53 protein-coding genes and 4 tRNA genes (1 of these 57 running past the window's edge) are annotated in these 56849 nt (G+C 54.2%); 43 read left to right on the top strand and 14 right to left on the bottom strand.

Translation table 11 applies throughout. From position 1 onward, the window contains the following. On the top strand, positions 1 to 280 hold the end of the coding sequence (locus tag B2952_RS11570; protein ID WP_290734200.1) for a patatin-like phospholipase family protein. Its footprint begins 2063 nt before the window's first position; 280 of the gene's 2343 nt are visible here — the last part of the coding sequence; its start codon lies off the left edge, out of view; the stop codon is at positions 278 to 280. Positions 281 to 298: 18 nt separating this feature from the next. Here B2952_RS11570 and mltG read toward each other — a convergent pair whose 3' ends face one another. Continuing rightward, positions 299 to 1309, bottom strand: a complete 1011-nt coding sequence (gene mltG, locus B2952_RS11565; protein WP_290726213.1) for an endolytic transglycosylase MltG — start codon at positions 1307 to 1309, stop codon at positions 299 to 301. 115 nt (positions 1310 to 1424) lie between these two features. Here mltG and B2952_RS11560 point away from each other — a divergent pair, with 115 nt between their 5' ends. The 4 genes from B2952_RS11560 (at position 1425) to B2952_RS11545 (ending at position 6704) form a co-directional block, all read left to right on the top strand. Further along, positions 1425 to 1844, top strand: coding sequence for a hypothetical protein (locus B2952_RS11560; protein WP_254794669.1), 420 nt, complete (start codon positions 1425 to 1427; stop codon positions 1842 to 1844). Positions 1845 to 2028: 184 nt separating this feature from the next. After that, positions 2029 to 5466, top strand: coding sequence for a cellulase family glycosylhydrolase (locus B2952_RS11555; protein ID WP_290734203.1), 3438 nt, complete (start codon positions 2029 to 2031; stop codon positions 5464 to 5466). 150 nt (positions 5467 to 5616) lie between these two features. Next, complete coding sequence (locus B2952_RS11550) at positions 5617 to 6390, top strand: AzlC family ABC transporter permease (RefSeq protein WP_290734205.1); 774 nt, start codon at positions 5617 to 5619, stop codon at positions 6388 to 6390. Further along, positions 6387 to 6704 carry an AzlD domain-containing protein gene (locus B2952_RS11545; RefSeq protein WP_290734207.1) on the top strand — a complete coding sequence of 106 codons (318 nt, stop codon included), beginning with the start codon at positions 6387 to 6389 and terminating at the stop codon, positions 6702 to 6704. Before B2952_RS11550 ends, B2952_RS11545 begins: the two co-directional genes overlap by 4 nt. A 70-nt stretch (positions 6705 to 6774) precedes the next feature. Here B2952_RS11545 and B2952_RS11540 read toward each other — a convergent pair. The 3 genes from B2952_RS11540 to B2952_RS11530 form a co-directional block, all read right to left on the bottom strand. After that, a tRNA-Arg gene (locus B2952_RS11540) sits at positions 6775 to 6846 on the bottom strand. A gap of 66 nt (positions 6847 to 6912) precedes the next feature. Then, positions 6913 to 8226, bottom strand: coding sequence for a 30S ribosomal protein S12 methylthiotransferase RimO (rimO, locus tag B2952_RS11535; RefSeq protein WP_290734209.1), 1314 nt, complete (start codon positions 8224 to 8226; stop codon positions 6913 to 6915). A gap of 77 nt (positions 8227 to 8303) precedes the next feature. After that, positions 8304 to 9140, bottom strand: coding sequence for an SPOR domain-containing protein (locus B2952_RS11530; protein WP_290734211.1), 837 nt, complete (start codon positions 9138 to 9140; stop codon positions 8304 to 8306). Positions 9141 to 9374: 234 nt separating this feature from the next. Between B2952_RS11530 and rpsU the strand changes: the two genes are divergently transcribed. Both rpsU and B2952_RS11520 read left to right on the top strand, forming a co-directional pair. Next, positions 9375 to 9584 carry a 30S ribosomal protein S21 gene (gene rpsU / locus B2952_RS11525; protein WP_173366553.1) on the top strand — a complete coding sequence of 70 codons (210 nt, stop codon included), beginning with the start codon at positions 9375 to 9377 and terminating at the stop codon, positions 9582 to 9584. A gap of 162 nt (positions 9585 to 9746) precedes the next feature. After that, positions 9747 to 10217, top strand: coding sequence for a GatB/YqeY domain-containing protein (locus B2952_RS11520; RefSeq protein WP_290734213.1), 471 nt, complete (start codon positions 9747 to 9749; stop codon positions 10215 to 10217). 148 nt (positions 10218 to 10365) lie between these two features. Here the strand turns inward: B2952_RS11520 and B2952_RS11515 are convergent, their stop codons facing one another. After that, positions 10366 to 11403: an Rpn family recombination-promoting nuclease/putative transposase gene (locus B2952_RS11515; protein ID WP_290734215.1), complete on the bottom strand. Its 1038-nt coding sequence runs from the start codon at positions 11401 to 11403 to the stop codon at positions 10366 to 10368. A gap of 289 nt (positions 11404 to 11692) precedes the next feature. On the opposite strand from B2952_RS11515, the gene B2952_RS11510 reads away from it, so the two are divergent. The 3 genes from B2952_RS11510 to B2952_RS11500 are packed head-to-tail and all read left to right on the top strand — an operon-like array spanning position 11693 to position 14570. Next, the gene (locus B2952_RS11510) at positions 11693 to 12250 is read left to right on the top strand and encodes a phospholipase D family protein (protein ID WP_173382859.1); all 558 of its coding nucleotides are present in this window, start codon (positions 11693 to 11695) and stop codon (positions 12248 to 12250) included. 49 nt (positions 12251 to 12299) lie between these two features. Further along, a complete protein-coding gene (locus B2952_RS11505; protein WP_290734217.1) occupies positions 12300 to 13028 on the top strand; it encodes a hypothetical protein in 729 nt (242 codons plus the stop codon). Between the two features lie 12 nt (positions 13029 to 13040). Continuing rightward, positions 13041 to 14570 carry a sigma-54 interaction domain-containing protein gene (locus tag B2952_RS11500; RefSeq protein WP_290734219.1) on the top strand — a complete coding sequence of 510 codons (1530 nt, stop codon included), beginning with the start codon at positions 13041 to 13043 and terminating at the stop codon, positions 14568 to 14570. 17 nt (positions 14571 to 14587) lie between these two features. Here the strand turns inward: B2952_RS11500 and B2952_RS11495 are convergent, their stop codons facing one another. Then, positions 14588 to 15214 carry an outer membrane beta-barrel protein gene (locus B2952_RS11495; RefSeq protein ID WP_173382856.1) on the bottom strand — a complete coding sequence of 209 codons (627 nt, stop codon included), beginning with the start codon at positions 15212 to 15214 and terminating at the stop codon, positions 14588 to 14590. A gap of 250 nt (positions 15215 to 15464) precedes the next feature. On the opposite strand from B2952_RS11495, the gene tyrS reads away from it, so the two are divergent. From tyrS to B2952_RS11395, 20 genes are all read left to right on the top strand, one after another. Beyond that, positions 15465 to 16682 (top strand): tyrosine--tRNA ligase, encoded by a 1218-nt coding sequence (tyrS, locus tag B2952_RS11490; RefSeq protein WP_290734221.1) that lies wholly within the window; start codon positions 15465 to 15467, stop codon positions 16680 to 16682. An 8-nt stretch (positions 16683 to 16690) separates the two neighbouring features. Continuing rightward, positions 16691 to 17647, top strand: a complete 957-nt coding sequence (locus B2952_RS11485; protein WP_173381881.1) for a 1-phosphofructokinase family hexose kinase — start codon at positions 16691 to 16693, stop codon at positions 17645 to 17647. An 11-nt stretch (positions 17648 to 17658) separates the two neighbouring features. Beyond that, entirely contained in the window at positions 17659 to 18306 is a 648-nt protein-coding gene (mqnB, locus tag B2952_RS11480; RefSeq protein WP_173381880.1) for a futalosine hydrolase, read from the top strand. A 47-nt stretch (positions 18307 to 18353) separates the two neighbouring features. Continuing rightward, entirely contained in the window at positions 18354 to 19169 is an 816-nt protein-coding gene (locus tag B2952_RS11475) for a 1,4-dihydroxy-6-naphthoate synthase (RefSeq protein WP_290734223.1), read from the top strand. Positions 19170 to 19295: 126 nt separating this feature from the next. After that, complete coding sequence (locus tag B2952_RS11470; protein ID WP_173366609.1) at positions 19296 to 19496, top strand: hypothetical protein; 201 nt, start codon at positions 19296 to 19298, stop codon at positions 19494 to 19496. 185 nt (positions 19497 to 19681) lie between these two features. Then, positions 19682 to 21199 carry an OmpA family protein gene (locus B2952_RS11465; protein ID WP_290726240.1) on the top strand — a complete coding sequence of 506 codons (1518 nt, stop codon included), beginning with the start codon at positions 19682 to 19684 and terminating at the stop codon, positions 21197 to 21199. An 11-nt stretch (positions 21200 to 21210) separates the two neighbouring features. Then, positions 21211 to 23457 (top strand): tetratricopeptide repeat protein, encoded by a 2247-nt coding sequence (locus tag B2952_RS11460; RefSeq protein ID WP_173381877.1) that lies wholly within the window; start codon positions 21211 to 21213, stop codon positions 23455 to 23457. 46 nt (positions 23458 to 23503) lie between these two features. Then, positions 23504 to 27352 (top strand): tetratricopeptide repeat protein, encoded by a 3849-nt coding sequence (locus tag B2952_RS11455; RefSeq protein WP_290726243.1) that lies wholly within the window; start codon positions 23504 to 23506, stop codon positions 27350 to 27352. A 189-nt stretch (positions 27353 to 27541) separates the two neighbouring features. Continuing rightward, positions 27542 to 28162: a MotA/TolQ/ExbB proton channel family protein gene (locus tag B2952_RS11450; RefSeq protein WP_173365556.1), complete on the top strand. Its 621-nt coding sequence runs from the start codon at positions 27542 to 27544 to the stop codon at positions 28160 to 28162. Positions 28163 to 28201: 39 nt separating this feature from the next. Next, positions 28202 to 29095 carry a biopolymer transporter ExbD gene (locus B2952_RS11445; protein WP_290734225.1) on the top strand — a complete coding sequence of 298 codons (894 nt, stop codon included), beginning with the start codon at positions 28202 to 28204 and terminating at the stop codon, positions 29093 to 29095. Positions 29096 to 29097: 2 nt separating this feature from the next. After that, the gene (locus B2952_RS11440) at positions 29098 to 29646 is read left to right on the top strand and encodes an ExbD/TolR family protein (RefSeq protein WP_290726247.1); all 549 of its coding nucleotides are present in this window, start codon (positions 29098 to 29100) and stop codon (positions 29644 to 29646) included. Between the two features lie 3 nt (positions 29647 to 29649). Beyond that, positions 29650 to 30585: an AgmX/PglI C-terminal domain-containing protein gene (locus B2952_RS11435; protein WP_290726249.1), complete on the top strand. Its 936-nt coding sequence runs from the start codon at positions 29650 to 29652 to the stop codon at positions 30583 to 30585. A 119-nt stretch (positions 30586 to 30704) separates the two neighbouring features. Beyond that, on the top strand, positions 30705 to 31997 hold the full coding sequence (locus tag B2952_RS11430; protein WP_173365560.1) for a hypothetical protein: 1293 nt from the start codon (positions 30705 to 30707) through the stop codon (positions 31995 to 31997). 65 nt (positions 31998 to 32062) lie between these two features. Further along, positions 32063 to 32443, top strand: a complete 381-nt coding sequence (locus tag B2952_RS11425) for a hypothetical protein (RefSeq protein WP_290728454.1) — start codon at positions 32063 to 32065, stop codon at positions 32441 to 32443. A 50-nt stretch (positions 32444 to 32493) separates the two neighbouring features. Next, complete coding sequence (locus B2952_RS11420; protein ID WP_173365562.1) at positions 32494 to 33516, top strand: rod shape-determining protein; 1023 nt, start codon at positions 32494 to 32496, stop codon at positions 33514 to 33516. Between the two features lie 110 nt (positions 33517 to 33626). Next, positions 33627 to 34367: a rod shape-determining protein MreC gene (gene mreC / locus B2952_RS11415; RefSeq protein ID WP_290734227.1), complete on the top strand. Its 741-nt coding sequence runs from the start codon at positions 33627 to 33629 to the stop codon at positions 34365 to 34367. After that, a complete protein-coding gene (gene mreD / locus B2952_RS11410; RefSeq protein WP_173365564.1) occupies positions 34357 to 34848 on the top strand; it encodes a rod shape-determining protein MreD in 492 nt (163 codons plus the stop codon). Before mreC ends, mreD begins: the two co-directional genes overlap by 11 nt. Beyond that, on the top strand, positions 34841 to 36685 hold the full coding sequence (mrdA, locus tag B2952_RS11405) for a penicillin-binding protein 2 (protein WP_290726258.1): 1845 nt from the start codon (positions 34841 to 34843) through the stop codon (positions 36683 to 36685). Before mreD ends, mrdA begins: the two co-directional genes overlap by 8 nt. Continuing rightward, positions 36682 to 37935: a rod shape-determining protein RodA gene (gene rodA, locus B2952_RS11400; RefSeq protein ID WP_173381870.1), complete on the top strand. Its 1254-nt coding sequence runs from the start codon at positions 36682 to 36684 to the stop codon at positions 37933 to 37935. Before mrdA ends, rodA begins: the two co-directional genes overlap by 4 nt. Before the next feature lie 105 nt (positions 37936 to 38040). Further along, a complete protein-coding gene (locus B2952_RS11395; protein ID WP_173381869.1) occupies positions 38041 to 38790 on the top strand; it encodes a ComF family protein in 750 nt (249 codons plus the stop codon). A gap of 13 nt (positions 38791 to 38803) precedes the next feature. Here B2952_RS11395 and B2952_RS11390 read toward each other — a convergent pair. After that, positions 38804 to 38884, bottom strand: a tRNA-Ser gene (locus B2952_RS11390). Positions 38885 to 38967: 83 nt separating this feature from the next. On the opposite strand from B2952_RS11390, the gene B2952_RS11385 reads away from it, so the two are divergent. Continuing rightward, complete coding sequence (locus B2952_RS11385) at positions 38968 to 40158, top strand: HD domain-containing phosphohydrolase (protein ID WP_290726262.1); 1191 nt, start codon at positions 38968 to 38970, stop codon at positions 40156 to 40158. Positions 40159 to 40269: 111 nt separating this feature from the next. Here B2952_RS11385 and B2952_RS11380 read toward each other — a convergent pair. Continuing rightward, positions 40270 to 40342, bottom strand: a tRNA-Phe gene (locus B2952_RS11380). A 178-nt stretch (positions 40343 to 40520) separates the two neighbouring features. Between B2952_RS11380 and B2952_RS11375 the strand changes: the two genes are divergently transcribed. From B2952_RS11375 to B2952_RS11350, 6 genes are all read left to right on the top strand, one after another. Then, the gene (locus B2952_RS11375) at positions 40521 to 43064 is read left to right on the top strand and encodes a CotH kinase family protein (protein WP_290734229.1); all 2544 of its coding nucleotides are present in this window, start codon (positions 40521 to 40523) and stop codon (positions 43062 to 43064) included. An 82-nt stretch (positions 43065 to 43146) separates the two neighbouring features. Further along, the gene (locus B2952_RS11370) at positions 43147 to 43848 is read left to right on the top strand and encodes a ubiquinone/menaquinone biosynthesis methyltransferase (RefSeq protein WP_290734231.1); all 702 of its coding nucleotides are present in this window, start codon (positions 43147 to 43149) and stop codon (positions 43846 to 43848) included. Continuing rightward, on the top strand, positions 43845 to 44417 hold the full coding sequence (locus tag B2952_RS11365; protein WP_290728461.1) for a UbiX family flavin prenyltransferase: 573 nt from the start codon (positions 43845 to 43847) through the stop codon (positions 44415 to 44417). Before B2952_RS11370 ends, B2952_RS11365 begins: the two co-directional genes overlap by 4 nt. Further along, entirely contained in the window at positions 44411 to 45304 is an 894-nt protein-coding gene (locus tag B2952_RS11360) for a 4-hydroxybenzoate octaprenyltransferase (protein ID WP_290726270.1), read from the top strand. Before B2952_RS11365 ends, B2952_RS11360 begins: the two co-directional genes overlap by 7 nt. After that, positions 45291 to 45518 (top strand): hypothetical protein, encoded by a 228-nt coding sequence (locus B2952_RS11355; RefSeq protein WP_290734233.1) that lies wholly within the window; start codon positions 45291 to 45293, stop codon positions 45516 to 45518. Before B2952_RS11360 ends, B2952_RS11355 begins: the two co-directional genes overlap by 14 nt. 176 nt (positions 45519 to 45694) lie before the next feature. Further along, a complete protein-coding gene (locus B2952_RS11350) occupies positions 45695 to 46678 on the top strand; it encodes a hypothetical protein (protein WP_290734235.1) in 984 nt (327 codons plus the stop codon). Positions 46679 to 46697: 19 nt separating this feature from the next. On the opposite strand, the gene B2952_RS11345 is transcribed toward B2952_RS11350, so the two are convergent. From B2952_RS11345 to B2952_RS11330, 4 genes are all read right to left on the bottom strand, one after another. Continuing rightward, on the bottom strand, positions 46698 to 47555 hold the full coding sequence (locus B2952_RS11345) for a biotin--[acetyl-CoA-carboxylase] ligase (protein ID WP_290734236.1): 858 nt from the start codon (positions 47553 to 47555) through the stop codon (positions 46698 to 46700). A gap of 39 nt (positions 47556 to 47594) precedes the next feature. Next, the gene (locus B2952_RS11340) at positions 47595 to 48050 is read right to left on the bottom strand and encodes a hypothetical protein (RefSeq protein WP_173381862.1); all 456 of its coding nucleotides are present in this window, start codon (positions 48048 to 48050) and stop codon (positions 47595 to 47597) included. 92 nt (positions 48051 to 48142) lie between these two features. Continuing rightward, positions 48143 to 49150: a tRNA (adenosine(37)-N6)-threonylcarbamoyltransferase complex transferase subunit TsaD gene (gene tsaD / locus B2952_RS11335; RefSeq protein WP_173381861.1), complete on the bottom strand. Its 1008-nt coding sequence runs from the start codon at positions 49148 to 49150 to the stop codon at positions 48143 to 48145. Further along, a complete protein-coding gene (locus tag B2952_RS11330) occupies positions 49147 to 50166 on the bottom strand; it encodes a CdaR family protein (protein ID WP_173381860.1) in 1020 nt (339 codons plus the stop codon). The genes tsaD and B2952_RS11330 overlap by 4 nt, the downstream gene beginning before the upstream one ends. 136 nt (positions 50167 to 50302) lie before the next feature. On the opposite strand from B2952_RS11330, the gene B2952_RS11325 reads away from it, so the two are divergent. The 5 genes from B2952_RS11325 to B2952_RS11305 are packed head-to-tail and all read left to right on the top strand — an operon-like array spanning position 50303 to position 55676. After that, positions 50303 to 51097, top strand: coding sequence for a cell division protein FtsX (locus B2952_RS11325; RefSeq protein WP_290734238.1), 795 nt, complete (start codon positions 50303 to 50305; stop codon positions 51095 to 51097). A gap of 2 nt (positions 51098 to 51099) precedes the next feature. Then, the gene (locus B2952_RS11320; protein ID WP_290734240.1) at positions 51100 to 52344 is read left to right on the top strand and encodes a murein hydrolase activator EnvC family protein; all 1245 of its coding nucleotides are present in this window, start codon (positions 51100 to 51102) and stop codon (positions 52342 to 52344) included. Continuing rightward, positions 52341 to 53462: an ATP-binding protein gene (locus B2952_RS11315; RefSeq protein WP_290728477.1), complete on the top strand. Its 1122-nt coding sequence runs from the start codon at positions 52341 to 52343 to the stop codon at positions 53460 to 53462. Before B2952_RS11320 ends, B2952_RS11315 begins: the two co-directional genes overlap by 4 nt. After that, a complete protein-coding gene (recJ, locus tag B2952_RS11310; protein WP_290734242.1) occupies positions 53462 to 55159 on the top strand; it encodes a single-stranded-DNA-specific exonuclease RecJ in 1698 nt (565 codons plus the stop codon). Before B2952_RS11315 ends, recJ begins: the two co-directional genes overlap by 1 nt. 7 nt (positions 55160 to 55166) lie before the next feature. Continuing rightward, positions 55167 to 55676: a hypothetical protein gene (locus tag B2952_RS11305; protein WP_173365579.1), complete on the top strand. Its 510-nt coding sequence runs from the start codon at positions 55167 to 55169 to the stop codon at positions 55674 to 55676. 12 nt (positions 55677 to 55688) lie between these two features. Here B2952_RS11305 and B2952_RS11300 read toward each other — a convergent pair whose 3' ends face one another. Next, entirely contained in the window at positions 55689 to 56114 is a 426-nt protein-coding gene (locus tag B2952_RS11300) for a hypothetical protein (protein ID WP_173365580.1), read from the bottom strand. Positions 56115 to 56132: 18 nt separating this feature from the next. Next, a tRNA-Leu gene (locus tag B2952_RS11295) sits at positions 56133 to 56215 on the bottom strand. Positions 56216 to 56282: 67 nt separating this feature from the next. Between B2952_RS11295 and B2952_RS11290 the strand changes: the two genes are divergently transcribed. Continuing rightward, positions 56283 to 56810: a hypothetical protein gene (locus B2952_RS11290; RefSeq protein ID WP_173365581.1), complete on the top strand. Its 528-nt coding sequence runs from the start codon at positions 56283 to 56285 to the stop codon at positions 56808 to 56810. The last annotated feature ends 39 nt before the right edge of the window (positions 56811 to 56849 follow it).

Genomic DNA, 56849 nt, shown 5'->3' with positions numbered 1-56849 from the left:
GTCGCACCATTATGGGTTGGTTCGCCTGCAGGGAGGCTTGCATTACAGGGGCTCCGGACTCTGGCTTAATTTTGCCTATGTCCATGATTTCGAGGAAAATCCGACCGCGACTTTCGGAAAGCACAGGTTCGTCTTTGAACCGGCCCTGCGCTTGGCCTACAAGTCCGTTAAGATTTATGCAGGAATGTCTCGTGTCGTGGATAGCGAAACCTTCGGCGATCTCGCGGATTTCGACAACTATAGCTACTTTATCCGAATCGGCGAATACGACCTGTTCTAGGATTTAGATTCCGCCGTTCTATTCGCCGCGGTTCTTTGCCGCCACGTCCTTGTACTTGTTGTGTTCGGAGAGCGTCTTGCTGAAGAAGTGCGTCATGCTCCCGTCATCCTTTGCGACAAAGTAAAGAGCCTCGGTCTTGTCGGGGTGTAGTGTCGCCTGTATCGCCTTGCGCCCGGGGTTCGATATCGGGCCCGGCATGAGCCCCTTGAACTTGCGGGTGTTGTACGGGCTGTCGCTGTTGAGCTGGCTCTTGTAGATGGGCCCGGTCAGGTTCCTGAAGATGAACCGCACCGTCGGGTCTGCCCCGAGCGGCATGCCAATCCTCAGTCGGTTGTGGAATACTCCGGCGATAAGCGGGCGCTCATCGGGAATGCCCGTCTCCTCCTCGACTACGCTTGCCAGTGTAAGCACCTTGTGCCAGCTGCCGAGCGTCTTCCACATGGAACTAGCCGAGTCGGGCATGAACTGGTCGCGCACCTTCAGGTTCGCTGCCACCATCTGCTTGAGTATCGTCTCCTCGTCCGCGTCGATGGGGAAGGGGTAGGTGTCCGGGAGCAGGTAGCCTTCCAGCGAGTTCGCATCGACTCCGAGGCTTCGGGCGAACTTCGGGTCCTGGACGAGTTCGTTCCAGCGTTTTTCGTTCAGGTCCGGGAACGCCTTCTTGAGATAGGCGGGGATCTCCCACGAGGCCCGACCTTCGGGTATGGTCACCCGGCGTACCGCGGTCTTGCCGCTCCCGATGATGCCTGCAATTTCGTCGAGGGTCTGGTGCGGGGGTATCTCGAACCAGCCGGCCTTCGGGGAGGGCGGGTTAAGCTTGCACCAGACCTTGTAGGCCAGTTCGTCGTCCCAGATTCCCTTCTCGCGGAGGATGCCGAAAACGTGCCCGGCGGAACTCCCCTTGGGTATATTTATGAGCACGGTTTCGCCGTTTTTGGAGGTCTCGGCCAGCCGATTTTTCATCTGGAAGGCGAAAAAGGCACAGGCGAGGGCTAAAAAAACGCAAAAAATGGCAAAAATCTTCTTCATGATGTAAAAATTTAAAAGAAATTGTGACCAATTGCAAAAATAAAAGGTATATTCCTTATGCATTGTTGAATATTTTACCTTGTTTTTGAGGAACGATATGAAAAAGCTTTTCGTAATGGCACTTGGTTTGATGGTCGCTGCAGCCTTCGCTGCTCCCAATAAGGTCAAATCCAAGCTCGGTGATATTGAACTCACCAAGGAAAAGGGTGGTGGAAACGTAGTCTGCACTGCCGGGTTCAATGACGAACTTACCATCGTCAAGGACGGCGATACCGATGTCCTGGTCAAGGGTAGCTGCGGCCAGGGCTGGGTGCCCAAGTCCAAGGTCGAATACGTTGCAGCTCTCGCCGGCGACAAGTCCATGAAACTCGATGGCGTGGACGTGGTGGGCTGGCTCGATAACCCGAGCGCCGTGTTCGTGTTGGAAAACGACGACATGGACTTTGACGGTGTGAACATCGACCGTGACTTCAAGGAATACCTGCAGCACACGATGGACCGCGAAACCATGGAAATGCACAACAACGAAAACTAATCGTTGCAGCGTTTCGAACGGATTTACGCCCCGCATTAAGCGGGGTTTTTTGTTTCTGTTGGCAGGGACGCGTTTACTGAGGTAAACGGCAATGTTTGCGCTGTGTTTTTTGTCACGTGGATTTTGGGGCTGCAGAATCTAAATTTAGGGTGGGGTGGAGAAACCAGAAAAAAGGATGTGTGGTATGAAAAAAATCGCTTTGCTGATGGTCGCCTTGTTGGCGGGATTATCCTTCGGACGCATTGGTCCTGTGAGCCAGTATGGGCAACTCCAGGCAGGCAAGGTTGGCAATGGCCCGGGCCGGATTTACGGTTCCTGCAAGGGCGTCACTAGCGGTAATGAAGTTGTTGTGCAGGGCATGAGCCTTTTCTGGAGCATCTCGAGCGACGTGGGTTCGCCTTTTTGGACATCCGAAATCGTGTCTGGGCTTGTGCAGAAGCAGAACATCCAGGTTATCCGTGCGCCGATGGGTGTGGATGAAAGCTGGGGCTCTGGCAACTATTTCTCAAATGAAAGCCACTACCAGGGCCTGATGAACACGGTGGTGCAGGCCGCCATCGATAACGACATCTATGTGATTATCGACTACCATAGCCACAAGGCGAACGAGAATACGGGTAACGCGAAGAAGTTCTTCGGCTATATGGCGTCGACGTGGGGCAAGTACGATAACGTCATCTTTGAAATTTTCAACGAGCCGACGTCGCAGTCCTGGGGAACCATCAAGCAGTATGCCGAAGCGGTAATCGACACTATCCGCATGTACTCCGACAACCTTATTGTCGTCGGCAACCGCAGCTATGACCAGTATCCGAACGAGGCCGCGAGCAGCCCGATTAACGACAAGAATGTGGCCTACACGTTCCACTTCTACGCGGGTATCGATGAGGCTGGCCAGCATGAGACCAATCGCGAAGGCGCAAATGCCGTATCGGCGATGAATAGCGGCCTTTCCGTGTTCGTGACGGAATGGGGCAACTCTGGTCCGGGCGGCAATGGGACGATGTACAGCAATCGCAGCAGCGACTGGTACAAGTGGATGAGGGATAACAAACTTTCAGGTGCGAATTGGTCTGTTTCGAACAAGAACGAGGTTGCATCGTACTTTAGCGGGAGTGCGTGGAACTATTCGACAAGTGGCAAGTGGGTGAACGATTCGATTTTTGCATTCCTTCCCAAATCCTATGCCGCCTGTTCTACGTCGCCGACCTCCAGCAGCTCCATTGCCAGTTCTTCCAGCTCGCTGCCTGCGGGCTACACCGACTACATCGACGACCTGGAAGACGGTGACGGCTTTGCCTTTACCGGTGGCGAATGGTACGCCTATACCGACAAGGGCGACAAGGGTGCATCGACGATTTCCAACGGTCCTGGCAGAAACGACGGCTACAATGTGGTCTTCTCGGGCTCTACGGCAGGCAATTCTACCAAGTACGTGGCGGGAGTGACCGGCGTGAAGCTTTCGCAGGGCGACAACCCATACGACCCGTATGTGGCGCTCGGCGTGGCCCTGAACGAATCGCAGACCGCCTACGATCTTTCTGCTTGTAACGAAATCAGCTACAAGTACAAGGGCGCCGCGCACAACTTTAAGGCCGAAGATACTGACGTGATGGATTACGGCTACCACCAGATAACAAAGGCCGCATCGGGCTCATGGACGACGGTAACGATTCCCTGGAACATGCTGTCGCAGGAAGCCTGGGCCAAGCCGGTGACGCTTTCCAAGAAGCGTGTCGCCAAGTTCACCTGGGAGATCAAGGGTACGCAGCCGAGCATGAACTACCTGTATGTCGATGACGTGCGCTGCTCCGGTTTGGCGTTTAAGCCTGTACCGTCTCCGACATCCAGCAGTTCTTCCGTGATGAGCAGCTCGAGCGTAGCTTCTTCTTCCAGCATGTCCTCGAGTTCCTCCAAGGTCCAGATGGTGCTCCAGCTTACGAGCGGGAAAGCAGACCAGACGGTGACTGCGGGCTATTCCATCGAGTCTATCGTCTACGGCATCAAGAATGTCACGAATATCAGCGTTGCCGGGCTTCCCGCCGGATTGAACGGCGTGGTAAGCAAGAGCAATACGACCTTCACGATTTGGGGAACGGTCGCCGATTCTTTGAGCGACAAGGAATACTCTTATACGGTTACCGCGGTGGGAGCCGACTCGACTGCGACCGCTACGGGCAAGATAACCGTGAAGCACAAGCCGGTAACGACGACGGTTTCTGTGACGAACAACTCGACGCAGACGGTGACCGCTGGTGATTCTATCAAGCCTATCGTGCTCAGCTATGCCAATATGGATTCAGCAAAGGTGACGGGGATTCCGCAGGGAACATTCTCGATGCTTCAGGACAAGAGCGCGAAAACGCTGACGATTGCCGGCGCTGTGGACGAAAGTCTTTCCGATAAGGAATACACGGCAACGGTGACGGTGTACGGTCCGGACAACAATGCGACTGCCTCCGCGAAGATTACGGTGAAGCATAAGCCGTTGGTGACCTTGATCGAGCTTGTTAGCGGGAATTCTACGCAGACGGTGACTGCGGGCGATGCCATCGAACCGATTGTCTACAGGTACGAGAATATGAAACAGATTACTTTGTCGGGAATACCTGCTGGCCTAAAAGGAACGAAGGATGACAATGCGAAGACGTATACGATTTCGGGTATTGTAGCCGATTCGTTGACCGACTATGTGTATGACTATACGATAGCGGTGACCGGTCTCGACAACAATACTTCTGCAACGGGCAAGATTACGGTATTAGGACGGTCTTCCAGCTCTATCGCATCTTCTAGCAGTGAGGAAAGCTCGAGTTCCGCTGAATCGTCGTCTAGCATCGAAAGCTGCTCTTCTGAAGAAAGCAGTTCAAGTGTCGCTTCGTCCAGTTCGTCGATTGAATCGAGCAGTAGCGAAGCGTCTTCTTCGGGCGTAGAAATTGAGTCCAGCAGTTCGGAAGAATCGTCTTCCAGTTCTGCCGAATCTTCTTCGAGCGATGCGAACCAGGTTGTTGTGACGGGTAGCCTGAAGCAGACTGTTGCTCGCGGCGAAGCGTTTGAAACCATCACGTTCAGCAATGTGCGGTCGTTCAATCGCGATACATGGAATATCTGGTTCTTTAATTTCAAGGAATCTGGTGAAGTGGTGACCGTTGAAGGCACCGTGCACGAGGGCTTCCCGGTAGGTACGGCTGTAGAAACCGTGACGGTTAACGGGCAGAAGTACGAGATTACGTTTGTCGTGACTGCCCCCGAAAGCAGTTCCTCCGTGACGAGCAGCTCAAGCTCGGCGCTTTCTTCTTCCAGCGAGTCTCCGGTTTCGTCCTCGAGTGAAAATCCTTTGACATCCTCGAGTGCCGAGCCTGAATCCTCTTCCAGCGAAGGCACGACAGTCGCCATGTCGCGCGTATCAAACCCGCTTTCAATGGCTGTTGCCGGCCGTACGCTTCATGTCTCGGGCGCAAGCGACATGTCGGTAGAAGTATTCGACATGCAGGGCTCTCCGGTGGCGACCTTCGCGCATGTGAAGGGCTCTGTGAATCTCGAAATGCTCCGTCAAGGCAGCTTCGTCGTACGTCTCCGCGCGGGCTCCAGCACGCTGGTCCGCCGCATTGTGGTGAAGTAACAAGGAAAATATTGCACCGATAGCTGCCCACGCAAATAATCCACGTAGTAGGGAAGGCAAAGCCTTCCCTTGTTTTTACGCCTTCTTATAAAATGCGTAAATTTGCATATTTGCATAGATTTCCTATAGAATTTTTCTATATTTGTCGCCATGAAGTTTTCTAAAGGCGTCCAGGACGGCCTTCCGATAGGCCTCGGGTACTTCGCGGTGTCGTTCTCGTTCGGCATCGCAGGCTCCAAGCTTTTGAGCTGGCCGCTGGTCACGTTCATCTCGATGACGAACCTCACCTCGGCGGGCCAGTTCGCGGGTCTCCAGATTATGGCCGATGCCGCGGGCACGTTCATCGAGATGGCGATTGCGACTTTCTTTATCAACCTGCGCTACAGCCTGATGGCGATTTCCCTGTCGCAGAAGGTGGCTCCCAGCTTCGGTACGGGCAAGCGCCTGCTGTTAGCAACGGGCATTACGGACGAAATCTACGCGCTTGCGGTAAGCCAGGCGGAACCAGTGACCGCGCGGTATTTCGCGGGTCTCATGGTGCTCCCCTACATCGGGTGGTCCTCGGGTACGCTCTGCGGGGCGGTCTGTGGAGAAATCCTCCCTGCAGTAGTGACGAACGCCCTCGGGGTGGCGCTGTACGGCATGTTTGTCGCAATCGTGGTCCCGCAGATGAAGGCGCATCGACCCACGCTTATCGCCGTCCTGATTGCAATTGCCTGCAGTTGCGCGTTCAGGTACGTGCCTGCGCTCAGTGGCGTGACTGTCGGGTTCGCGATTATTATCTGCGCGCTGATCGCCTCGCTCCTCGGTGCAGCCTTCTTCCCGGTAAAGGACGATGACGATTCGACCGATGACCAAAATGTTGCGCAACCTTCCGGCGCGCAACCCGCGGGGGAATGCGGACAAAGTAAGGAGAGCGCATGAACCTGAGGGATTACTGCTTCTTCCTGCTCGTGATGGCGGGTGTCACCTACCTATTGCGTGCTGTCCCGTTCGTTCTCCTGAAGGGGAAAATCAAGAGCCGCTTCTGGCGTTCCTTCCTCGCGTACGTTCCATACACGGTGCTTGCCGCGATGACGGTACCTGCCATCTTCTATTCCACGAACAGTGTGCTTTCGGGAGCGTGTGCACTCGTTGCTGCAGTCATCGCGTCGCTTCTCGGGCGCGGCCTCGTGGGGGTTGCCGTTGTCGCCTGCATTACGGTGCTCGGTGTTGACGGCATCATGCTTTTGCTATAAACTATAAACGACGCGCGATAAACGACAAACGAATCGCAAATAAAAAAGCGCTCCGTGCGGAGCGCTCTAATACCCATGTCCGGAATCGAACCGGAATAACCTCCTTCGGAGGGAGGGACACTATCCATTGTGATACACGGGCCCGGCCAATGCAATTCCGCGCGTGGCGGAATCCATCCGGTTTTGCGAATGCAAATATAGTAATTATTCAGTCCAGAATTTTGACAATCAGCTCGTGCGGTTCTGCGTCTACCACCAGCGCGTCGTGGAATTCTCCCACGTCGGCGTCGCCCTCGAGCACCTTCACGACGTCGTCGTTCTCCATCGAGTTGCCTTCGGTGCGCCCGTAAAAATGGTATTCGCTTTCTTCCGCCACCTGGTCGATGATGATGCGAACCTTTTTCCCGATCATCGATTCGGCGTGTTCCGCGTCGATTTCTTCCTGTAGGTCGGTCACGGCATCGAGCCTTGCGCGTGCCTCGCTCTCGTCTACCGCGGGCAGGTTCATCTCCATCACGGGCGTGCCTTCCTCGGGGCTGAACACGAATCCACCCAGGTGGTCGAACTGGATGTCTTCCAGCAGTTCCATCAGTTCCTCGAAGTCCTCGTGCGTCTCGCCGGGGAACCCGACAAGCACGGTCGTGCGGAGCGTGACTCCCGGAATGCGCTCGCGAATCTTATGCAATATATCGACGAGTTCCTTCTTGCGGTAGTTCCTCTTCATGTTCTTGAGCACGTTATCGCTGGCGTGCTGGATAGGCATGTCCACGTACTTCACGAGGCGCGGTTCGTTCGCCATCAGGTCTAAAAGTTCGTCGTCCACGAACATCGGGTACCAGTAGAGCGTGCGTATCCACGGGATGTTCGTGTTGTCGAGAATCGCGCGGAGCAGGCCGGCCAAGGTGCCGCCCTTCTTGCCCTTCTCGCGCCCGAAGTATGTCGTGTCTTGCGCGATGAGGGTAATCTCCTGCACGCCCTGTTTTTCAAGTTCCTTGGCTTCTGCCACAATGTCTTCGATAGAACGCGAAACCTGCTTCCCGCGGATCAGTGGAATGGCGCAGTAGGCGCAACGGCGGTTGCAGCCTTCCGCAATCTTCAGGTAGGCGTGGTGCTTGAACCCGCCGAGGTTCATGCGCGGGAGGTTCTCTGCATCGCAGCTTTGCGGGGCGACGATTCCCATCTTCTTCAGGAGTTCGCCCGGCTTGTACGTGCCTACCCAGTAGTCCACCTCGGGCAGTTCCTTCACGAGTTCGTCGCCGTAGCGGCCCGAGAGGCAACCCGACACAATCAGTTTCTGCCTTGCCTTCTTGCTTTTAATTTGTGTGAGAATCGTGTTGATGGATTCTTCCTTCGCGGCCTCGATGAACCCGCACGTGTTCACCAGGATGTAGTCCGCCTTGGCTGCGGAATCACAAGTCGCGAACCCTGCGTGCAGCATCTCGCCGACGAGGTTCTCCGCGTCGACCTGGTTCTTGGCGCATCCTAAATGGACAACGAAAACTTTGGGCTTCTTTGTAGGCATGTTTGCAAATTTAGAAAATAGGTCCTGCAAAAAAAGAGCCCTGGAGGAGCTCTTTTCGTAAAGATTGCGTGAACCGCTTATTCCCAGTCGTCCACGAAGTCTTCGGCAGGTGGGGCAGGCGGGGCTGCGGGTGCCGGAGCGGGAGCGGGTGCAGGCTCCGGTGCAGGAGCGGGTTCTGGTGCGGGAGCGGGTGCCGGTTCAGGCTCGGGTGCGGGCGCAGGTTCCGGTTCCGGTGCAGGGGCGGGTTCAGGCTCCGGTGCGGGCGCAGGCGCGGGAGCCGGTTCAGGTTCAGGTGCCGTGGCCGGTTCGGGCTGGTTGTCCTGCGGAGGAGCGTAGTACGAACTGGATTCGCCGCTGTTGTCGGAATCGCCGGCCGGATTGCCAACTTCGTCATTCTTGCTGTTGTCGACCCACCATTGGAAGTTCAGGGCCGAAAGCACCTGCTTGCCGTATTCCTGGGCATTGGCGTAGGTTGCAAAGAATCCGACGCGAACGCGGTAGTAGGTACCTTCGAGTTCGCCCGGGTTTTCCACTTCGGCGACGTAGGCCTTGATGTTCTGTTCGGCAAGCTTCTTGACGATGCCGTCAGCGCCCTTCTTCGAGGGCTGGATGCTCACCTGGATTACAAACGGACCTTCACTTTGCGGCTGGATGTCGCCTGTAGCGGTCGGTGCCGGCGCGGTTTTTGACTTTTCTTCAACAGCGGGTTCTGACTTGGATCCTTGGGATAGGGACTGGATGGGTACCAATTCCGGCTCGTCTGCTTGTTCGGCGGCAGCGGGGGCCTTTTCTGTGGCTGCCGGTGCGGCTTGTTTCATGTCCGGAACGATTTCCTGTTCCTCTTTGCTGCAACCAACAAAGAGCGCGCCTGCGATGACGGCGGCACAAAGTGGGTACGACCATGCTGATTTCATTCGGAATCTCCCAAAAACGATGTAAAAAACCTAAAAGTAGGGGCTTTCTGGTAAAAATATATATAAGTCTTTGAGGAACCGCAAGTTATAAATAAGAAAATAACGAAAAAAAACCCTAATTTCGCAAATATGCGACTGAAACTTCTGTTTTGAAGTTACCCTTGACGAAATCCCGCGAGTTAAATATATTTGGCTATCCAAAAAACGAATATCTAATTCAACCAAAGGATTATCGTGATCGGCGTAATTGTTAAGTCCAACGAACCTTTTGAACGCGCTCTCAAGCGTTTCACCAAGTCCTGCGAAAAGAATGGCATCATTTCCGATGTCAAGAAGCGTCAGCGCTTCGAAAAGCCTTCTGAAGAAAAGAAGCGCGTCGAAACGGCTGCCCGCCGCAAGCGCTTGAAGGAAATCGCTGACCAGAACCGCAAGCGCCTCTACTAGTAGGCGTCCGGCTAGGCCAAGGTGTCTTGGCTGCAGTCCAGGGTTTTTGAAGGTTTTTGATTTGAGTGATGAGTCGTCGGTCCATGACCGGTGGCTCGTTGCGTGTTTTTAGAACTTTAACCACGACGCCAGGAGCGGGGCGTTATCCGCTCGGGGTAAAACATGAGCAGTGCATTGCTGACAAAGATTAAGGACGATATCAAGGCCGCCATGAAGGCGCACGACGCCGAAACTCTCGGAACGCTCCGTACCCTCCATTCCGACATCAAGAACGAAGCCATGAAGTCTGGTGCCACTCCGGCCCAGATTGAAGAAACCATCACCGACGAGATGTGCGTCGACGTTCTCGCTCGTAGCGTGAAGCAGAAGCAGGAAGCCATCGAAATCCTCAAGAAGGGCGGCTTCATGGACAAGGTCCCGGCCGAGGAAGCGTGCATCGCTCTGTATCGCAAGTACATGCCGGCCGAAATGACCGAAGACGAAGTCAAGGCCCTCATCGCTGAAATCAAGGCGGCGACCGGAGCCTCTAGCCCCAAAGACATGGGCAAGATCATGAAGGAACTCTCCCCGAAGGTCAAGGGCCGCTTCGACGCCAAGCGCGCATCCGCCTTGGTTCAGGAAGCGTTGAAATAACTGTAAAAAAGTCCATTTTACGTGACCAATCGCAAGTTTAGCCTTGCGGTTGGTATTTTTTTATAAAATGAAATACATACCTTGCATATTGCAATACGGCATGCCAACGTTTATGTTGACATGCCTTTTTTGAACTGTCGTTTGACGCTTAGAGCTTGCGGATTTCGTCTTCAGTGAGCTTGGAAACCTGCATAACCTTTTCTACGGGAATTCCAAGATCGAGCATGGCTTTCGCCATTTCCCGAGCCTTGTTCTTTTCGCCTTCAGCACGCCCTTCTGTACGCCCTTCTTCGCGCCCTTCAGCACGTCCTTCAGCACGTCCTTCAGCGCGACCTTCCTCACGGGCACGGACCTTGAGGGCCGCCAGGTAGTCCAGTTCTTCTTCCGTCATCACCATGTTTCTTGCCTGCTGTTTAAGGATGCTGTCCGGAGCAGTCTTTACAAGAAGGCGCTTAATCGCCTGGGCGATTACATCGTCGTTGAAGTCGGGGAGCGAGTCGGATTCGCCGGCGTGCTTCAAAAGCCAAAGCCAGCGGTCTTCGTCAGTCTCTGCCTGTTCCTTCGTCTTGTCGAACTGCGTCAGGTCATAAAGAATATACTTAACTTTGTCGGTCAGCGTCAACCCCTTCTCGTTGCGGATGCCCCAGGTGCCGCAGTAGCCGTCCTGCTGTTCCAAGTGAAAATCGCAGACCCAGATGGCGTAGGTGGGAGGAATTTCGTAGCGGGAGGCTTCGCGCAGAGCGCGCTCCTCGTCGGAAAGATCCCTTGCGGATTCCTTAAAGAAATCCTGGTCCCATTCGTACTTGCTCTGGAGCATGAAGGCACTATGCTGCAAAAGGATGCGCTCGATAAAACGGCTGTGTTTCGCCTTCTGCATCTCCACATTAATGCAATACCCGTTGGATGTTGTCGCGCGGATGTCGAGGCGGAAAGTTTTGGTCTGCGGGAAAAGGATGTTCACCTCGGTGTTCTTCACCGTAACGGAGACGATTCGCTTTTCGCCCTCCAGGTGAAAAACTCCGTTCAAGAAGCTCACAAGAGCATCGGGGTCGTTCAGGAAAACCTTGAATGCCACGTCGTAGAGCGGGTCCAGGTAGGTGCGTTTTTTGATTTTTTCATAGGTCAGTTGTTCCCAGTATTCGCGGGATGCTTCCGCAAAATCGGGAAAGACGGGATTGATAGACATAAAAGTCCTTTGCCGCATATGCGGCAGAATAGGGGCGTTGCCCCAGAATGGGATTGTTAGTGATTGTATGTGCGCCAAGCCATTGCTTGGCGGAAGTCTGTCACCTTGCAGGAGGAGGCTCACTCCCGTGATCGGCTGCGTCGCTTGCCGACTTTATACCTGCTTTCTTTAAACGCTAGGCGCAGATGGTGTAACATCCGGGCCGGGAACTCGCTTGCGTTGATATGTTCCGCAAGTTTACCACTGTCGTCCGGGTTGTCGGAATACAATGAGGAATATATAAAAACGCATGACAAAAAACAAGAGGAAGGTTATCTTTACTCCCGTGCCCACATTCACCAAGTACATCCAGAACGAGGAACATTACTCCGAGGTCATCGCGCGGATTGCGAAGGTCCGCGAGACGTTGTGGATCGGCACTGCCGACATCAAGGATGTCTACGTGAAGCAGGACGGCGAATCGATGCCACTGCTCGGGCAACTGGCCGCACTCCTGAAGCGTGGCGTTGGCGTGCGGCTCATTCACGCGAAGGAGCCCGGCCCGAACTTCCGCGAGGACTTTGACCGCTTCAAGATTTTGGCGACCGATCTCGAACGCGTCATGTGCCCGCGGGTGCATTTCAAGATGATGATTTTCGACTTGGAGACCGCCTACATCGGTTCCGCGAACTTGACGGGTGCGGGCATCGGCATGAAGAGCAGCTTGCGCCGCAACTTCGAGGCGGGTATCCTCACTAACGACCCCGAACTCGTGCAGCCCGCGATTGAACAGTTCGACACGCTCTGGATGGGCTCGCACTGCAAAAACTGTGGCCGCCAGGAATTCTGCGGCGACCGGATTAAGTAAATTTCATATATGTATTTGTGTATATTTAAGGAAAATTAAGGAGTACTTTATGCGTAAATTGTTTTTTCTGATGCTGATCATGCTTGTGTTCCAGCTGACGGGCTGCATGGGGTTCTTCTTCCGAATGAACCGGCTGGAACAAAAAACGTTCGCTCCTGAACTTTCGGATGCATATAAGAACAATGTCGGACTCGATACGATTTATGATGTTAGTGCCGGCAGTATGAGCTTGGAACAGATTGAAGAAAAGACGCATCCTGCCGTGCGAAAATTTCTGTTGGAATTTATTCAAAAAGACGATTTTGATTATAAGAAGCATCTGAAGTTCAATTTGGTTAAAGGCTATATAATGGATGCAGCCATGAAACGCGACGATGATGAAAACGCGACGGTTTACTTGGCGCATGTGAACTACGGTGGCGAAAAAGATGATGTTCTGAGAAACAAGCTAAAAGCCGTTTATGATGTGTGGCATATTAATGGCCGGGTCACGAGGATAATGCATCGGATTGATGATAAGATCCTTTATGACATGGATGTCGAGAAAAAATATGAACTGCAATACTACGAGAACGGTCAAATGATGGCCGATTACCGAGGTGATTTCCTAAATGATACTGAAGGCGCTGTTCGATATAACGGAATATGGACCATATATTCCGAAAGGGGCAAAAAGGTTGCTGAATGCGAAATTAGCGATGCCCGAGTGAACGAAAGTTCCTGCCAAAAATGGGATGAAAAGGCTGATTTAAGCAAGCTTGATCGCCATCTTTATTAATCTGTACTGCCTATGTCCTCCTCGCAATCCAAAATCCAGGAACTGGAGCTGCTCTACAAGATCAGCTCCATTTTGAACCAGACACTCGATTTCGAGAGTGTCGCGCATCCGATTTTGGAAGTGGTGGAATCCACGATGGGCGTGGAGCATGCGACCCTCACCTTGTACAATCGCCATACTGGCGAAATTTCCATCGAAATTGCGGAAGGCTTGAGCAGTCGCCAGGCGCGCAAGGGCCGCTATAAGGTGGGCGAGGGCATTACCGGCCGCGTCGTGGAAACGGGCAAGCCGATTATCATTCCCTCGGTCGCGAAGGATCCGGACTTCCTCGACCGTACGGGCCGCGGCAAGACGGAGGACAAGGCGTTCCTCTGCGTGCCTGTGATTATGGAGCACCAGGTGATTGGCGCCTTCAGTGCCGACGTGCAGAATCCGGTCGAAGACGAACTTCCCGAAAAGCTCCGCCTGCTTGAAATCATCGCGCAGATGCTTGCGGCGGCGGTTAAGCTCCGGCGCGAGGCCCGCGAAGAAAATGAACTCCTGAAGGCCGAGAACGAACGCTTGACGCTCGAACTCAAGGACCGTTTCCAGCCCGACAACATTATCGGTCGCTCCAGCGAAATGCAGCGCGTGTATGCACAGATTGACCAGGTTTCTCGCAGTCCGCTCCCCGCACTCGTCGTGGGCGAGGTGGGTACGGGAAAGGGTCTCGTGGCCGAAGCCATCCACTATCGCTCCGACCGCAACATGGGCCCGTTCGTCCGCGTCCATTGCGCCTCCATGCCGGAATCGGTGTTGGACCGCGAACTGTTCGGCAGCGTGCGTGGTGCCCTCGTGGGCGTATTTGCCGAGACTCCCGGCCGCGTAGAACAGGCCGAAGGCGGCACGCTGTTCCTCGACGAAGTGGGCGAACTCTCGCCGAACCTTCAGGTGAAACTCTTGCGCCTGTTGCAGAACGGCGAAGTGGAACGCATTGGCGCCCGCATCTCTAAAAAGGTGAACGTGCGCGTGATTGCTGCCACCACCAAGAACCTGCAGCAGATGGTCGAAGAGGGAACCTTCCGTGAAGACCTCTATTACCAGCTGCACATCTTCCCGATCTACGTGCCGCCGCTCAGGAACCGTAAGACGGACATCGTGCTTTTGGCGGACCACTTTGTGGAGCATTACTGCCGCATCGTGGGCAAGAACGTGCGCCGCCTTGCACGTACGACCATCAACATGCTCATGAGTTACCCGTGGCCCGGAAACGTGCGCGAACTGGAAAATGGTATTGAGCGCGCCGTCCTCGTTGCTGACGAAGACGTCATCTACCCGCACCATTTCCCGACCACGCTCCAGACTGCAGAGACGAGCGGCACTCCCGTGAACGGCAATCTGAAACTCATGGTGGAGGCCTACGAGAAGGATATTATTTGCGATGCCCTCAAGAGTAGCAAGGGAAAAGTCGCCGCTGCGGCGCGCAGTCTTTCCACGACTCCGCGCATTCTTACGTACAAAATAAACCAGCTCGGTATAGACCTCGCTGGTTTTGGAAAATAGATTTTTTGCTGGAAATTTTAGTTCCAGGTTGCGGTTAATCGCAGTGTTATGCCCAAGGACGATTCACTGTCATCATAAACAGTATTTGCAAAACCAAAAAGAAGTGCTGCCGATGCTCCGATTCCCCAGTTGTCACTGACCCACCATTCCTTGCCACCGCCAACTTGAAAGCCGAACCCGGAGTTGACATCCGCAGGAGTGTTTGCGCTGGCATTAACAGTGGCTTCGAATGTCCGCACGTCACTATTGGCATGGAACTGGCTTATTCCGAGAGAACCAGTGGCGAAAAAGTTACCGCCAAAATAATAGGTGACCCCCAAGCCGAGAAGGGACATGTTGGCTTTGATGTCGTCGTCGCCGTAGTAATCGTCGTCGCCTACGGTTCCTGTTTTCGTTGTTCCAGCAAGGGTCAAATGCAGGAGGGTGTTGTTGGCTATTCGTCCGCCTATTTTTACGTCGATGTCGGTGGCGGCTCCGGATTCGCTGAGGCTGTGCAGATCATCCCCATCATCGGCAACGAAATGGATTGCCTGGTATCCCATGCCCAAAGCGAAACTCAGGAAAAACCCATCATGGGTTTTAGGCTCAGATGCTGCGAAGCTGAGTGCGGACGCAATGGCAACGATACAAAAAATGTTTTTCATTTATTCTCCTAGATTATTTTTGGATAAAATAAAGATAACTATCTATTGCCCCAAATCAAGGCTTTTTTTTGTTGTTTTTTTGAAAAAAAGTATGTGTTCTACGAATACATGACGTCGGCACTTGTTTTTTTGTGGTCTTCTGTGCGGTAAAAGACCGATAATGCGATAAAGAACCGCATTGTGTTGAATGAGTTTACAATTCATTTCAAGCACTAATTCTATATTTCCCTCCGAAAAACAAGGAACCATTATGCAATTTCGTCCCGTTAAGGAACAGCTTGATATTTTGATGCGCGGCGTCATCGACGTCGTGCCGCAGGAAGAACTCGAAAAGAAACTCCAGAAGTCCTACGATACCGGAGTCCCGCTCCGTATCAAGATGGGTGTCGACCCGACTGCCCCGGACGTGCACTTCGGCCATACGGTCGTGATGCGCAAACTCCGCCAGTTCCAGGACCTCGGTCATACCGTCGTGCTCATCGTGGGAGACTACACGGCCCAGATTGGTGACCCGAGCGGTCGCAACAAAGCCCGCCCGCGCCTCACGCACGAACAGGTGCTCGAGAACGCGAAGGAATACCAGGAACAGTTCTTCAAGGTCGTACGCCGCGACCAGGTGGAAATCCACTACAACGGCGAATGGTTCTCCAAGCTCCCGTTCAGCAAGGTGACCGAACTCATGGGTCAGTTTACCGTGGCCCAGATGCTTGAACGCGAAGACTTTCACAATCGCTACACGGCCAATACGCCGATTAGCCTGCACGAATTCATGTACCCGATGATGCAGGGCTACGATTCCGTCGCTATCAAGAGCGACGTGGAATTGGGCGGCACCGACCAGAAGTTCAACGTGTTGCGCGGTCGTGACCTCCAGATTTTCGAAGGCATGGAACCGCAGATTGGTCTCTTTATGCCGATTTTGCTCGGTACGGATGGCAAGGTCAAGATGAGTAAGTCCATCGGTAACTACGTGGGCCTCAACGAACCCGCCGACGTGATGTACCACAAGATTTACAGCCTCGCCGACAGCATCGTCGAGAACTGGTTCGAACTCCTGACGAACATTCCGCTTGCAGAAATCAAGCAGATGATGGCAGACATTGCCGCAGGCAAGATGAACCCGAACGATGCCAAGCATCGCCTCGCCATCGATATCGTGACGCAGTACTACGGTGCCGAAGCTGCCGAAGCTGCAGCCGCGAAGGAACGCGAAATCCACAGTGGTAACGCTATCCCGAGCGATGCGGCCGAATGCAGCGTGGCTCCCGGCACCTACGGTGCCCTGGACCTGCTTGTAGAAATCAAGGCCTTCGCCTCTAAGGGCGAAGCCCGCCGCATGGTCCAGAACGGCGGCGTGAAGGTTGCCGGCGAAAAGCTTGCCGACCCGCAGGCCCAGATTGAAATCAAGGGCGGCGATAATCTTGTCGTCCAGGTGGGCAAGCGCAAATTCTACAAGGTGAATTTCTAGGGAGAATTATGCCTCAGGAAACGTTGATTCTCGGTCTCAATCCCGCCTGGCAGCGCCTGTTCTTTGTGGACAAATTTACGCTGGGCGAAGTCCATCGTGTCTCGAAAGTCGAGGAATACGCTTCGGGCAAGGGAATCAACTGTGGACGCGTGCTGCAACTCCTGGGTGGTTCTCCGCTGATGATGCACTTCCTGGGCTCGGAATACGGCCCGCGCATTTTCGATGAAATTTCGGCTTGCGGAATCAACCAGGCTCCCGTGTGGATCAAGGAGCCGACCCGCATCTGCACGACAATCGTGAGCGAGGGCAGTTCAACCGAGCTGATTGAACCTTCCCCGATTATTACCCCGTCCGAGAATGACGACTTTATCCAGAGTCTCAACGAGTACTGGAATTCGACGCAGAGCGTGGCTTTGTGCGGCACATTCCCGCAGGGCTTTGATGTTACGCTGATAAATAATCTCGACTTCGCGGGCAAAAAGATTTACATCGATGCAATCGAGAATGTCGATGCCTGGCTTGCCAAGGGCGTCGAATTGCTGAAGATAAACTTGCAGGAGTATTGCAAGCTTCTTTCGCGTCTGGGAATTCCGCAGGTGATGTCTAGTCCGCAGTTCTGGAAGATGACGGCGACAGCCGTCCTGGAACGCCTCCCCATCAAGAACCTGGTGGTGACCGACGAGGAATCTCCGGTCCATGCGTTCAGGCTTGTGGAGAAGAAGTTCCAGGAACTGATTCTGCAGCCTACCACAATCGAGGTCCAGAACAATGTAGGGGCCGGCGATTCCTTCTTTGCGGGTTGGCTCTATGCCGACAGCATGGGGCTTGATTTCGAAGAATGCCTCGTGAAATCTACCGCGGTAGCCGTCGCTCGTTGCGAAGTCGAAAAACCCTGGATGCTTTCGCTCGAAAGGATTGCGGAACTCGAAGGCGAACTCAAGTCCGAAGTGGAAAGACTCGAGTAACGGGGGCTGCCATGAGCAAGACCCTCGTCGCGTTTGCATCCAAGCAAGAATTCAGCGCCCTGTTCCCGAAGATTTCGGCCGTCGTGGCGTCGTCTACGCCCCAGCCCCTGAACAGCGCTTTGGAATTGGCCGTCTGCGGGGTGGGCCTTCTTGATTTTTCCGTGAACCTTGCTCAGTTCCTTTCCCAGGGCAAGTATGACCGAGTTGTCCAGGTGGGTGTTTGCGGTGCGTATCCGGGCCGCGGTATCGGGGTGGGCGAGGTGGTCCGCGTCGATTCCGAAATCGTGGGTGATATCGGAGTTCAAACGCGAGAAGGGCATTTTGTTCCCTGGGGAGATGTTTCCGGTGCGACCGTTTCCTATAGGGGAGATTCTCCGCGGTTCTTGACGCTTCCCCTTGCGACGGTCCGTTCCGTTTCGGGCGTCACCGTCAACTGCTGCACGGGCACTGCCTACCTCGCTTCCCGCCGCTCCGCGCTTTTCGATGCCGATGTTGAGACCATGGAGGGGGCCGCCTGCTTTGCCGTATGCAAGCGTTTTGGCGTGAGTGGCTATCAGTTCCGTGCCGTGAGCAACATCGCTACCGACCGTGACACTTCCGCCTGGCGTATCCCCGAGGCGCTGAAAGCCCTCAAGGAGCAGGTCTTGGATAACCTTTAACCCGCCTCCCGCACCTCCCTTCATCTATCATCAATCATCCATTAACCATGCGTCTTTCCCTCGGCATCTCCACCTGTCCCAACGACACCTACATCTACGAAGCACTCGTCCGTGGTCTCGAAAAGTCCCCCTTTGAATGGGACGTGCATTTTGCCGATGTGCAGACCCTGAACGAGATGGTGTTGCGCGGCGAACTCGACGTGGCGAAGGTGAGCGCACAGGTCTATCCGAAGATTCGTGACCGCTACGTGTGCCTCGGGTGCGGTGGCGCCATCGGGTATGGCTGTGGCCCGCTCCTGCTCTCTTCGGGCTCCAGCACCTTCGACCCTGCACAGGAAACTGTCCTTCCCGGAGCAAATACGACGGCCGCGCTCCTGTTCCGCTTCTGGTTTTCGCGCGAATATGGCGACAAGTCTGGCCGTCCTGGCGTGTGTGCACCGCAGGTGCGTTACGCCCTTTTCAACGAGGTCTATTCCTCGCTGCTAGACAAGTCTGCGGCCCAGGGGGTCACCATTCATGAGCATCGCTTCACCTGGAAACGTGACGGACTTCACATGCTGCAGGATCTCGGTGCTTACTGGGAAGAGCATACTGGTTCGCCGATTCCGCTTGGAATAGCTGTATCTCGCCGCTCGCTTTCAGATGAAGTTGTAAGGAATGTCGAATGCGAAATTCGCCGAAGCCTGCTCGAGGCGCAAAATCGGATTGAGCTTGTGACTCCGTTCATCCGTGAAAAGGCGCAAATTTCCGACGAAAAGGTCATCGAGTCGCACATTCGGATGTTCGTCAACGACTTCTCCAGGGATGTGGGAGTGGACGGTCGCCGCGCCTTGGAATGCCTCTGGACGGCCTCAGGGTGTTGATAACCTGTTGACAAGCCAAAAAATCGTGTAATAATCCGTAAACGTAAAATTGTTTTTACAAAATAGCGAATTTTTGCGAAAAACTTTATTTATTTTCCAAAAAGCATCTTTTTAGGGAGTTCAACTATGAGCTTAGTCAACGACCTCGATCTCGAAGTGGAAAACTTCAAACGTGAGTACGAAAAGTTCGAACGCGGCAACAAGTCTGCCGGGACTCGTGCGCGCAAGGTTCTGCAGGACATCAAGAAGACCTGCCAGGAAATCCGCGTGTCGATCCAGGGCGCGAAGAAGGAGGAGGAAAAGTCGAACCTTCCCCCCGAGAATTGACGATTCTTGCCTTCCGTAACGGCTTAACTTCGCATTTTTAGGCTTTTTTTTGTCTATTTGGCAAAAAAACGTTTGACCGAAGCCCGTTATGAAGGTATATTCCCTCTTGGGTTTTTGAATTTGTCGATTCGGCAAACCTAAAACAAACGATTTTATGTGTTCTATGATTGGAGAAACGTAGCAGTATGACCCTAAAGAAACTGGTCTTCATTACGGCCGGGGCTTTGCTTCTTTCCGGAACCGCCATGGCAAGGATTATCAACGTGCCTGGCGAATTCCAGAAGATTGGCGATGCTCTCGGCAACGCCGATGCTGGCGATACCATCAAGGTAGCGCGCGGCACCTATAACGAAAACATCACTCTGGTGATGGGTGTGGTCTTGAAAGGCGAAGATCCGCTGACAACTATTATCGACGGTGGCCGTAATGGTCCGACTGTCATGGGAACCTCGGGCGCGGAAATGTCGCACTTCACTGTGAGGAACGGCCTTGAAGGTATTCTTTGTGAAAACGCTGCTCCTTACATTCACCACTGCTATGTGGTGGACAACCATGCTACGGGTATCGGTGCGTTCATTTCGCTCCCGCATCTCCGTAACAACGTGGTGTTCGGCAACCGCTGGTCCGGCATCCTCGCTTGGGGTGCTAAGTCCCTCGACGCCTTCATCGAGCACAACGTCGTGCTCCGCAACGGCTATTCGGGCCTTGCCCTGAAGGGACCGACGAACGTGATTGCCCGTAACAACATCTTCATGGAAAACCACTACTACGGTGTGTTCGCCGACCCGGCCGCCGGCCAGACGAAGGTGGAGTACAACAACATCTACAAGAACTACTACCCGTTCAACCAGTTCATCAAGGTGAACCGCACGAACGTTTCGCTCGATCCGAAGTTCATGAACCACTCCGCTTCGAAGCCGAACTACTACTGCCAGTCCACCTCGCCGATGCTGAAGCGCGGCAAGGGCAAACTGGATATCGGTCTTACTACGGTCGAGGTCGTGAAGGAAGAAGAACAGGTCGAGGAAACTCGTAACCCGGATACCGATGCCGATGGCCTCTGCGATCCGTGGGTTTCCGAAGATGGCGTTACGGATAAATACGCAAGTGTCTGCACGGGCGTCGACAACTGCCCCGAAGAAGCTGAAGACTTCGACGGTTACCAGGATGACGACGGCTGCCCGGATGCGGACAACGACCGCGACGGTCTCTGCGATCCGTGGGTCGAAGCCAAGGGCTTGCTCCCCAACTTTGCTCATGTGTGCAAGGGCGTTGACCTCTGCCCCGAACAGGCTGAAACTACGAACAGCTATAAGGATGAAGACGGATGCCCGGATGAAGTCCCGCAGCCGCCCAAGAAGGTGTTCGTTCTCGAAGGCGTGAACTTCGAATCCGGCAAGGCTACTATTACTCCTGATTCCCACATCTCCCTCATGAAGGTGGTGGACATCATGGAAACCTTTACCGAAGCTACATTCAAGATTGTCGGCCATACAGACAACGTTGGTTCCAAGGATAAGAACAAACAGCTTTCTGCAGACCGCGCCGCTGCCGTGAAGAACTTCCTCGTTGAAAACGGCATTTCCGAAAGTCGAATTGAGACCGAAGGTATGGGCGATGCCAAGCCGGTGGCCTCCAACAAAACCCCTGAAGGGCGTGCGCAGAACCGTCGTATCGAGTTCATCCGCACGGATATCAAGTAAAGGAGTAGGTGATGATGCATACTAGTTTCATCAAAACGTCAGTCCTCGGACTTACTGTGGCTGCGAGCTCTCTGTTTGCAGAAGCCACCTACGCTCCACACAAGTATCAGCAGAACGACTGGTTCGCCGAATTCGGCGGCAACACGTCCATGTACGTGAACCCGGCAAGCATTGCGGAAACTGACCAGCTCGAATTCAGTGCGGCTTTCTTCAGTTCCATCAGCGGTGAAGCGAGCCAGGAATACGTGAGCTTGACTTTCCCGATGGATTACAAGCATACGCTCGGTTTCTCCTTCTTCGAGAACGGTGCATCCATTGACGGAGGCAAGTCCTATGGCGAATATGCCTTCATGTTCGGCTACGCCTACAACTTGTTCCAGCTCGTCTCCTTGGGTGTCGACCTCTCCGTGCTCTATATCAACCAGTTCGATGATGTGAAGCAGTTGACTGTCGGTACCGATGTCGGTGTCAGCTTTAACCCGCTTGCTTCTTCGAAGCTTGGCTACCTCCTTATCGGTGTTGCCTTGCAGAATGTCGTTCAGCCGGGTGTTAGCACCGAGAACGGTGACGGCGGATTCTCGTTCGTTACTCCGGGATTCTTCGGTGCCGACCGCGATGATGCCTACATCATCCCGGCCAACCTGAACGTCTCCCTCTTCTATCGTGGCCTCAACAGGAGCCTCGAAGCGAAGATCGAATTCTCCTTCATCGATATCTTCCACAACGACGCGGAAGGTGGTGAAGGCTTCAACCTCGAAACAAGCTTCACCTTGACCTATTACCTCTCTCCGCACTTGGGCGTGCGTGGCCGCTTCACCAAGGAAGGCTACTTCGTCGCTGGAGCAACGGTGAATGTCAAGGACGTGAGCATCTTCCGTTACCTCTCTCTTGACCTCGAAATGTCGCACGACGACCTCTATGCCAAGAAGAACCGTGGCTTCATCTGGGCCGTGAAGATTACTTCTCGCTTCGGTGATACCCGTGAAGAGAAAATCGGTGAAGAACGTTACCGTCGCTTGAAGATCGAGCCTGAAAACGACTACCGCGCTGCAATGCGTCTGTACTTGAACCGTCAGTTCCTCGAAGCCGCTTATGCTTTCGGTAAGGTTCAGACCAAGTACCCGGCATTCCACTTGGTGGACCAGGCTGCGTTCTACAAGGCGAAGTCCTTCGAAAACCTCCGTATGCACAAGGCTGCAAAGTCCGTGTACGAAGACGCTATCAAGCGCTATCCGCAGAGTGACCAGAAGGCCAAGTACCACTTCCAGTTGATGAACATCGACTACAAGGAAGGCAAGTATACCGAAGCCATGGCCAAGTACCAGAACATCGCCCAGAAGTTCGGTGAAAGCGACGTGAAGGCTGACGCTGACTACATTGCCGGCCAGATCAAGTTCGAACAGGGTCTCTACCAGGAATCTGTTGACCTGCTCGCCGCCATCCTTCCGGGTAACGCGAACTACTTCTACGCCCGTTACACCATGGGTATCGCCTACAGCCGTCTCGGCAAGTGGGAAGAAGCTGAAAACTGCTTCCGCGACATTACCGAGCAGCAGTACTCCAACCAGTCCGAACAGGATTTGCAGGATGCCGCCCGTGTGAAGCTCGGCCACATCTACTTCTCTGGCGAAAAGGCTGACATTGCCGCCGCCGCTCAGATGTACGGACAGGTGCAGGCCGGATCCCCGGTGTATGACGAAGCGATGCTCGGCATTGCATGGTCCTTCCTCAAGGTGAACAAGCCCGATGAAGCGATGAAGCCGGCTCAGTGGATCATCTCTAACCTTCCGGAATCCTTCCTCGTGTCCGAAGCTTACCTCGTTCAGGGTTACTGCTACTTCATGAAGAAGGAATACAAGAAGGCCGCCGCTTCTCTCGAACAGGCCGAAAAGAAGACCGAAAAGCCCGCAGTCTCTGTTGCATCCCGCGACAGCGCCCGCCAGGCCTACGATGCCATGCAGGGTGAGTTCGACTCCGTGCAGGTCCAGGCTCTTGACCTTGCCCGCCAGTTGCCGACTCCGCGTGTGCAGAGCAAGCGCGAAGCCCTGCGTCCGACTTTCGACAAGGCGAACCAGGCTATCGAAGATTATGCAGCATTTACCCAAAGAGCTCTTCAGAGTGACCGCTTCGAATCTAACCGTAAGCGCATCCTCGAAGACGCCGGCTTCACTCTCGCTACTGTGAGGACCAAGATGGGTCAGGGTGAAACTTCGTCCGAAGCTGCTCAGGAACTTGAAGAATTGGAGGACCTGGAGTAATCCGGGGCCTCCCCTTTTTTATGAATATATAGGTGGATAGAGAACGATGAAAAAAATCATTCTTGTCGCGGCAGTTGTGTGCTCCTTTATTGGAACTTCCTTTGCCGCATCGGATCCTTGCAAGGAAAAGACTAGCGAAGCGAAAAAAATGCTTGCCAAGTGCAAGTCCATCGGAAAGGGCAAATCTGGTTATGAACAGTGCGCCAATTCCTATAAGGTCATCAAGAACCAGGCTGAACAGGCTTGCCGTTCTGGTGGTCTCGACGAAGAGGGTATGAAAAAGGCTATTGCCCAGTGGGAAAAGCTTGCCAAGGGCGAAACCTGTAAGGGCAAGCTTTCTGACCGCTGTGCAGGCGCCCTCCAGCAACTGGGTCACTACCAGTTCATGCTCGAAGAAAAGCAGTTCTTGGACATCCAGGCCCAGTACGAAGAAGATGTTGCCTGGTGTGCCGACCGCGATAACAAGCCGGCCAAGTGCGCCAACATCAGCCAGTATCCGAAGGCCGATCACCAGAAGGCTCTGGGATACTTCCTCGAGTACATCGACAAGTACCCGAAGGCCCCGAAGATTCCGGTGGTGCTCTACCAGGCAGCTGCCGTGCAGGAAGCGAGTGGCGAAGACGCGAAGGCTTTCAAGCTTCGTGAACGCCTCGTCAAGAACTTCCCGAACGACGGTCTCGTGCCGAAGGCTTGGCTCCGTATCGCTGAATACCACTTCATGAACCGCAAGTTCAAGGACGCTATCGCCGCCTACAAGAAGGTGACTGGCTTCGAGAACCTCACCGGTAAGGAAGCGGCCCTCGCCATGTACCACTTGGCTGAATCCTACTACAATATTGCCGAATACGAAACTGCTGCTTACAAGTACTACGAATACATCATCGGTGCCGACAAGGGTAAATATCCTAACGACCTCCGCGCCGAAGCTATGGACTTCATGGCGGCCTCCTTCTCTGACTTGGAAGGTGGTGGTGTCGCCGAGGCCGAATCCTTCCTCAAGGACAAGAAGGTTCCGTTCAAGGATTCCGTGTACTACCGCATCGGTATGAAGAACAAGGATCATGACCGTAACGAAGAAGCGGTCCAGTCCTTCAAGCGCTTGATGCAGATCAACCCGGACTACATCGATGCTCCGCTTGCCGATATTGCCATGATCGAAATCTTGCTCGTGCAGCAGAAGTTCGACGAAGCCCAGCAGTACCGTTACGTTGTGGTGAAGCGCTACGACAAGAATTCCTCTTGGCGCAAGAAGAACACCAAGTATAAGGAATCCGTCGCGAACGCCGACAAGGCCATCCGTGGCGCTATGCTCGAAATTCCGCACTACCATCACCAGCAGGCCGCGAAAATCACCAAGGAAGGTGATATCGAGGGCGGTAAGAAGCGCTATGCAGAAGCTATCAAGGCTTACGAAGCATTCTTGACCCGTTACAAGAACGAGCCGACGTGGGATGAATACACCGTGCATATCGACCTCGCTGCCGCCTACCAGGAAATGGGCCAGCATGCGAACGCCGCCAAGATGTTCAACTGGATCGTCGATACCGATACGACTCGCTATGGTCGCCGCGCACTCGGTTCTGCAGCGCTCCTGAAGAAGGAAGAAGCTGCGTACAACGCCGTTCTTATGATGGACCAGGCTCGCGAAGAGGCCTTGAAGACCAAGGCTCAGGGCGATACGGTCAAGGCTTACAGCCTCCCCGAAACGAAGGCGTACTTCGCCCAGGTGGACAAGTACATGCAGAAGTTCGGCCAGAACAAGGAAGCTGCTGAACTTGCCTACAACGCTGCTCTCGTCCATTACAATGCAAAGCAGTTCTCTGTTGCGGTCAACGTTCTCCGTGAACTTCGTACGAAGTATCCGAACCACCAGTACATCCTGCTCATCAGCCAGATGCTTGCCAAGTCCCTCCTGGAATCCAACCAGCTTGACGAAGCCCTTAAGGAATTCGAATGGCTGTTGAAGCAGTACACGCAGGTGAAGGCCACCAAGAACGACTCGATGGCCAAGGAAACCGAGAAGGCTATTGCATTCGTGCTCTACCAGATGGCAGAAAAGTCCGTGAAGGAAGGCCAGTACGAGAAAGGCGCTAACGCTTACCTTGCTCTCGTGAAGCGCTACCCGAAGGTCGAAATTGCCGACAAGGCCATCTTCGAAGCCGCTGCCGCATACGAAAGTGCAAACCAGTACACCAAGGCTGCAGAAACCTTCATGATTTTGCCTAAGCAGTATGCCGGCTCTCCCTTGACTATCAAGGGTGTGCTCCGTGCCGCTTCCGCCTACAAGAAGGATAACAAGCCGCAGCTTGCCGCAACGACGTTCCTCTTCATCACGAACAACTTCCCGCAGGATTCCATGGCCTTCCAGGCTATCGGCTTTGCTGCTGCCGTGTATGATTCCATCCCGGATAAGAAGAATGCCGCTGTCACTTATGAACTAGCCTACAAGCGCTACCCGAAGAACGAGAAGACACCGAGCTTCCTCTACAGTGCCTGCTTGAGCTACGACGAAGCGAAGATGACCGACGAGGCTATCCGCTGCTCCAAGGATCTCGTGCGTGATTATCCGAAGAGCACCTACGCTCTCGATGCTGCGTTCTCCATCCCGATGGCCTACGCGAATGCTAAGAAGTGGGATCTCGCCGCTTCCGAATACCATAACTTCATCAAGATGTACCAGGAAGACAAGGAAAAGCTGATTGCCGCTTACATCGGTGCAGCCCGTGCCTACATGGAACTCAAGGAAGAAGACAAGGCTATTGCCGACTACGAACAGACCCTCAAGAACTACGACAAGTTCGGTCTCCAGATCAAGAACGCTGACCCGGGCGTCCCGGCCGAAGCCGCCTTCTACATGGGCGAACACGAGTTCCACAAGATGGACCCGATCGTGCTGAAGGGTAAGGAAAAGGATAAGGCGAAGATCGTTAAGCAGTTGGTCGAAATCCTCCAGAAGGCGATGGGCCACTACTCCAAGTCTGCGGCCTACGCATCTGAAAAGTGGACCTTCCGTTCTACCAATAAGATGGGTATGCTCTTCGTGACCATGGCCGCCAAGATTCGTGAACAGGAAATGAATGCTAAGAAGGAAGACGAAAAGTTTGCCGAACGTATTACTATCGTGCAGCAGCTGCCGAGCTACTACGAACAGGCCCGTCCGATCTTCCAGAAGAACATCGACCTTGCCCGCGACCAGGGCTTCTACAACAAGGACGTGATCGAGGCCGAAGAAGGCTATATCGAGATGTTCTACCAGGGTTGTGCCGTGTTCGTCGAAGTGGCTGACGCCTTCGCGAATGCACCTCTTCCGGATAGTGCGCAGATTGTTGCTTACTACGTTGCGGAAGAAGGCATGACCAAGGAAGACGCTATGGAAGCCGTGCACGAAGACCAGGAGGCCTACCGTGAGGAATTGGCCAACAAGTCCGACGCTTCCAAGCAGCTCGCTATTCCGCAGTGCGCTACGGGTATCAAGGCTTCCGCCCACTACGGTATCGACAACCAGTGGACTGCAAAGTTGTTCGAAACCCTGCGCAGTTTGGACGAGGCTAACGAGGTTCTTGCAACAAAGATCGAGAAATTCGACCCGTCTACGCTGTTCTCTGACCCGGCGTACTTCAAGACTAAGGCTCGTATCGAACAGATTTCGAAGTCCGAAGTCATGACTCCGGAAGAAAGGATCAACACTTTCCGCGAAATCATCAAGGATGCGAAGGCTGAGGCCGAAAAGCTCCGTGCTGAACTCGCCGACCTCCAGAAGCAGATTGCTTCGGGCGTTTCCGCACCGGCTTCTGAACCCGAACCTTCGATGTCTGAACCCGAACCGGAACCGGAAGCAGCTCCCGCTGCTCCCGCCAAGAAGAAGGGTGGTAAGAAGAAGGGTAAGAAAAAATAGCGGTAAAATCTATTTTACGGGGGACCTCGTTCATGGGTTCCCCCCTATTATTTGGGTTTTTTAGGGGGTGAAATGGTAGTAAATATAATTTTACCCGTTTTACCCTCCTAAATTGCTCTAAAAAAAATAAATATGAACAAAGATTTCAAAAAACAAAAACAACAAACAACACTCTAAAGGAGTACTCTAATGTCTAAAATGCTTCAATCCTTCAGCCCTGAATCCGATGGTTGGCAGTTCATGTGGATCATCCTGGCTGTGTTCATCATCGGTCTCGGCATCTCCATCGAACGTATCATCTACATCATGGTGAAGAGCTCCAAGGGCCGCGCCAAGTTCCTCGCTGATTTCGGTAAGCTGATTAGCTCGCAGCAGTTCGACCAGGCTCTGAGCCTCGCCAATGCTACCAACCTCCCGGTTGCCCGTATCATGTCTGCGATCGTTTCTAACCGTGCCGGTGGCCGCGAAGGCATGCAGGCTGCTTGCGATGCAGTGTTCCTGACTGAAGCTCCGCGTCTGACTCGTTACATTAGCCTTGTTTCCGTGATGGCTTCCATCTCCACGTTGCTCGGACTTATGGGTACGATTTACGGTCTGATCTACACATTCGACGCTGTGGCTAACAAACCCGCTTCTGAACGTGCCAAGGCTCTTTCCGACGGTATCGCTATCGCTATGGGTACGACGCTTGAAGGACTTCTCTCCGCAGTGCCTCTCCTGGTCATTGTGGGCTTCCTCAACATGAACTCTGAACGCCTTATCCAGGAAATGGAAGAAAAGGGCCTCAAGATTATCAACTCCCTTTGCTAATCACTAATAAGAGTTAGTTTTTAAATGGAGTTTTAAAACATGGCAAAAGAAGTCAAGAAACCAGCAAAGCCTGAAGAACCGGACCTGTTGCCGGCGATGGGCTTGTTCACCATCCTGATTCCTATGCTTTTGTCCATGGCTGCTTTCTCTAAGCTGGCTATTGTCCAGGTCAACCTGCCCGAACGCAGTATGATGACCAACTCTGACGAACAGCCAGAACCTGACCAGCAGGCTTTGAACCTGTCGCTCGGCATCACGAACGATTATCTCGTGATTGGTGCCCGTGGCGGTTTCCAGCCGAACGTCTATTTCAAGGAAATGTGGACGTTCCGCTGCAAGTCCGATGCCAAGCTGATTACGCATGCCGTTGAAGATGTCAAGGCTGCGGTAGAAAGTGGGCATGGCCCGAAATGCAAGGATGGTAGCGAGATGGATAAAGAGAAGTATCTCTATGAAATCGAAGCTATCGAACTTTGGGCTATTCACAAGGAATCCGAAGAAGATCCGGGCCGCGTGATGTGGGCTCTCTACACGAACGGCGGAACGGCCGAAGAACCGATCGCCGACAGTGCCTATGTCAACGGCAACAACGACTTCCTCTCGCTTCCGGGCGAAGGCCCCATGGGGCTCACTCCTCCGCCGGCTTTGAAGAAGCCTGCTGCCGGAACAGCCCTTGCGACCCTTACCCCGAACTCTGCACGTCAGCTGAAACCTGATGTTGCGGCTAAGAATCTCATCTACCCGCTCTCGGCTTACGACCTGATCGCTAAGGATCTGATCGCAATCCATACGCAGTTCATTGACCTGGAAGACGTCGACAACATCATTATCGTGGCTAACTACGATACGCAGTTCGACAAGATCATCCAGCTCATGGACCGTTCTAAGGAAGCGGGCTTCAGCAAGATCAACCTTGCGCTCTTGGGAGGTTAATCATGGCTAGAAGAACTCGTAAATACGCAGACGACGTCCCGTTCTCGATTACCTCGATGATGGACATGATGACCATCATCCTGGTGTTCATGATCAAGAACATGGACGCTGAAGGTCAGCTTTTGACCCAGGCCGAGAACCTGATTCTTCCGATTTCCACGTCCAAGCTCCAGCCGACTGAAGTTTCCTTGACCATCGTTATCGATGCGAACAATGTCGTGGTCGATAATGAAAAGGTTGTGGCAACTTCGGACGTGAACGAACAGGAAGACCTTTGTGTTCAGCCTGTGCTCTCAACACTCTACCAGAAGCGCAAAGCTGAAGTGGATCAGCGCTTGCGTCAGGGCCAGCCCGCCGACGAAGCCGGAAGCGTGGTTGTCCAGATTGACAAGAACATCCCTTACAACGTGATGTATAAGGTGATGGCTACCTGCGGTATCGCCGGTGTGCCGTCCTGCACCTCTTCCGAAGGCGAAGCCGGTTACGAGAAGATGAGTGGCTATACGAACGTTTCCTTTGCTGTTATGGAAAAGAACGGAGGGGAGGAATAATCTATGGCTAAGAAAAATACTCCTGTAGATCCGTTAGTTGCATCTTTGATGCCGGAATCCGACAAGAAGATGGGCGCCATTGCTGGCGGTTCCGTGCTTGTCGCTCTCGCCCTTTCTTTCTGGGCTTCCATGTACGAAGCGGTCGTCGATGAAGTTATCTTCGACACTTCGGAAGGTCCGGACCTGACTGCTTCTATGTCCATGGACGAGAAGAAGGAAGAAAAGAAGGAAGAGAAGAAGAAGGAAGAACCCAAGAAGCCTCGTAAGAAGGCCGGTGGCGGTGGTAAGCCGCGTGGTAAGGGCCAGCCGAACGCTCCGCAGACTCGCGGCGTGCTCAAGCTCCTTACTGCCCAGACCAAGACTGCCAGTGCTGCTGCTTACGACCTCATGAAGAACCAGAAGTTCACCAAGGACATCGACAAGGTTCTTAAGGACGTGGCTGGCCTCCAGACGACGGGTAAGACCGTTCTCGGTGGTCGTCGCGGTAAGGCTGATGGCGGCTTCAACGAAGGTTATGCCGAAGGTGGCGCCGGTGGTATCGGCGACGGCCTTGCAGGCCTCTTCGGTGGCGGCGGTGGCGGTATCGCTACTAAGGCCAAGGGTAACATCAAGACCCCGTCTGCTCGTGATATCGACATGGGTGCCGGTGGCGGATCCCGTTCCGCTGCGGACATCATGAAGGTCGTGCGCCAGCGTACTCCGGGTCTGCGTCACATCTATAACAAGTTCCTGAAGAAGAAACCGGGATTCCAGGGTAAGGTTACCTTGAAGTTCACGATCGCTCCGGGTGGCGAAGTTATCAGTATTTCCATTGTGTCTTCCACCACCGGTTACGGCGAATTTGATGCTCAGGTCAAGAGCGCTGTCAGTAGGTGGACGTTCAGCAAGGTCAAGTCTGGTAACACGACTGTGACGATTCCGTTTACCTTCACCGAATAATCCGTATTTGGCTGAAAAAAGGACCAAGCCCAAAAAGCTTGGTCTTTTTTTATTTTTCTATTGCGTTTTTGATTATTTTAATCTAACTTTATACTAGAATTTTTAATAGGAGTCCTCAAATGAAGTTGAGATCTGCAATTGCCGTTGGAACAGCTTTTGGCATTCTCGGGGTCGGTTCTGCTTTTGCAACCTTCGCCCGTATCGAATCCATGGGCAAAAATACCACGTACATCATGGATGATGTGAGCATTTTTGACAACCCTGCAAACATCAATCTCTACCCGAATTACTTGATCGGTGAATTCGGTCCTTACACGCAGGATGTCCCTGCCGGTACGAACCAGGACCCGATGTTCCCGAACTTCGGCGGCATCTTCTCGCTCTCCCTCGGTGACGAGAATAATCCGGATCCGCGTCTCTCCATCGGCGGTCTCTTCGGACGAATCAATAATGAACTCGCTCGCTTCTTGCCGACATACGTGATTGGCGAGAATGCCCGCGTGATTTCCAGGGTCCCTGAAACGGTGACGAACTTCGATGGCTTCCTCGGTGGTACGCTTTCTAGCGGAGACGCCTGGGGCTTGCACGTTTACATCGCGCATCAGGATGGCGGTACTGAGACCCCGAGCGGCCTCTACCAGGTCGATGACAACGCCTACGCTTCCATCGTGCAGGCCGACGCAGGCTTGAATATGCAGTTCGGTGGCAACATCGATTTCGAGTTCTCCTTCGCTCTTGCCCGAATCCAGTTCGGTCCGGACCACAAGAACTTCTTCGATGACGGCGACTTTAGCTTCCTCGTCAAGTCCCGTGCATTCTTCACTCTCGAAGCGATTGACGGCGAACTCGTTCCGGCCCTCTCCGCGAATTTCATCGAGGCCCCGGGCATCGACAACAAGCATGCGCAGGTCGGTGTCGGTATCAATGTCGCCCTCGACCGTGGTTTCTTCTGGTTGGGCGCCGACTTCATCTGGGATCAGCTGAAGGCTCACGACTGGACCTACAACTACGCAACGGGTGAATCTACCTACAACTCCCAGAACAACGACGATCCGGCTTGGGACAAGCGCCGTGACATCGGCGGCATGATCAGCTTCGGTATCGAACGTAACATCTGGTGGGATTGGTTCGTGATTCGCGTGGGCGGCCAGAAGTCCATCCTCTACACGAGCTGCGACCAGCACGACAAGAACAAGGGCAAGAACGGCGTCTGCAACGACGACGGCAACTTCTTCAGCACGAACCCGCTTGCTGATGGCACTGCCGACGACCACGTGGGCTTTGGCTTCGGTATCAACATCGAAGAGAAGCTGAAGATCGACGTGACGGTTGCCGAAGACCTCCTCTTCAGGAACCCGTTCCAGGGCGAAGGCCGCATCTTCTCCAGAATTTCTGCGACTTACTCCTTCTAGTCGAGAACGGACAAGCTATTGAGGAACGCCCTCTTTTGGAGGGCGTTTCTTTTTATTTTTAGGACATGAAAAGAGTCATATACCTTTTGGTCGCCTTGCTCCTTGTCGGCTGTTCCGAACGGACCGACCGCATTGAGAACAAATTAAACACCTATGTGCAGGAAGACTTGAAGTTCATCGTCGCACAGACAATCCATGCTTCTGGAGATAGGAGCGGCATCTTGGATACCCCTTATTATCGCATCAAGGATTTTAGGCTTTTCCAGGGTGACACGGCCGCTATCTATTCGGCATATGCCGAGGTGGACTTCTTCATTTATCAGGACATCCAGATGCACGAGAAGCGCAAGTACCGCTACGACGCCCATGCTAGGCAGTGGGACCGCTATTACAAGGCGCTTAAATTCGGGCAGGATTCCTTGGATCGCAAGGAAAAGCAGAAATAAAAGTTTTATATTTTCGCTTGTAAGGATTCACCTTTTCAAAGGACCATATTTTGTTCGGACTCTTCTCCTGTGATATCGGTATCGACCTGGGTACGGCGAACACGCTCGTTCACGTGGCAGGCCAGGGCATTGTCATTAACGAACCCACGGTGATTGCCGTGGACAGCAAGAACAATCGCGTGTCGGCGATTGGTTTCGAAGCGAAAAAGATGCTCGGCAGGACCCCGGGTGAGACGCGCGCCGTGCGCCCCATGCGCGATGGCGTGATTGCGGATTTTGAACTGGTGGAAACCTTGCTCCAGACATTCATCAAGCGCGTGCAGAAGTACCCGCTGTGGATGGTAAAACCCCGTGTGGTGGTCGGTGTGCCGAGCGGTATCACCGAAGTGGAAAAGCGCGCCGTGATCGATGCTGCGAAGCAGGCGGGTGCAAAGGAAGTTCACCTGGTGCATGAACCGATGGCTGCAGCTGTCGGTATGGGCATCCCGGTGGAAGACCCTGTGGGAAACATGATTGTGGATATTGGCGGTGGAACTTCCGATATCGCGGTTATCGCACTGAACGGCACGGTTTGCAACGCATCCGTGCGTGTGGGCGGTGACGAGATGGACGAGGCGATTGTCCGCTACCTGCGCACCATGTACAACCTCCATGTGGGCGAGAGCACTGCCGAACAGATCAAGATCCAGATCGGTTCTGCAAGCCCGCTTGAAGAGGAACTTTCGATGGAAGTCAAGGGCCACGACTTTATCGCCGGTATGCCGCGTACGATGACGATTTCGAGCACGGAAATCCGCGAGGCCTTGAACGAGCCCGTTACGGCCATTATCGAAGCCGTGAAGCAGGCTTTGAGCATTACGCCTGCCGAACTTTCTGCGGATATCTACGACAAGGGCATCATCATGACGGGTGGCGGATCCCAGCTGCGCGGCTTTGACGAACGAATCCGCAAGGAAACGGGACTCTCCGTGAACGTGATCGATGAAGCCCTGGTGTGCGTCTGCAAGGGCGCTGCCCGCATCCTCGAGGATTTGGACAAGTACCGCCCGGTGCTGATTGCATCTTCCAACTAGCGGGGTGATTGTCGGGTCCGATGCTCAGGGCTTTCCGCTTTATAGTCGAACTTTTTACCCAGAGGCATGGCGTTATCGCTTTTGCCTTTTTCCTGTTGGTAGGACTCCTGATGCGGCAGGCTCCGCTGAGCGTGCGCGAGAGCATTGTCTCTTCGGCGCTGGGGACGGTGTTTTATCCGGCGCAGGTGATTATTTCTTCTGTTAATTCGGTTCGGTCGGTGACGGCGGAGAACCAGCACCTGAAAGAGGAAAATGCGCGCCTGCGGCAGGAAACCTACTATGCAAGTGAGGGGTTGCAGGAATTGGCTCGACTGCACACGTTGGTCCGGTTTGATGACAAGTGGGATTATCCCATTGTGACTGCGCGTGTAGTGGGACACAATCCGGGAAGGTTCCTCACGACGCTCGTGATAAACAGGGGCTCTTCGCATGGGGTGAAGGAAAACATGCCCGTGTTCTCGATGAACGGCCTGGTCGGAAAAATTACGAAAGCGGCCTATACGCATTCCCGTGTCCAGCTGCTCGTCGACCCGAACCTTAAGTTGTCTGTGCTCGAACGCAAGTCTCGCGTGGTCGGGTTCCTGGAGTCTGTAGACGGGCATCTGCTTACGGCCATGATCCCTTCGCATGCGGGAGTCAAGGAAGGGGATACCCTGATAACGTCCGGGCTTGGCGGCATTTTCCCCAAGGGGATTCCTGTGGGTACGGTGAAGGCTGTGCGCAAATCCGACCTCGACGTGATGCGGCAGATGGATGTCGCGCCTTTCCAGGAGTTTTCTTCGCTTGAAGAAGTATTCGTGATGGAAAAGGAACCGGAATGGATTATCCAGGAGCTTCTTGATGAACAGTAACTGGAAATGGCTGCGTGTGTTCATCCTGTTCCTTGTCTGCTTCGCCTTGCAGACAACGGTGGCGGAATGGCTTCAGATTTTTGGTGCGGGCCCCGATTTCGTAATCATTCTTGTCGTTTCTATTGCAATCAAGCATGGACCTGCAGCCGGTGTGCTTTGGGGATTCCTTGCCGGATTTACGCAGGACGTATATGCTCCGGTGGAATGGCTCGGCGCGAATACGATTTCGCTGACGGCGCTCGGGTTCTTGGTGGGGCAGTTGGAAGAAAGGTTCTTGACGCTTAATTTACCTGCGAAGATCGGTGTCCTCGGTTTTGGATTCATGCTTTGCGATATGCTCTACTTCTTCTTGACGGGGCTCGAGAAGGATGTCGTTACGAACTTGTTCTTCTCCAAGACGCTTCCTGAATGCGCGTATACGATGGCTGTTGGTGCGGTGGTCTTCCATTTGTCCATCGGGAAGAAAAAGAAACATGCGTAGTTTGTCGGACAACGACAGCGTCCAGACGAGGAACTGGAATATCCTTGTGTTTATGGCGGGGGTTGTTGTCCTGGTCATAGTGCTGCTTTGCAGGCTCTATTCGTTACAGCATACCCATTACGACGAGAACTTCAAGCGCTCCGAGAAAAACCGCTTGCGTCGCGTGGAGCTTGTTGCCGAACGCGGTTATATCTATGACCGCAACGGGGAAGTCCTGGTGCGCAACCGTCCGTCTTTCCAGATTGCATTGCAGGCGCTTCACCTTCCGCGAAAAAAGGAAGGCCGTGACTCTGTCTTCAACCTGCTCCTGGGAATCAAGGACAAGAATGGCGCCCGCGTGTTCGATTCCCTTTCGCTGGATACGGCGTTCCAGAGGACCCGCTGGATAAAGAACAGGCCCATCCGCATTCTGGAGGATGCGTCTCCCGAGCAGGTGGCCGTGATAGAGGAACATTCGTCCGAGCTTCCGGGAGTCGTGACGCTTACGGAATCGAGGCGCGATTATCCATATGGGACGCTTGCGTCGCATGTGCTTGGCTACACGAGTGAAATTTCCGAAGAGCAGTTGAAATTGCCCGCGTTCGAAGGATACTCGCAGGGCGATCGCATTGGCCAGAAGGGCTTGGAACAGGAATACGATGCGGAGTTCCGCGGCAAGAATGGCGTGAAGCTTGTGGAAGTAAATGCTTTTGGCCGAGAGGTTGGCTCGCCGCGGGCGGTTGAGGGAATGGCTCCGGTTCCGGGGTATCACCTGGTATCGACGATAGACTTGAAGTTGCAGAAGGCCGCGGAGGCGGCGATTCCCGACAGCGTGAGGGGGGCCTTGGTCGCTATAGACCCCCGGAATGGCGAGATCCTTGCCATGGTGAGTTCCCCGAGGCTTGACCCGAACATCTTCTCGCTCAAGAAGCGTGAGCGCAATAAGGGTTGGGCGCAGGTTGCTCTGGACTCCCTGCGTCCGCTTACGAACAGGGCTGTTTCGGGTGTCTATCCTCCGGCGTCCGTATTCAAGCTTGTGACGGCGGGTGCGGGCCTTGAAAGCGGAATCCTGTCCGAATCCAAGTATTATCCAAAGTCCTGTACGGGCGGGTTCCAGTACGGAGTGCGCTACCAGAAATGCTGGGGTGTCCACGGGAACCTGAACGTGGTAAATGCCATCCGGCTTTCTTGCGACGTTTTCTTTTACCAGGCGGGTTTGGAAATCGACATGGCTCGTATTAACGAGTTTGCACGCCGCTTTGGTTATGGCGAGGAGCCGCTCGGTATCGACATTCCCGGAGAAAAGAGCGGTTGGCTTCCGGATTCCGCTTCGTTCAACGCAAGGAACAAACGTGTGGGGTGGCGTTGGGCGCGTGGGCTTATCCTGAACCTCTCGATTGGGCAGGGACAGCTGGTGACTCCGCTGCAGCAGGCGACTTTCATCGGTTCGCTTGCGACGAACAAGGGCGTGTACCGTCCGCATTTTATGAAGGAACTTCGGGATTCGCAGGGAAATGTCGTGCGACGCTACGAGCCTGAGATTATCCGTTCGGGCAAGATGAAACCGGAAACGCACCGGGTACTTTTGGCTGCCATGGATTCCGTGGTCAACCATCCGGGTGGAACGGGAAAGCGTGGTGCGATTCCGGGCATCCGTGTGGGCGCAAAGACCGGTTCGGGCGAATGGAAGAAGGGGGAGAAAACGCATGCGTGGTATGCGGCTGTCGCTCCGCTCTACGACCCGCAAATCGCTGTCGCCGTGATTCTGGAGGCTGCCGGTGGCGGCGGCTCGAAAGCGGCGCCTGTAGCAAGGAAAGTCCTCATGGCCTACTTTGGACTTGACGAGGAGGAAAAATGAGTTCTAAGTCTTTCCTTGATGTCTCGCTGAGGGTCGATTGGTTGTTCTTGGCTATTACGCTTGCGCTTATGACTTGCGGCATCTGCCTTGTCTACTCCGCGACGGCGAGCGACGAGATTGCTTTTTACGAAACGCTTTGGTTTAAGCAGATTATTTATTTTGTGGGCGGCTGTGTACTTGCTGCCGGAATCGTTTTCCTCAAGATTGACTGGCTGAAGCGCATTACGGTTCCGCTTTATGCCATTTCGCTTGTGCTTCTTCTGGTGGTTCTGTTTGTGGCGGGAGACGTGGTAAAGGGGGCCGGCCGCTGGATTGACCTTGGACTTTTCAAGTTGCAGCCTTCGGAGTTTGCCAAGATCTCGTATCTTCTCACGATTTCTTATTGGCTGTCCAGGCATCCGGTCAGCCTGTTCAAAATCAAGACGTTCGTGATTCCGTTCCTGCTCTTTATCGTCCCCTTTGCACTGGTGCTGAAACAGCCGGATTTGAGCACGGCGCTTGTCTTTATCGCGGTCACCTACATGGGATTCTTCTTTGCGGGGTTGACGTTTACGGATATGTTCTTGCTTGCAAGCCCTGTCTTGTCCGTACTCCTGTCGCATTCGCAGACGACTATTTTCCAGGTGCTGTGGGGCATGCTGATTTGCGCGGTCGTTTTCGCCCTGGTGCGGAGGAAACTGCCCAAGGTGCTTACGGTGTTTTTCTTGCTTGCGAACATTCTGGCGGGATATGCCAGTTCGATGGCATGGGGCATGCTTGAGCCACACCAGCAGAAACGCGTCAATACGTTCCTGGATCCGATGAGCGACCCCATGGGCGATGGCTACCAGGTGCTGCAGTCCATGACGGCCATAGGTTCCGGCGGCCTTACCGGGAAGGGATTCGGTAACGGCACGCAGACGAACCTTGCCTTTTTGCCGGAGGGGCATACGGACTTTATTTTTAGCGTGCTCGGCGAGCAGTTCGGCTTCATGGGCTGCCTTGCCGTACTTACGCTGTATGTGCTTTTCTTGTGGCGCGCCTCCTCGGCGTGCAAGCTGTACTCCGATCCGTTCATTACGCTCGCTACCATGGGCGCCTGTACGATATTCCTGTTCCACATCATCGTGAATATCGCGATGACGGTCGGGCTCATGCCTGTGACAGGGCTTCCGCTCCCGTTCCTTTCGTATGGCGGCTCCTTCGCCGTGACCTGCATGGTGCTGGTCGGCGGCATCCTTTGCATGCGCTACCAGGGCGGTCGTCAGTAACGCCCGGAATTCGGGGCGGGTTTAAGGCGAGTTGCAAAAAAAAATGAGGCAAAAGGTAACGTTTTGCCGTTTTGACCGTTTTTAGTAATAGAAGGACGGTCTTTGATGAATATTGCGAGAAATATTTCGAATTTTGTCTTTGGAATGGAATGCCTGGGATGCGGGTGCGCTTCGGAACGGCTGGACCCTTGGCTTTGCCCTGCTTGCCGTGAGGAACTTGGGCGCGAGGCGAAGGAGCCTTCGTTTCCGGGGCCGGATGTCGCCTGCCTGTTCCCGATGCGTCCGCTGACGCGACGGCTGATTCATGCGCTCAAGTACAGGAATTTACCGGGGATGGCGAGATACCTGGTCGGTCGGTCTTCGGCTGTTGGTCGGGGGGAGGTCGCCGACAGCATGAAGGAACTTGCTAGGCCGTTCTATTTTGTCCCGGTCCCGCTTCACCCGTCGAGGTTCAGGGAACGCGGCTACAACCAGGCGGAACGGATTGCCGCGGCGCTTGCCTCGCGCTTTGGCGGTCGGGTGTGCCGCTGGCTTGCAAGGTCGAATTTCCGAGTGTCGCAGACGAAGCTTTCGCGAGAGGAGCGGGAGTGGAATGTCGCCGGAGCTTTTATTCCGAGGCTTCCTTCGCGGCTGCCGCGGACGGGGACTGTGTTTGTCGTTGACGACGTCTATACGACGGGGGCGACAACGATGTCGTGCATTGCCGCCTTCGGAAAGGATTTCCCGCTGGTTTTGAAAGTTTGTACGTTACTTTACGACGAACCGGCTTCGGCGGTGATGGACTACGCGGCGGATTGCGAGATGGAATGGGATGCCCGCTGGATTGGGTTTGGCAAAGAAAAAAGCCCCGGATGACGGGGCGTTTTAGCGGAGGAAGAGGGACTCGAACCCCCAAGCCTTACGGCGGCGGTTTTCAAGACCGCTGACTTACCAATTAGCCTATTCCTCCGAATTCAGCGCAAAGAATAAAAAAGAAAAGCAGTTTCGTCAATTGTTTTTGATGAATTTGTGAATAATAACTATCTTTGGGCTATGGAATCGAATGCGCAAGATTTGATGAATATTGTCGGAACGGCAGAGAGCAAACAGGATTCGGATAGGATTCTCGATTTACTGTTCTCCTACATGCCGAAAATTGCTGCCGAGCGTAGCCTGCAGAACCTTCTGGTTCTCATGGCGGATCTCGGACGTTCGCTTGTCCGGGCCGATCGCTGTTCTCTCTGGCTTATCGATGAAGACAAGAACGAGCTCTGGACGAAAGTCGCCCATGGCGTGAATGAGCTCCGTATTCCCATTACTGCTGGTTTCGTGGGCCATTCCGTGAAAACGGGCGAGGCTCTTTTGGTCGAGGACGCCTACAAGGACGAACGCTTCGATCACCGTAGCGACGAAAAGACGCACTACCACACCACGTCGGTGATGACCGTGCCCCTGATGAACGGGGCTGGCAAGGTGATGGGTGTCTACCAGGCCATCAACAAGCAGGGCGAGACTCCTGTTTTCTCGAAGCAGGACTTGGAACGCCTTGCGCTTACGGCTGTCTATTCCGCAAAGACGATTGAATCGGCTACCCTTACCGCAGAGCTCGAGGCCGCGAAGGTTGAACTGGAAGCGACCCAGAAGGAACTGATCCATATCTTGGGCGACGTATCCGAATCCAGGAGCCGCGAAACTGGGGACCATATCCAGCGCGTGGCCGAGATCTCTTACAAGCTGGCGGTCTACTACGGTCTTCCCGAACAGGAAGCCCAGCGCATACGTCTTGCAGCCCCGATGCACGACCTGGGCAAGGTGGGCATTCCCGATGCGATTCTCAACAAGCCGGGGCGGTTTACCGACGAAGAATATGCCGTAATGAAATCCCATGCCCAGATTGGCGAGCAGATCCTCCTTAAATCCAAGCGCGAACTGCTGGTGTTCGCCGCTTCGCTTGCGGGGGCGCACCATGAGCGTTGGGATGGCAAGGGCTATCCGAGGGGCCTCAAGGGCGAAGAAATCCCCCTGGCGGGCCGTATATGCGCCGTTGCTGACGTGCTGGATGCCCTTTCGAGTCCGCGCTGCTACAAGTCGGCTTGGCCCGAGGAGAAGGTCAAGGAAGAATTCATCAAGCAGAGCGGAATGCAGTTCCAACCGGAGCTGGTGGACGTGCTCGTGAAGAATTGGGACGATATCTTCGGCTGTTTCCGTAAAATTCGCGCCGAAATGGAGGCTGTCGCCGTCTAGGCGGGCTCCGTTAAGGATGTTTTGGCGGTTTTCTTGTAAAAACCGCCTTTTTTTGCACTTAAAATTTTTTTAGCAAAAAAAGAAAAACCCCGACTTTCGTCGGGGTTTTCGTGGTTCCGATTGGAATTGAACCAACGACACGCGGATTTTCAGTCCACTGCTCTACCAACTGAGCTACAGAACCATTTTGGTAGACCCAAAGATAGAAGAAAATGTGATTGTTGTCAAGGGTAAATAGAATATTACCGAAAAAATTTTGATTTTGGCTCATATTCTTCTAAATTTAAGGTGGGATATTTTGAACGGGTGTTTTAGGGGCGCTTGTCGTCCTTAAGGCGTCAACATTTTTATAGGCTAGTTTTATGCGCTTAAAAAAACAGATTTGGAATACGTTGCTTGTCGGCGTGCTTGCCTGTGGATTCTACGCATGCGGTGGTGATGAAGGCTCCGATGTTGTGGGCCCTCCGCCAAATTCTTCTGGTTCCGTTTCGGATGGAAAGATTTCCGGAGAAGGCGGCAAGGATGGCTCAAGTTCGTCTGTTGGCGGCGATAGCGTTCGGACGATTGACCCGGATACGGGTGATACAATCTATGTCATTGTTGTCGATCCGGTTCCCAAGGATACGATTCCCCATTGGGAAGGGAATTCTGCGTTGGTGATTACTGAAGTCTCCCCGGTCAACCTTGACTGGCTCGATGAAAACGGCGACGATCCGGGCTGGGTCGAAATTTATAATGCCGGCACCGAGGCTGCGAACTTGAAGGGTTATTCGCTTGTCGAAAATCTTGAAAAGCCGCGCAAGTGGGTCTTCGGTGACGAACTGATTGCCCCGAAATCCTTCCGCACTGTTTTCTGCGACAAGAACAACGTTGCTGCCGTGCTTGACGGAGGCGATGCGAAGAACTATCATAAGCGCACCCATACGAACTGGAAGCTTGAAAAGGCTGGCGGCTCGATTTACTTGATTGACGCGAATTATGGCATTCGTGACTCGGTGCATTATCCGGCGATGACGGTCGGGATGAGCTGGGGCATTGTCGACGGCGGTGCCTGGAAGTATTTCGATAAGCCGACTCCCGAAAAGCCGAATACGGCCTCTACCGCCTACGAAGGCGTTGCTCCCAAGTTTACCTTCTCCGGTGCGCAGGGCGGTTTCTACAACGAACCGGTCACCCTGAATCCTCCGTCTGTTTCGAACGGAATCAAGGTGCGCTGCACCCGTGACGGTTCCGTGCCTACGAAGAACTCCGAAGAGTTCAACTCGCCTATCACGATTAGCCAGACGACGGTTCTCCGCTGCGCGGCCTACAAGGAAGGGTATTTGACGACTGAATCGGTGACGAATACGTACTTTATCGGCGAATCGATAAATATGCCCGTGGTGTCGGTGAGCGTTAATCCGAGATTCTTCGAACTGTATTATAAGAAAACGGATGGCGGCGAACCCAATATGGACGGCGACCTGATGTATGCTCCTAACAAGGCATACCCGGATAGCACCGGCGAATATCCTGTCCATGTGGAATTCTACGACAAGGGCAGCAACACCAAGGAAAAGACCTGGGAAGTCAACGGCGGTATTTCCCTGATGGGTGGCTGGAGCCGCATGGAACGCAAGAAGTCCGTCGCTATCGTGATGCGCGAGGAGTTCGGTGGAACCTGGCTGCATTACCCGCTGTTTGACGCTCTCAAGGTAAGCAAGGGCGGAAGCGACAAGTACAAGGGATTCAACCTGCGCAATAACGGAAACCGCTTCGTGAGCGACTACTTTGCCGATGCCCTGGGCGGTGCCATTCTTGACGGAAGCAGCGTCGACTTCCAGCGCAGCCGTCAGGTGGTGGTGTTCTACAATGGCCAATACCGCGGTATCCACGACATGCGCGAACGTTTCAACAAGAACTATGTGGAAACGAACTACGGCATCGATGCCTCCAGTGTCAATTTCATCAAGCACCTGGGCGAAGAAATCGAAGCGAGTAACGGTACTATCGATGACTACGTCGCGATGCTGGAATACGTTGCCGCTCACGACTTCAGTGGTGAAAACAACGCTGACTACGAATACATAAAGGGAATTATGGATGTAGGCAACTTTGCAGACTACATGATTGCCGAGATGTATGTCCATAACGGCGACTGGCCCAACAACAACGTGCGTGCCTGGCGCAATCCGGACAATCCCTGGAAGTTCATGATTTACGACCTGGACCATGGCTTTGACTGGAAGTGGGGCGTACAGGGCTTTGGCCAGAGCACGAACATGTTCAACTGGGTCAAGCAGGGTGGTCGTAGCAACGGAAAGTGCTATACGGGTAGCGACAAGGAATTTACGGGCGAGAAGGCCCATTGCTTCCATGTGCTCTACACGCGCCTCATCAAGAACCCTGACTTCAGGCGCCTGTTCATCAACCACTCTGCGGTAATGTTTGAGAATTACCTGAATGCCAATGTGGTCGAAAAGGTCCGTGCAAAGATGGCGGGCTCGATCGACGCTTCGGAAGCAGAAAGGGATCTGTCGACGAATGGCCAGAAGAATCGCTATTATGACGATGGCTTTACGGTTCATTATGAGCGCATTACCGACTGGGCGAAGTCTCGTGACGAAGAAATTGTGGGTCAGTATAAGTCCGAATTCTCCGAAATTGGCGGTTCCGTCAACGTGTCGATTTCCTCGAACGGGAATGGTATGGTGCTGATGGACGGGATGAAACTCCCCGGAAGCACAGCGACTTCGACCAAGTACTCGGGCAAGTTCTTCAGCGGTGTCGAAATGGAACTCACTGCGGTCACTTCGGGCGGGTCCGTGTTTACCGGCTGGTCGGGATGCACTCCCGTGGAGGGCGCCCCGGAGAAGTGCCGTGCGACGATTGCGGAAGGACTGTCGGTTACGGCAAACTTCAAGTAATGTCGTTGGCTTGACGATGGATTTGCGCGGGCTTGTCGCCCGCGCTTTTTGTTTATCGTGGGATATTTCTAAATTTGGATGCATGATGAGCCCCGTGCGAAAGATGTTCGACGGTATCGCGAACCGCTACGATTTCTTGAACCACTTCTTGAGTTGTGGCCAGGATATCCTGTGGCGCCGTACGTGCTGCCGCGAAATCCGGCGGCTGCGTCCCGGAAAGCGCCTTCTTGATCTGTGTGGCGGTACGGGTGATTTTGCGGTTACGTACGAGAAGTTCAATGGCGTGCAGGATGTCGCCATTCTGGGCGATTTTTCTTATGGCATGCTGAAGGGCGCCGCGGGCAAGAAGACTGCGGCTGTTCCCGTGCAGCTCGATGCGATGAAGATGCCGTTTGCGGATGGCGCGTTCGACGTGATTCTGAACGGGTTCGGGATGCGCAACTTGCCCGATGCCGAGGGCGGCCTGAAGGAATCCGCGCGCGTGCTTAGTGCGGGCGGCTACCTGCAGGTGCTTGAATTTTTCTCCCCGCGGAACGTGTTCAACAAGTTCTTCTACAAGGTGCTCGCCCCGCTGTTTATCCCGGTGCTGGGAGCGTTTTTCAGCAAGCGCGATGCGTATGAATATCTGGTGAATTCCATTATCCGCTTTTTGCCGGTCAAGGACTTTGTCGCGCTCGCCGAAAGGAACGGGTTCGAACTTGTGCATGTGAAACCCTGCTTTTTCGGGGTGGCGTATCGCGTGCTTCTGCGCCGGAAGTCTATGCTGGCGGGAGGTGATGCGTGAGCCGCTATATCCTTGGGGTGACAGGTGCGAGCGGGGCAATCTATGCGACGCGCACGGCGAGGTACTTGAAGCGCCTCGGGCATGAGGTTTCGCTCGTGGTGACGGCGCCCGGCCGCGAAGTCGTGGAATACGAGGGGCAGAAGGCGCTTTTTGACCTTGTGGACAAGACCTTCGACGTCGATGATTTTTTTGCGGAATGCGCGAGCGGTTCTGCCGACTATGCGGGCATGGCGGTGGTGCCGTGTTCCATGGGAACGCTCGGGCGCATTGCTGCGGGGACGTCGGACAACCTGCTGGTACGCAGTGCGGATGTTTGCCTGAAGGAGCGTCGCCCGCTGGTGATTGTTCCGCGCGAGATGCCCTACAACCTCATCCACATCGAGAACATGGCGCGCGTGACCCGCGCGGGTGCGATTGTTGTGCCGGCCTCGCCGCAGTTCTACAGCAGCCCTGCAAGTATCGAGGAACTGGTAGATACCGTCGTTGCGAAAATCCTGAAGCATCTGGGTGCGGCGTCGGGTGAGGAGTGCGCCGGGATTGTTAAACCCTGGAACGGAAACGTATGCTGAAGAAGATATTAGAATTCGGGCACATGGTGCGCTTTAGCCACTCGCTTTTCGCGATGCCGTTTGCGCTCGGCTCCATGTGGGTGGCGGCGAACGGGTTCCGCGACATGACCGCTGCCGAGACCGCGCGCATCGTGCTCCTGATTGTCGGCTGCATGGTGACCGCCCGCAATAGCGCGATGAGTTTCAACCGTATCGCCGATGCCGATATCGACGCGAAGAACCCGCGCACGGCGAAGCGCCACCTGCCTGCGGGCCGCCTTTCAAAAAAATCGGTAATTGCGTTCCTTGCCATAAACGGCGTGCTGTTCGTTGCGTTCGCGTTCCTGCTGCAGCCCCTCGCGGGCCTGCTCGCCTTGCCTGTATGGCTTTTGCTGCTTTCCTATTCCTACTGGAAGCGTTTCAGCTGGCTATGCCACTGGTTCCTGGGTTTTGCGATAGGGATGAGCCCGCTCGGCGCCTGGATTGCTATCCGTGGGGAGTTTGCGGTGTTCCCAATCTTTTTGCTCGTGATTCTCATGCTCTGGATGGGCGGTTTCGATATCATCTATGCCACGCAGGACGAAGAAATCGACCGCCAGATGGGGCTCCATTCTGTGCCTGCGCGTTTTGGCCGCAAGCGCGCCTTGCAGATTGCCTTCTGGAGCCATGTCGCGATGCTCGCCCTGTGCGTCGCGTTCGGGTTCGTGTGGAATATGGGCATTCCCTGGTGGGTTGTGACCGGGCTCATGACCGCCGCCGTGCTCTATATACATTTGTTCCGCAAGTCCGACGATCTCGACGCCATGAACCGCGATTTCTTCCTGGCGAATGTCGCCATAAGCGTACTCGTGATGGCTGGGCTCATCGTGTGGATTTGCATGGGAGGGGATGTCAATGCCCTTTATTAAGAAGACCGACGGAAAGTTTACGACCGAAGATAAGGTCAAGATGTTCCAGCAGATGGGTTCCGTGGGTGCGGTGATTGCGCTCGTGTTCGTGGTGCTTATCGAGTCGGGCGTTGCGGGCGACAAGACTCCGCTTGCCGAGATGGGGCTCACCGCGATGATTGTGGTGCTCGCCGTGTCGCTTGTCGGGAGCATGTACTTTAAGCGGAAATTGTAGTAAGCGTTCTTGTGGAATGCTGAAATAGAACCCTGGCCTTGTGGTTGGGGCTTTTTTTTGTGGGTTGTTTGTTGTAAACAACGTTGTATAAGAAATTTGTATGAAAATATTTTACTTTGGGTGTTGGATTATAAATAAAATAAAGTAGATTTAGACTAAAAAGGATGGTTCAGAATATGAATTTGGTTGAAATCTGTGATGATATCAATACGATACTAAAAAAATACAATGTTGATATATCTATTACTCCGCAAATGATAGATGTGTCTTCTAATGGACTCCTTAGTTTTGAGAAAATAGGTGATTGCCCGTTCAAAAAGAATTTTTATTTCAATAACACTGCAAAATTAGTAGATGTCTATGCCTATAAAAGTGCGCAAAGGGCGATAGATATGCTGAGTAATGATGTTTTATATTTCACTTCACTGGAAAAGAATGAAGATAATGATTATAGCGAATATTCGGAGTTCTTTCATAGGGTTGGTTTTTTCGAACCATTCATTCCAAATGGTTATGTGAAAGGAAAGACTTTATTATATCAGTCTAAGCTGCCAATAGATTTTGATCGTGAGAATACATATATTTATTGCCTCACCAATACTTTTAATAAAACTAGGCATTGGAAAGAGTATGCGAATTTCGCGATGGGGGTTTGTATTGAATATTCCTTTGAATTCAAAGCTCGTCTGAACCAGTGCATAGACTTTAATTATGGACGAATAGTTTATGATACAGGCTATTTGTATGATTATCTGAAAGAAATAAATTGGATGCTAAGAAGGAAGTACCAGTTGAGTTTTTGCCCGACGGGTCTTCGGCGTTTTGCAGCTATGTATAAAAGAGAGAAATATAGTTGGGAAGATGAATCACGGATTGTTTTGTTTGGGAAAAATCCTTCTGAAAAGAATGAATCAACGGGATCTAAGTTGATTGATGATTGTAATTCTTTTTTTGGGGGAAATCCCTTAAAAGAAGAACGCTTACTTACGAAAGAAAATGGTTTTCAGATTATTAAACCGGGTGTGTTGCAAGCTCAAAATAACAATATTCTATTCAAATGGAATGTGGAAAGGGTTGTCGCTGGAGAGCGGATTCATCCGAATGATTTGTCACAATTGGTGACTATATGTAATAAGAGGAATATTAAGTTGTATCCTTAAAAGGCAAATGCTCCCGCCTCTACACTTCCAAATCGGCGGAATAAACGACTTCGGTAGATCCGTCGTCGCATTCGAATAGCAGGCTGCCATCATCGTTCATGTCGATGATGCGGCCTGTTTTCTTTATGGCGCCTGCGCCGCTGTCGCGATTCTGGTCGGTGCAGCGGTTGTTCACGATGACAGTCCCGCGCGCGCCTATAAACTGGTCCATCTTGCGCCAGGCGGCAACCCACGGCGATATCCCGAAGGCTCGGAACTGCCCGATGGCGCGCTCCAGGCCTGCGACAAGCGACTGCAGCAGCTTTTCGCGGTTGACGCTTCGCCCGCAGATATCCTTGAGGGTAGTGACGGCCCTGCCCAGGTGCGCGTAGTCCGCGGGGTCGCTGTTCACGTTGATTCCGACTCCCATGCTGATGGCGGGAGTGCCTTTTATATAAACTAATTCAGCGAGTATCCCGCAGAACTTGTGCTTGCCGCACAGGATGTCGTTCGGCCACTTGACAGTGATTTTCCCGATATCCCTGTTGCCGAGCCCCTGCGCGTTGGAACCGTCTTGCAGGTCGCGGAACACCTCGGCGAATGTGATGGCTGCCACCTGCGTAATCTGCGGTGCGGATGCAAGCGGAATTCCGTCGAGCGGGATGAGGATATTGAAGTAGAGGTTCTTGCCTGCGGGGGAGGCCCATGTGCGTTCGTGGCGCCCGCGGCCGGCTGTTTGCGTGTCGGCGACAATGAGCGTGCCGGGTACGATTTCACCCGCGGAGGCGCGTGCCTTCATCAGGCTATGCGTGCTTTCAATGGAATCGAAAAGGAATGCGGGTGCGTCGCCGAATCCCGCGAGGTGCCATTCTGAAAATTTTGATTCGGGCGAAAACATATTCAAATGAAGATCCCCGGACAAGCCGGGGATGACAAGCTATTCTTCGTCTTCCTTCTGTTCCTGCAGTTCCTTGAGGGCCTCTTCGGGGAAGATGGTAAAGAATTCGCGCTTGCGGTCTTCGAAGAGTTGCAGCATGCGTTCCTGTTCGAACTGCTCGCGGTCGATGTTCTGCATGAAGAACTCGTCGCGGGCGAAGTCGCGGGTGGTCATCATTTTCTTGAGGTCGTCGGAGATATCCATGCGGTCCCATAGGATATAGTAGGACTGCACGTCCAGACTGCCGAAGATGTCCACGTTCAGGAAGACGGAATTGGCCTTGCTGGAATCGACGAGCTCGACCTTCGTCTCGCGCTTCTCGGGACGGAAAACTTGGGCGTCACTCACGTTCTGGGGAATATCCTTCGGGGTGTCTTCGGCAAAAGAGAAAACGGCGAAAGCAGCGGCCATCACGGCGGCGATGCAGAAAGCCCTATGTGGATTCCGGATAGTCATGGATACAATATAAATTCAAGTTTGTTAAAAAGCGAGGGCCGTGCAAAAGTTTGTGAGTAAAATCCCCGGAAACTGCATGGAAAATCCATTTTTTACGGTGCGAGCGGCATCCAGGGCTTTACAACGTCGATGGACTTGAGCTGCCCTTGGCGGTTGCGGCGGATGGCAGCCGCGGCGATCATCGCCCCGTTGTCGGTGCTGAGGCTCCTGTCGGGGATGCAGAAACGGATGCCGTGGCGGCCGCAGTAGTCTTGGAGGCGGTTCCTGAGCCATGCGTTCGCGCTGACCCCGCCACCGACGACGAGCGTCTTCATGCGGGTCTTCTTGAGCGCGTTGATTGTTTTTTCCACAAGGCTGCCAACGATGGCGTCTTCGAGGGAGGCGCAGATGTCGCCCAGGTTCTTTTGGATGAATTCCGGGTCGTGCGTCTCGGTGTAGCGCAGCACGGCAGTCTTTAATCCGCTGAACGAGAATTCGCAGTTGTCGTGCGAATGGAGGGCTCGGGGAAATTCGACGAACTTGCGGTTGCCGTTTTGGCCGAGCCTGCTTATTGTCGCCCCTGCGGGGTACTTGAGGCCGAGCAGCTTGCCGCATTTGTCGAACGCTTCGCCTGCGGCGTCGTCGCGGGTGCGCCCGATGCTCGTGTACCTGAATCCGGGTTCTTCCATCACGAGTTCGGTGTGCCCGCCCGAGACGGTGAGCGTGAGGAACGGCGGCTCTATATCCGGGTTGCTGAGCCAGGCGGCGGCGAGATGGCCTTCGAGGTGGTTCATGCCGTAGGCGGGAATCTGGAGGTCGCGCGCAAGCCCTTTTGCGAAGCTCGCTCCCACAAGAAGCGGCCCCATGAGGCCCGGTCCCGTGGTGTAGGCGATTGCGTCGATATCCTTGAGCCCGATGCCCGCTTCCCTGACGGCCGCTTCCGCGATGGGGGCAATCTTTTGCAGGTGGGCGCGAGCTGCAATTTCGGGAACGACGCCGCCGTACAGCGCGTGTTCGTCAATCTGGCTGTAGAGCGGGTTCGAAAGGACCTTGAGAGGTTCGTCCTGCAGGACGGCGCAGGCGGTCTCGTCGCAGCTGGATTCGATGCCGAGCCAAATCATTCGAGTTTCTCCTCGGAATCCTCGCTCAACGAATCGGCCGGGGCGACAGGTTCTGACTTGATTTTTTGGAGCGAGACCTTGTCTGGCGAGAGCTGGATTGCCTTGATGGACATTTCGCGGTTGACATCCGACCCGAGCTGCAGCTTTACCGTCGGCGCGAGGCTGTCGACGTCTTCTATCTGGAAACGGTTGTATTCAACAAAGAGGTTGACGTTGTTGATGCTTACGGAATCGAGAATCCTTTCGCCGCCGGTTATCTCGACGGATACGCTTCCGGGGGTGAGCCTGAATGCGCCTCTCTCGAAAATGCCGATGAGCTGCACGGGGACGTTCCTGATGGTTTTCTTGCCGATTTTCTGGATGCTGACCGAGATATCGATGATGGAATCGCTCGGCGTCACGTGTGCCGGAAGCTGCTTGAAATCCAGGGGGATGGAGAAGGTGGTGTCCGCCTTGAGCGAATCGAAGATGGTCGAGTCCGTCGGTATTTCGATGATGCGCGTGATGACGTTCCTTGCTCCGGAAACCGTGACGTAGTCGGGAGTCATCTTGGGAAGGTCCGTCAGCAGGTAGCCCGTTGCCGCATCGAAGGTGGACATGGAACGGATGGGGATGTTGCGCACGATTCGCGTGTCGAGGTCAATGTCGATGAAGAGGAGCTGGTTGTCCGGCTCGATAAAGCGGATGTTCGGGAAGGCGGGCGCGGAAAAATTCTTGTCGGTGATGTGCATGCGCATGGAACCGAGCTCCGCATCCTGGAGGTCGACGATGATTGCGGCGACGGTCGTATCGTTGTTCTTGAGTTTTGACTTGAGGCGCATCAGGTCGAATGGGGCGCCCTCGAGCGTGACTTCCATGAAATGCGGCGGCTTGGAAGCGATGGCTAGCAGCTCGGGCAGTCGGACCAGGCGCACGGGCACTTCCATGGTCACCTTGAAGGTGTTAAGTGACATGACATAGAGCCACAGTGCGATTCCGAAAATGAATGCCGTAATCTTTAATGCGATATGTTTCATAGATGCCCCGAGAGACCCTCTTAAATTTAGTTATATTCAATGCGTGTTCGGACAGATAAGGTATCTAATATCGGAATCTTTTCGTGGGTGGCGGCAACATCGCACGGTCATTTTGCCGTCGCTGCTTACGATTTTTTTGAGTTCGCTGCTGCTGGCGGCGTCCCTTACGGCCCTGGGCGGTGTTTTCCGCATCCTCCGTGCCGAGGGGTCGCTCTATACGGTCGAGGCTTTTTTGCCCGAGAACGTGGCTGCGGATTCGATTGGCGCCATCAGGAACCGGCTCGAGCATTTCAGGAATATCGATTCGGTCGAGTTCGTGAGCGCGGATTCGGCGCTGGCTGATTTCCGTAGGCATTTTTCTGGCGAAATGCTGGACCTTGTCGACGAGAATCCTATCCCTCCGTTTTTCCGCATGACCCTGGTTCCGGGTGCGCGTAACCCGTCGGACCTGGTCGATGTCATGAATGCGCTGTCCAGGGAGGGGTCGTTCGAGGAGGTGCAGGCTCCCGTGGCTTGGGCGACCCGTGTGTCGGAATGGAAGTTCAAGATGGTTTTCTGGCCCATTTGCTTGAGCGTCATGCTGTTGGTGACGCTCTCGCTCATCATCTGCAATTCGGTCCGTCTGTCGCTGATGTCGAGGAAGCTTCTCGTGGAGAACATGAAGTATGCGGGCGGGAGTCCCTTCTTCATCGAGTTCCCGTTTGTCCTTGAGGGGATGATGCAGGGTTTTGTCGGCAGCGCTCTGTCGGTCCTGCTGCTTGGGGCGGTCGTCAATTCCCTTGCGCGCGCCATGCCGATGCTTGCTGAAAATACCGGGGGCCTCGGTATTCTCCTTGCCCTTGTCGTGTGCATGGTGACGGCGCTCTCGGCCTATTTCAGTTATCGTACGGTTCAGGAGTTCCTCCTCGCCAAGCGGAACGAACGGGACTAGCCATGCGTCTGCTTGTCGCACTGCTGTGTTTATTTGTTGGCCTTTCCGTGGCGGCTCCGAAGAAGACGGAAGCCCAGATCAGGGAGCAGAAGAACGCCCTCAAAAAGCTGGAGTCCGATCTTGCCAAGAAGCGCGAAGAGCTCGTGCTGCTCGAGACGGAAGAGAAGGGGGTCATCAATACGATTTCGCTTTTGGACCAGAATCTGAACCAGACGCGCATCTATATCAACGAGCTTTCGAAAAACGAGTCGCTGGTGCAGCGTGCGGTAGAACAGCTCCAGCACGACATCGATTCCCTGGACCAGAAGATACACGTGCGTCGCGAGGCGATGAAGGTCCGCATCCGGAAACTGTATGTGAGCGGCCGCTACAGCGATGCCGAGGTGCTCTTCCAGCTCCTGACGCGCGAAGGGAACCCTCAGCGCGAGGCGTACTGGGTGCATCACGTGCTGAACGAGGACCGGGTGCAGGTGGAAACGCTTGCCGCGATGATGGCCGAACGCGATGAGATGAAACGGCAGGAGGAAGAGCACCTGGCGGATTTGGGAAAGTTGCGTGAAAAGAAAGCTTGCGAAGAGAAGGGCCTTGTGACGCAGATGGGGAACCAGGAACAGATGCTCCTGAGCCTCAAGCACGACAAGGCGATGCAGCAGCGGGCCCTTCAGGAATTTGAAAGAAACCAGAAACTGATGCTGACGCTTATCGCGAAACTGGAAGAAAAACGCAAGCGCGAGATCGAGGCGGCGAGGAAGGCGGAAGAGGCCCGCAAGGCCGAAGCGGCGCGACGGGCGAAAAAGAAGCAGAAAGAGAAGAAGGTTGTCGAAAAACCGAAGAAGACGATTGCGGGTTCGGTCAAGGGACCGAAGTGCATGCCTCTCGAAGGCGATATCATAAGCCAGTATGGCCTGCAGGAACATCCGGTCCTCCACATTATGACCCGGAATCTCGGGGTGGAAATCCGCGGTAAGCGCGGGGCGTCGGTCCGCGCCGCTGCGGCGGGAACTGTCGCCATGGTTGCCGAAATCGATGGCCGCGGCCCCTCCGTGATTATCGAACACGAGGGAGGAACCTATTCCGTCTACGGACACCTGAAGTCCATCCGCGTCCAGGAGGGAAAAACGGTACGTAATTGCGAAGAAATTGGCGAAGTGGGCGATATCGCAAGCCTAAATGGAATTAAATTGTACTTTCAAATTAGTGAAGGGACCCAGACGGTGGATCCCCTGCAGTGGTTGAAACAGAAATGATCGAGTATAGACTGAATGGACCGGTTTCCCAGGAACGCCAGCGCATCCGCGTGATGGCGGCGCTTCGCGAATGCAGATTTCCGCAGGCCATACTTATTGACGGCCCCGGCGGCATCGGCAAGAAGGCCCTGGCCATGGAAATCGCGAAGGCGCTCCAGTGCACGGACCCGAACGTGCGGCCGTGCGGAAAGTGCTTCGGCTGCAAGATGGCGATGGATCCTGGGGCTACGGACAACTGGGTCTTGCCGATGGAATCCAAGGAGGCGCATGCCCGTAGTGCGGACGAAGTGTCGGCGGGTAGTGTCGCGAAGACGGTGCAGGATTTCAAGCAGGCCTACATCGAGGAAATCGTCAAGAATCCCTACCGCATCGATGTGTTCGGTGCAGGTGCCGAAATTTCCGTGGACCTGGTGAGGAACATGACGGGCTCCTTTGCCTTGAAAGGCGACCGGGTCCGGGTGGTCATTATCGCGGAAGCCGACAGGATGAACGATTCTGCGGCGAACGCCTTCCTGAAGACTCTGGAGGAAGTCCCTCCGGATACGTATTTTGTCCTCACGACGTCTTCGCGGGAAAGCCTGCTCCAGACGATTCGCTCCCGTTGCCTCGCGTTGCACCTGTTGCCGCTGACCGATGCCGAGGTCCGCAGCGAGACCCTGCGCGTTTTGGGGGATGATGAAGATGCCGAACTTTCGGACGACGTGGTGGGCCTTGCGGTCGGTTCGCCCGGCAAGGCTCTCTATTATATGAACCGCGCTGCGCCCTGGTGTAAACTGGCCGCGGATTTTGTCGTCTATAGCCTGCGCAACGAGTATAGCGAGGCGTTTGCGAGCCTGGCCGAAGCATCGCTGGAAGATGCTGCCGAGGCGAACCGTTTTTTGGAAGTGCTCTCGTTTCTGCTTTCGGACCTTTTGCGCAAGCAGGCGCATGCGCCGTTGCGGTTGGCCTCTACGACGGGTGCATTGGACATGGACGCTTTCCCCAGGGTCGACGCGAGCGCTCTGGAACTAGCCCTTTCGGCCGTGCAGGAAACGATGACCCGCATCGCAAGTCGACGCTCGGCTCCGATGGTCTGCCTGCAGTCGCTGTCCATCAAGCTTTTCGAGGGGTTTAAGTGATGCTCGATACGGTGGCATCGACCCTTTCTCGGGAACTCAAGATTCCGCATCTTGTAGCGCGGTTCCTGGTTTCGCGTGGAATATGCAATGCGGTCGATGCAAACCGGATTCTTTCGGACGGAACGGGCGCAGAACACTCTCCGTGGCTCATGATGGGAATGGAAGAGGCCGTGCGCTGGGTGCTGGATGTCCGGGGAAAAAAGCAGAAGGTGTTTATCTTCGGCGATTACGATTTGGACGGCATGACCTCGGTGACTCTTCTGTCGCGAAGCCTTTCGCAGATTGGAATCGAGTCGGACTGGCGGCTCCCGAACCGCTTTGGCGATGGCTACGGGCTTTCCATTTCGGCCGTGGACGAAATGTATGAGGCGGGCGCACGCTGCATTCTCACGGTCGATACGGGTATTACGGCAAACGAGGAAATCGCCCATGCGAAGTCGTTAGGCATGTCCGTGATGGTTGTCGATCACCATCAGCCCTCGGGGGATGGACTTCCGCCTTGCGATGTCCTTTTGGATCCGCATCAGAACGGGGATTCTTATCCCAATCCGGAACTCTGTGGCGTCGGCGTTTCGTACAAGTTGATATGCGCCATCTACGAACGCCTGCAGATTCAGGTCCCGGAATCGCTCCTGGAGCTTGTAGCCCTCGGGACTCTTGCCGACCTCGTGCAGATGACACCCGAGAATCGAGCCTTTACGAAGCGGGGGCTCAGGCTGTTGCAGAATAGCGGCTGGCCCGGAATCCAGGCGCTCTACGCTTCGCTGATGAAACCTGGCAGCATGGTCGGCGGCATCGACGTGATGTACAAGGTCGCCCCGCTCCTGAATGCGCCCGGCCGCATGGAAAAGCCGGATCCGGCACTCAAGCTTTTGATGTGCGAAGACAAGAATCTTGCGGGGACGCTCCTTTCCGAACTCAAGGACTGGAATGCGCTTCGCAAGCAGAAGGAAGCGGAAATCACGGAAATGGCCCTGAAGCGCGTGAAGGAAATCTATGGAGACGAGATTCCGAAGGTGCTTGTGGTCGATGGCGAAAACTGGCATGTGGGAGTCATCGGTATCGTTTCGGCGAAATTGGCTCAGGAATTTATGCGGCCTGCGGCGGTGCTTTCTGTCGTTGACGGTATCGCCCATGCGAGTGCGCGCGCCGTTCCCGGTTTCAACTGGCACAAGGCCCTGTTCAGTTGTCGGGAACTTTTTGACCGATGGGGCGGGCATGCCAATGCGGCGGGCTTTTCCCTGGCTACGGACAAGATTGGCGAACTGCGCGAACGTCTCGAGGCTTCGGCGGTGGAGCAGGGATATTCGGGCGATGCGGAAATCGTGGACGAGTCCCACGCCTATGACATCCAGGTTGCTTTGGGCGAACTCGTCGTCGAGGGCAGCCGTCACCGTATCGACAGGACGGTTCTCGACTATTTTGACATGATGGAACCCTTCGGTGGAAACTTCCCGTATCCGGTGCTCAAGGCGACGGACGTGACGGTTCACCGTGTGAAGGAACTCCGCGGCGGTCACTTGCAGATGGAAGTCTCCCAGGCGGGAAGCCCCGTTTTTTCAGCTATCGCTTTTGGATTGCGGAAGTGCAAGTCGCTCCTGGGCGCGGGGAAGAAGGTGTCGATCGTGTTCGAGCCCTCGTGGAACTACTTCAACAACAAGAAGACCATGCAGCTTTGCATCAAGGCTATCGAATAGCGGACGCATGCGTAAACTCCTTCCCTACTTTTTCTCCTTCCTTACGGTCGTCGTGGCCGGTATAGCCCTGTTCGAACCCTATGTGCGGTTGCGCGACGTGGGGGCGGTTCGCGAGATGGCGGAGCCTGTTCCGGAGGCGGAGGAATTCCGGAGTTTCAGCGGACGGGTGGTATTGCCTTCGGTCGATGACATCTACGTGTTGGACAATTCTGCAGGCCGTGATATCCCGGCGTTCGTAAAGTACCTGGAAGGCCGTGCTGCCGGGCTCCACTGGCTTGCTCGGGCCTACTTCAAGGCCCACCGCGGTTCGGGGGATGTGGCTCTCGGACTCCGCCTCACCATAGATTCGTTGGGGGTCTTCCATTGTGGGGAGTTCCAGTTCTCGGATGCCAAGGACCGCTCCCTGGAAAGCGACCTCAGGGAACACATCGAATTTTACTGGCGATACCGCCGCAGTACGCAGGGAAAGACGGAAATTTGGTTCCCGATTCGGTGGAATGAAAAGTATAGCCGTTGATGGAGCGGGCGGCTAGCCCTTCAAAATCTTCAGCAGCTGTTCGGTGCGCTTCTCGATGAGGATGAACGCCTCGAACATGCGGGCTTCGCGCCACTTGGTCAGGTACTTCACGCGCCATTCCGCGGCCACCTGGTCAGGGGCTTCGGGGGCGTCTTCGTTACGGTACCACACTTCCTTCGTGATTTCGCGAATCATGTCGCCCATCTCGGCGGCAGGCTGGAGGGACCCCTTGCACAGAAGCAGTGCGCGGAGGTTGTCGAGCAGCACTTCGTCGCTCGGGTTTTCCGAGTCGTCGCGGGCGCAGTCCCAGATTTCGCCGCGGTGGCGTTCCGTCCAGCCCATGAGGTGCTTCTCGGTGCGTTCGAGTTCACCCTTCGCGAGCTTTTCTTCCACGGCTTCGCGGGGGTAGTAGATGCTGTTCGGGTAAAATTCGATCATGGTCATTCCCAAGGTTAATGCCCGGGGCGGGACTTGAACCCGCACGAGGTTGCCCCCAAGGGATTTTAAGTCCCCAGTGTCTACCATTCCACCACCCGGGCAGGTGTGCGTGCCAAATATAGCATTTTCCGTGGCCGCACTTGCAAAAAATTGTTAGATTGTTCTTTGATGACACCTCTTTCGAAAAGTTTTCGTTCTGTTCTGGGGGCAATCGCCATTGCGTTTGCCCTGTGCGTGCCCGCGTTCGCTTATGACGAGGATCTGGATACCTACCGCGAAGTCCGCGAGGAACTCGCTTCGCTTCGTGATAGCTACATCGCCGACATCAACATGGCCATGGAGGAGGCCAATGCGGATAACCCCGAGGGCTGGTTCAAGGCTCGGCAGGACGGGTTCGGGCGAGCTTGGAAGGATACGGATTTCGAGGCCCCGATGAGCGAGGTCTTTACCATCGAGGAAATTCCCTACGGGTTCAAGGTTCGCGGGAAAAAGGGCGAATACAAGTTTAATTTCGAGGTTGTGGTCGCAACCCGCGATTCGGACATCTTCTACGTGGTCTCGGTCCGCTCGGGTACAAACCCCGCCGCGAAGGAAATCGTAAATGAGGTCTTCAAGAACGAAGCCTCGGATTACCATAGCCCCTGCCCGAAGGATGCCATTACCTGCTATAAGGGCCGCGCGGTCTACGGAAAGTAGCGAAAATAGTTCAAAAACGGCAAAAAATCTTATTTTTGC

Origin of the sequence: Fibrobacter sp. UBA7003 (assembly GCA_002449765.1) — a bacterium.
Classification (GTDB): domain Bacteria; phylum Fibrobacterota; class Fibrobacteria; order Fibrobacterales; family Fibrobacteraceae; genus Fibrobacter.
This window is presented reverse-complemented; position numbering and strand designations above follow the sequence as displayed.

Excerpts from the sequence above, each read along its gene's own strand:
- mltG (WP_290726213.1), bottom strand. The coding sequence starts at position 1,309 with ATGAAGAAGATTTTTGCCATTTTTTGCGTTTTTTTAGCCCTCGCCTGT.
- B2952_RS11560 (WP_254794669.1), top strand. The coding sequence starts at position 1,425 with ATGGCACTTGGTTTGATGGTCGCTGCAGCCTTCGCTGCTCCCAATAAG.
- B2952_RS11555 (WP_290734203.1), top strand. The coding sequence starts at position 2,029 with ATGAAAAAAATCGCTTTGCTGATGGTCGCCTTGTTGGCGGGATTATCC.
- B2952_RS11550 (WP_290734205.1), top strand. The coding sequence starts at position 5,617 with ATGAAGTTTTCTAAAGGCGTCCAGGACGGCCTTCCGATAGGCCTCGGG.
- B2952_RS11545 (WP_290734207.1), top strand. The coding sequence starts at position 6,387 with ATGAACCTGAGGGATTACTGCTTCTTCCTGCTCGTGATGGCGGGTGTC.
- rimO (WP_290734209.1), bottom strand. The coding sequence starts at position 8,226 with ATGCCTACAAAGAAGCCCAAAGTTTTCGTTGTCCATTTAGGATGCGCC.
- B2952_RS11530 (WP_290734211.1), bottom strand. The coding sequence starts at position 9,140 with ATGAAATCAGCATGGTCGTACCCACTTTGTGCCGCCGTCATCGCAGGC.
- B2952_RS11520 (WP_290734213.1), top strand. The coding sequence starts at position 9,747 with ATGAGCAGTGCATTGCTGACAAAGATTAAGGACGATATCAAGGCCGCC.
- B2952_RS11515 (WP_290734215.1), bottom strand. The coding sequence starts at position 11,403 with ATGTCTATCAATCCCGTCTTTCCCGATTTTGCGGAAGCATCCCGCGAA.
- B2952_RS11510 (WP_173382859.1), top strand. The coding sequence starts at position 11,693 with ATGACAAAAAACAAGAGGAAGGTTATCTTTACTCCCGTGCCCACATTC.
- B2952_RS11505 (WP_290734217.1), top strand. The coding sequence starts at position 12,300 with ATGCGTAAATTGTTTTTTCTGATGCTGATCATGCTTGTGTTCCAGCTG.
- B2952_RS11500 (WP_290734219.1), top strand. The coding sequence starts at position 13,041 with ATGTCCTCCTCGCAATCCAAAATCCAGGAACTGGAGCTGCTCTACAAG.
- B2952_RS11495 (WP_173382856.1), bottom strand. The coding sequence starts at position 15,214 with ATGAAAAACATTTTTTGTATCGTTGCCATTGCGTCCGCACTCAGCTTC.
- tyrS (WP_290734221.1), top strand. The coding sequence starts at position 15,465 with ATGCAATTTCGTCCCGTTAAGGAACAGCTTGATATTTTGATGCGCGGC.
- B2952_RS11485 (WP_173381881.1), top strand. The coding sequence starts at position 16,691 with ATGCCTCAGGAAACGTTGATTCTCGGTCTCAATCCCGCCTGGCAGCGC.
- mqnB (WP_173381880.1), top strand. The coding sequence starts at position 17,659 with ATGAGCAAGACCCTCGTCGCGTTTGCATCCAAGCAAGAATTCAGCGCC.
- B2952_RS11475 (WP_290734223.1), top strand. The coding sequence starts at position 18,354 with ATGCGTCTTTCCCTCGGCATCTCCACCTGTCCCAACGACACCTACATC.
- B2952_RS11470 (WP_173366609.1), top strand. The coding sequence starts at position 19,296 with ATGAGCTTAGTCAACGACCTCGATCTCGAAGTGGAAAACTTCAAACGT.
- B2952_RS11465 (WP_290726240.1), top strand. The coding sequence starts at position 19,682 with ATGACCCTAAAGAAACTGGTCTTCATTACGGCCGGGGCTTTGCTTCTT.
- B2952_RS11460 (WP_173381877.1), top strand. The coding sequence starts at position 21,211 with ATGATGCATACTAGTTTCATCAAAACGTCAGTCCTCGGACTTACTGTG.
- B2952_RS11455 (WP_290726243.1), top strand. The coding sequence starts at position 23,504 with ATGAAAAAAATCATTCTTGTCGCGGCAGTTGTGTGCTCCTTTATTGGA.
- B2952_RS11450 (WP_173365556.1), top strand. The coding sequence starts at position 27,542 with ATGTCTAAAATGCTTCAATCCTTCAGCCCTGAATCCGATGGTTGGCAG.
- B2952_RS11445 (WP_290734225.1), top strand. The coding sequence starts at position 28,202 with ATGGCAAAAGAAGTCAAGAAACCAGCAAAGCCTGAAGAACCGGACCTG.
- B2952_RS11440 (WP_290726247.1), top strand. The coding sequence starts at position 29,098 with ATGGCTAGAAGAACTCGTAAATACGCAGACGACGTCCCGTTCTCGATT.
- B2952_RS11435 (WP_290726249.1), top strand. The coding sequence starts at position 29,650 with ATGGCTAAGAAAAATACTCCTGTAGATCCGTTAGTTGCATCTTTGATG.
- B2952_RS11430 (WP_173365560.1), top strand. The coding sequence starts at position 30,705 with ATGAAGTTGAGATCTGCAATTGCCGTTGGAACAGCTTTTGGCATTCTC.
- B2952_RS11425 (WP_290728454.1), top strand. The coding sequence starts at position 32,063 with ATGAAAAGAGTCATATACCTTTTGGTCGCCTTGCTCCTTGTCGGCTGT.
- mreC (WP_290734227.1), top strand. The coding sequence starts at position 33,627 with ATGCGGCAGGCTCCGCTGAGCGTGCGCGAGAGCATTGTCTCTTCGGCG.
- mreD (WP_173365564.1), top strand. The coding sequence starts at position 34,357 with ATGAACAGTAACTGGAAATGGCTGCGTGTGTTCATCCTGTTCCTTGTC.
- mrdA (WP_290726258.1), top strand. The coding sequence starts at position 34,841 with ATGCGTAGTTTGTCGGACAACGACAGCGTCCAGACGAGGAACTGGAAT.
- rodA (WP_173381870.1), top strand. The coding sequence starts at position 36,682 with ATGAGTTCTAAGTCTTTCCTTGATGTCTCGCTGAGGGTCGATTGGTTG.
- B2952_RS11395 (WP_173381869.1), top strand. The coding sequence starts at position 38,041 with ATGAATATTGCGAGAAATATTTCGAATTTTGTCTTTGGAATGGAATGC.
- B2952_RS11385 (WP_290726262.1), top strand. The coding sequence starts at position 38,968 with ATGGAATCGAATGCGCAAGATTTGATGAATATTGTCGGAACGGCAGAG.
- B2952_RS11375 (WP_290734229.1), top strand. The coding sequence starts at position 40,521 with ATGCGCTTAAAAAAACAGATTTGGAATACGTTGCTTGTCGGCGTGCTT.
- B2952_RS11370 (WP_290734231.1), top strand. The coding sequence starts at position 43,147 with ATGATGAGCCCCGTGCGAAAGATGTTCGACGGTATCGCGAACCGCTAC.
- B2952_RS11360 (WP_290726270.1), top strand. The coding sequence starts at position 44,411 with ATGCTGAAGAAGATATTAGAATTCGGGCACATGGTGCGCTTTAGCCAC.
- B2952_RS11355 (WP_290734233.1), top strand. The coding sequence starts at position 45,291 with ATGCCCTTTATTAAGAAGACCGACGGAAAGTTTACGACCGAAGATAAG.
- B2952_RS11350 (WP_290734235.1), top strand. The coding sequence starts at position 45,695 with ATGAATTTGGTTGAAATCTGTGATGATATCAATACGATACTAAAAAAA.
- B2952_RS11345 (WP_290734236.1), bottom strand. The coding sequence starts at position 47,555 with ATGTTTTCGCCCGAATCAAAATTTTCAGAATGGCACCTCGCGGGATTC.
- B2952_RS11340 (WP_173381862.1), bottom strand. The coding sequence starts at position 48,050 with ATGACTATCCGGAATCCACATAGGGCTTTCTGCATCGCCGCCGTGATG.
- tsaD (WP_173381861.1), bottom strand. The coding sequence starts at position 49,150 with ATGATTTGGCTCGGCATCGAATCCAGCTGCGACGAGACCGCCTGCGCC.
- B2952_RS11330 (WP_173381860.1), bottom strand. The coding sequence starts at position 50,166 with ATGAAACATATCGCATTAAAGATTACGGCATTCATTTTCGGAATCGCA.
- B2952_RS11320 (WP_290734240.1), top strand. The coding sequence starts at position 51,100 with ATGCGTCTGCTTGTCGCACTGCTGTGTTTATTTGTTGGCCTTTCCGTG.
- B2952_RS11315 (WP_290728477.1), top strand. The coding sequence starts at position 52,341 with ATGATCGAGTATAGACTGAATGGACCGGTTTCCCAGGAACGCCAGCGC.
- recJ (WP_290734242.1), top strand. The coding sequence starts at position 53,462 with ATGCTCGATACGGTGGCATCGACCCTTTCTCGGGAACTCAAGATTCCG.
- B2952_RS11305 (WP_173365579.1), top strand. The coding sequence starts at position 55,167 with ATGCGTAAACTCCTTCCCTACTTTTTCTCCTTCCTTACGGTCGTCGTG.
- B2952_RS11300 (WP_173365580.1), bottom strand. The coding sequence starts at position 56,114 with ATGATCGAATTTTACCCGAACAGCATCTACTACCCCCGCGAAGCCGTG.
- B2952_RS11290 (WP_173365581.1), top strand. The coding sequence starts at position 56,283 with ATGACACCTCTTTCGAAAAGTTTTCGTTCTGTTCTGGGGGCAATCGCC.